The sequence below is a fragment of the Deinococcus murrayi DSM 11303 genome (assembly GCF_000482805.1).
Classification (GTDB): domain Bacteria; phylum Deinococcota; class Deinococci; order Deinococcales; family Deinococcaceae; genus Deinococcus; species Deinococcus murrayi.
Map to the genome: position 1 here is coordinate 31,092 of NZ_KI519504.1, position 57,488 is coordinate 88,579.

Here is a 57,488-nt window from a genome sequence, read left to right on the forward strand (position 1 = left end):
CCCGAAAGACGGCTGCAACGGGTCACCTCCCGGATGCGTCCAGGACGGCTTCCCGCAACCAGTTTGCGCGAACCCCCCCTGCGCTGTCCAGTTTTGGACCCGTGCTCGGTGGGGGTGTTCCGAAAAATGCCGATGGGGAGGCACTTTCGGCTTTGCGCGAACCCCCCCAGGTTTTGATGGTCACGGGGGGTTCGCGCTGACAGGGTGTCAGGGGAGGTGTCCGGGCGGGGGCGCTGAGCCTAAGCGCTAGGCGGAGGGCAGGAGCACTTTGCCCTCTAGGGGGGTACTCAGGACGATGGAGGTGTCACAGGTAAAGCCCAGGGCGATAAGTTCGCTCAGCAGAGCTTCGAGGGCGGCGACGTCCGGCACGGCGACCTTGAGGATGCAGGAGTTGTGGCCCGTGACCGAGTGGCATTCCAAGACGCCGTCATGCTTCTTGGCCCAGCGTACGAGGGCGGGGTCGTTGCGACCGCTGTCTTGCACGCCGATAAAGGCGGTGATGGCCCGGCCCAGGGCGTGGGTGGCAACCCGGATGCCGTAGCCCAAAATCACCCCCGCATCTTCGAGCCGCCGAACCCGCTCGGTGACGGCGGGGGCCGAGAGGCCGACGCGCCTGCCGAGTTCGCGCATGCTGAGGCGAGAGTCGGTTTGCAGTTCCTGGAGGATGCGGTGATCGAGAGCGTCGAGGGGGCCGCCGTGCTGCTTCATGAGGTCATCTTAACGTTTGCCAGGTCGGGCATGGCGTTTGTCAGTTTGGTGTGCGGGCGGGGCATGGGCTGAGGCGGTGCCCGCGCCTTCCAAAGGGGCTTTGGGGGCGTCAGACTGGATGGGACCGCACTCACGTTTCATCACCCCCAGGAGGTGCCATGCCTACTCCCACCCCCCTGCATCCGCAGGCGACGGTCCGTGCTCAGCAGATGCTGCCCCGCAACCACCGCGCTCCCAAGTGGAAAGACGTGCCCGACGAGCAGTGGTACGACTGGAAATGGCAGCTCAAAAACCGCATCAACTCGGTCGAGGAGCTAGAAGAGGTCATTCGCCTCACCGAGTCCGAGCGGGCGGGGGCCAGCGCCCAGGGCATCTTCCGGCTGGACATCACCCCGTACTTCGCCTCGCTGATGGACCCCGAAGACCCCACCTGCCCGGTGCGGCGTCAGGTTATTCCCACCCATCACGAACTTGAACCCTTTACGGCGATGATGGAAGACTCGCTCGCCGAGGACAAACACAGCCCCGTGCCCGGCCTGGTGCACCGCTATCCCGACCGGGTGCTGATGCTGGTCACCACCCAGTGTGCTTCGTACTGCCGCTACTGCACCCGCTCGCGCATCGTGGGGGACCCTTCCGAGACCTTTAACCCCGCCGAGTACGAGGCGCAACTGAACTACCTGCGCAACACCCCTCAGGTTCGCGACGTGCTGCTGTCGGGCGGCGACCCCCTGACCCTCGCGCCCAAGGTCCTCAGCCGCCTGCTGTCTGAGCTGCGCAAGATAGAGCACATCGAGATTATTCGCATCGGCACCCGCGTTCCGGTCTTTATGCCCATGCGTGTGACCCAGGAGCTGTGCGACGTGCTCGCCGAGCATCACCCCCTGTGGATGAACATCCACGTCAACCACCCCAAGGAAATCACCCCAGAGGTGGCCGAGGCCTGCGACCGCCTCACGCGGGCGGGCGTGCCCCTGGGCAATCAGAGCGTGCTGCTGCGCGGCGTCAACGACCACCCGGTCATCATGCAAAAACTCTTGCGTGAACTCGTCAAGATTCGGGTGCGGCCCTACTACATCTACCAATGTGACCTCGTGCACGGGGCCGGACACCTGCGGACCACCGTGGCCAAGGGCCTAGAAATCATGGAAAGCCTGCGCGGGCACACCTCTGGCTACAGCGTGCCCACCTACGTCGTGGACGCGCCGGGCGGCGGCGGCAAGATTCCGGTCGCGCCCAACTATGTGCTCTCGCACTCGCCCGACAAGCTGATTCTGCGGAACTTTGAAGGCTACATCGCCGCCTACTCCGAGCCGACCGACTATGTGGGGCCGGATATGGCCATTCCCGCCGAGTGGCACCGCCAGGAACCCGGCCAGACGGGGATATATGGCCTGATGGAGGGCGAGCGCATCTCCATCGAACCCAAGGAGTTCAGTGAGTCGCGTAACCGCCCCGGTGCCGTCAAGCACCGCCTGAACTCCCGCGAGGACAAGTGGGCCGCCTATGGCGTCGGCGGCGCGGGCGCGGTGACCGACACCGCCCCCGACGGCATGGCGCAGACGCCGCAAGCGGTGGAGAGCGGGCCGCACCCCGTCAGCGGCGACTGAATTTTTATTTTTTGCCCCTCCCCCTTGAGGGGGAGGTTGGGAGGGGGTGAAGAGAGGGCGACCCCCCCTCCCCGGCCATTTGCGAACGCAGCTTGACGAGCTTCCCCATCAACAGGGAGGGAAAGAGACTGCCGTCGCCTCTTCTTCTCTCTAGTTCTTCTTGCCAGGAGCCCCCATGACCACTCTCTCTCAAACCCAGCCCCGCCAGCCCCTGCTCAAGACCGCTCTTCCCGGCCCCCAGACGCGGGCCATCATGGAGCGCGACGCCCAGCATCTTTCCACCTCCTACATGCGGCCCTACCCCTTTGTGCCGGACCACGGCGAGGGCGTGTGGCTGACTGATGTCGACGGCAATACGATGCTCGACTTTTTCGCGGGGATTGCCGTCAGCACGACCGGGCACGCACACCCGCATGTGGTGCAGGCCGTGCAGGAGCAAATCGGCAAGTTTGCCCATGTCTGCCTGACCGACTACCCGCAGGAGATAACGACCCGTCTCGCCGAGCGGCTGGTCTCGCACATCGAGCGGCCCGGCGAGAAATGGCGCGTCTTTTTCGGCAACTCCGGTGCTGAGGCGGTGGAGGCGGCGGTCAAGTTGGCCCGCAACCACACCGGGCGCACCCACATCATCTCGACGCTGGGGTCTTTTCATGGGCGGACCTACGGGGCCATCACGCTGACGGGCAGCAAGACGAAATACAAGCGCGGCTTCGGTCCCCTGCTGCCCAATGTCTCGCATGTGCCCTATCCCAACCCCTTCCGCCCGCCGCTGGGCAGCACGCCGGAAACCTGCGGGCAGGCCGTCCTTAACCACATCGAGGGGCTGTTTCAGACGGTGATTCCCGCCGATGAGGTCGCCGCCATCATCATCGAGCCGATGCAGGGCGAGGGCGGGTACATCGTGCCGCCCGCCGATTTCCTGCCGGGGCTGCGGGCGCTGTGCGACAAGTACGGCATCCTGCTGATTTTTGACGAGGTGCAGGCCGGGATGGGCCGCTCCGGGAAGATGTTCTCCTTCCAGCACTTCGGCGCAGACGGACAGAGCTGTCAGCCCGACATCGTGACGTTGGCCAAGGGCATCGCGTCGGGCTTGCCCATCTCTGCGATGCTGGCCAAAGAGAGGGTGATGACCTGGCCCGTCGGCTCGCACGGCTCGACCTTCGGCGGCAACCCGGTCGCGGCGGCGGCGGCACACGCCACCCTCGACCTGCTCGAAGGCGTGGTGAAGCACCCCGGCTGCGGCGCAAACCTGATGGAGAACGCCCGCGAGGTCGGCGACTCCATCATGGCCGAGCTGCGGGCCATGCAGGCCGAGTTCCCCTTCTTGGGGGATGTGCGCGGACGGGGCCTGTTTATCGGCCTGGAGTTCGTGAAGCCGGACGGCTCGCCGGACGGGGCGCTGCGCGACCGAGCGAGCATGGCGATGTTCGAACGGGGCCTCCTCAACCTCGACTGCGGCGAGGCCGTCATTCGCATCAGCCCGCCCCTCATCCTGACCCGCGAAGAAGCGCAAACAGGCCTGAGCATCATGCGAGAGGCGCTGGCCAGCCTCTAAGCCCCATCCTGTCGGGGGCTAGGCGGCGGAGTCTTTGCGGCCTAGCCCCACGCCTTGGGCGCAGGGGCCGCCGTCAGACGGTCTGGCGCAGGTAGCGCAGCACGTCGGCGGCGTGGCTGACGGGGTTGACGGTGCGCCAATGGTGGGCAATGCGGCCCTGAGGGTCAATCAGGAAAGTTTGCCGCGCCGCCACCCCCAGCAGCCCGCCCACGCCGCCCATCACCCCGTAGGCACGGGCGAGGGAACGGTCGCTGTCGGGAATCAGGGGAAACGACAGGCCGCAGCTTTCGCGGAACTTGGCTTGCCGCGCTTCGGTGTCGGTGCTCACCCCAATGACGACCGCGCCGAGGCGCTCAAACTCCGGCAGGGCCGCCTCGAAGCGCTGGGCTTCCACCGAGCAGCCGGGCGTACCCGCACGGGGGTAGAAATACAGCACGACCCAGCGGCCCCGCAGGTCCGCGAGGCGAACGGGTTGGCCGTCGTCGCTGCGGGTGTCAAAGTCGGGGGCGGGCTGTTGGGCGCGGAGAGCCATGCTCCCGATTGTACCGGGCCGCCTACAATGCGCCCGTGTCTGGCCCGCCTCTCCTGCCGCCCATCTTGGGTCGTCCCCTCCAGCCCTATGCTGAGCAGCGGGTCGTGGTGGGCGTGTCGGGCGGGGCCGACAGTGTGGCGCTGTTGCGGGCGCTGCTGCTGGCCGGAGCGCGGCCCATCGCCGCCCACCTCGACCACGCCCTGCGCGAGGATTCGGCGCAGGACGCGGCGTGGGTGGAGGCGCTGGCGGTGGGGCTGGGGGTGCCCTTTCGCGGCACGCGAGTAGATGTGGGTGCGGTTGCGGCGCGGCGCGGCTGGAACGTGGAGGACGCGGCCCGCCGAGTGCGCTACGAGTTCCTTTCGCGCACGGCGAAGGCGGTGGGGGCTTTCGCCATCCTGACCGCCCACACCCGCCGCGACCAGGCCGAAACTGTCTTGCTGGAGGTGCTGCGCGGCGAGGCGGTGCTGCGCGGCATTCCGCCCGTGCGGGGCCGGGTGCACCGGCCCTGGCTGGAGGTGCCCCGCGCCGATGCCGAAGCTTTTTTGCACGCGCTGGGCCAGGGGTGGCGCGAAGACCCCACCAACGCCGACCTCACCCGCACGCGGGCTTGGCTGCGCGGCGAGGTTTTGCCCTTGCTGACCTCTCGCTTTCCCTACCTGGAGGGGGCGCTCGCTCGCCTTGCTCGCCTTGCCCGCGAGGACGACGCGGCGCTCCGGGACCTCGCCGCCCGCCTGACCGAGCACGCGCCGCGGACCCGGCAGCCCGCCGCCGTGCTGCGCCGCCACGTGGCGCGGGCGCTGGAGGAGGCGGGCTTTCCCTACCACGCGGGGCACGTCGAGACCCTTGCCGCCGCGCTGGGGGCGGGAGAGACCGCCCACCTCACCCTACCGGGCGGCCAGGACGTGACCGCGACGGGTGGGCGGCTGCACCTGCGCCCGCTGGCCTGGCCTGGCCCCGACTTTCCCATTCCGTCCGGCTGGACCCTGCGGACCCGGCAGCCCGGCGACCGCCTGCATCTTCCTGGCGGCACCCGCAAGCTCAGTGACGTCTTCACTGACGCCAAAGTGCCCCGCGCCGAGCGCGACCGGGTGCCCCTGCTGGCGGTGGGGGGGGACGTGCAGTGGGTAGGTCTGCGCCCGCCCGTGTGGGCGGTGGGCGCACGGGCGGCGGCAGGAGCAGCCCCCGACCCCCTGCACGCGGCCATGGGCGAAGCCCTCGCGCTGGCGGCAGAGGCGGTCCAGCAGGGCGAAGTCCCCGTGGGCGCAGTCGTGCTGGGGCCAGAAGGAACGGTCGTCGGGCGGGGGCGCAACCGCAGCCGCGAGCACGGCGACATGACCCGGCACGCCGAGTTGGGGGCGCTGCGCGACGCCGCCCGCTCGCTGGGCAGTCCCTACCTCACCGCCTGCACCCTCGTCGTCACGCTGGAGCCGTGCCCGATGTGTTTGGGGGCGGCGCTGGAGGCGCGGGTGGGCCGTATCGTCTACGGGGCGACCAACCAGGGGGCCGGGGCGCTGGGCGGCGTCAGCGACCTCTTGGCCCACCACTGGGGCCACCGCCCGGAGGTGACGGGCGGCGTGCGGGCGGCAGAGGCGGGGCGGCTCCTGCGCGAGAGCTTCGGGGCGCTGCGGCGGCAGAAGGCCAGCAAGCTGGGGTGACCCGGCGCAGTGACGGGTTACTCCCGTTCAGAAGCCCCCGCAGCCGTTCCCGTCCGTCCCCGCGCCTGCCCCAGCGCCGCACCCCCCCACGAGGTCAGCCCCACCGATGGCCCCGACCACCGCCGCGCCGCCGTCCGCCCCCCGCACGGGAGGGCGGAACCCGCCGGAGGGGACGGACCCCAGTCCCAGCACCACCAGCACGCCGCCCAGCACCTCTGCCCACGACCAGGGCAGGGCGAACGACACCCCGGCGAGCAAGAGGGCGACCACGAAAAAGGGGATTCGCATGGGCAAACCTCCAGGAAGGCGAGGAAGGGAAGAGGGGGGAGACGCCCTCAGGGTGTGACCCGTTCGTCAGCCACGGGTCAAGGAGGAAGCCGGAGCACCCGCCCCGGCCTCCCTTCTCCGCCTGCTTCTACACCTCCAGCGGCACGTCAACGCCGAGTTCGGCGAGCACGGTGCGGATGGCCGCCGTGTCCAGCCCGGCGCGGGCATGGACGCTCTCGATGGTTGCATGTTCCTGGAACTCGTCGGGGATACCCAGCACCCGCACGGGCACGCGCAGGCCCATCCCGTTGAGGGCTTCCAGCACCGCGCTGCCGAAGCCGCCCACAACCGTGTTGTCTTCGACCGTGACGAGCGCCCGCGCTCTGGTGGCCACCTCGCGCAACATCGCCTCATCGAGTGGCTTGACAAAGCGGGCATTGACCACGCCCACGCCGGGCAGCCCTGCGGCGGCTTTGCGGGCGTACTCCAGCGCCTTGCCCCCGGCGAGGATGACCACCTCGTCGCCCTCCTGGACCCGCTCCCAGGTGCCCCACTCCAGGTCGGGCCAGGTGCCCTCCGTCACCCGCTCGGTGTTGCCCCGCGGGTAGCGAATGGCGAAGGGGCCGGGGTGTTCCTGGGCGTACTTCAGCATGCCGCGCAGCTCGGCGGCGTCCTTCGGCAGGCCGATGCGGACCCCCGGAATCGAGCGCAGGTAACTCAGGTCAAAGACCCCGTTGTGGGTGGCTCCGTCCGCCCCCACGATGCCTGCCCGGTCGATGGCAAAGGTCACGTTGAGGTGCTCAATCGCCACGTCGTGCAGCACCTGGTCATAGGCGCGTTGCAAGAAGGTCGAGTAGATCGCCACGATGGGCCGCATCCCGCGCAGGGCCATGCCTGCCGCCGTCGTGACCGCCACTTCCTCGGCGATGCCGACATCGAGGTAACGGTGTGGGTGCACCTGGCTGTAGCGCACCAGCCCGCTGCCCTCGCGCATGGCGGGCGTAATCACAAAGGTACGCGGGTCCTGGGCGGCCAGCTCGGTCACCGCGTCCCCAAAGGCGCTGCTCCAGGAATAGGCGCTGCTGGGCGTGTATTCCCCAGTGGCGGGGTCAAACTTGGCGGGGCCGTGCCAAAAGATGGGGTCGGCCTCGGCGTAGCTGAGGCCCTTGCCCTTTTTGGTCACCACGTGCAGCAGGGTGGGGCCGTCGAGGCCCACGAGCCGTTCGAGCAGCCACACGAGTTCTTGCACGTTGTGCCCGTCGACCGGGCCGACGTAGCGCAGGCCCATCGCCGCGAAAGGATTGACGCTGGCGGGGTCAAAGAAGTGCCGGGTGCTGCTCTTGGCGCGGCTCATCAGGTCGGCGAGCGGCTTGCTGAGGGCTTCGACCGCCTTTTTGCCCGCGCCCTCGCCCTCCTGGAACCACCGCTGCACCTGCAGGCCGCGCATGAACTTGTTGAGGGCACCCACGTTTTCCGAGATGCTCATCTCGTTGTCGTTGAGGACTATCAGCATGTTGCGGCCCAGGTCGCCGATGGTGTTCAGCGCGGCGAGGGCCATCCCGCCCGTCAGCGAGCCGTCCCCGATGACGGCGGCCACCCGGTAATCCTGCCCCTGCGCGTCGCGGGCGAGCGCCATCCCCAGGGCGTTGGCAAGGCTGGTGCTCGCGTGCCCCACCGTGATGGCGTCGTGCTCGGACTCGCTGACCTTGGTAAAGCCGCTGAGGCCGCCCTCCTTTTTCAGGGTGCTCATCTGGGCGCGGCGTCCGGTGAGCATCTTGTGGGCGTAGGCCTGATGCCCCACGTCAAAGAGGATGCGGTCCCGCGGCGAGTCAAGGACGTAATGCAGCGCCACAATGAGGTCGGTCGCCCCCAGCGAAGAGGCGAGGTGCAGCCCGCCCACCGAGCAAACCCGCACGATTTCGCTGCGCAGTTCCTCGGCGAGTTGCGGCAGCTCCTCGCGGCTCAGGCCTTTGAGGTCCTGGGGGCTATGAATACGGTCAAGCAGCGGAGTGAGCGGTTCAGTCATGGCACGCCTCCTGGGGCGGGGGCACGGGGCTGGTCATGGCCCCACGGTAGCGGAGGAGGGGACTTCAGGGCTTCCCCCCAAAGTTGCGGGCGGTCAGCAGCAGGCCTTCCGGGGTGCGGATTTCGCCCACAAAGGGCGCGAACCAAAGCTGCTGCACCTGCGGCGAAAAGAGGCCCCCCACATCGTCGCCGATTTGCCGAGTGACCACCCAGACGTCAAAGGTCCCGGCGGGGGTCGTGACCCGGCGGCGGTCTTGCACGTCGTAGCGGTAGCGCAGTGTGCCCTGGGCCTGCACCTTGCCGTCATCCCCACTGAGGGTGACTCGGCTGGTGCCCTCCCAGGAAAGCCCCACCCGCCACGCGCTCTCGGCGGGGGCTTCCAGCCAGGGCGGGTCAAGCCGCACGCTCACGCCAGGTTTGCGAAAGCCCAGCAGCCGCACCCCCTCCGCGCCGACCTGCCGAAACCACGTCTGCTGAGCGCCGCGCCCGGTCAGCTCGAACGCCAGCGCTGCCTGCCCGCCAAACACGGTCGGCCCCAGCGCCCGCAGGGTATAGGGCTGCCCGCCCGCCGCCTCGCCTTCGGGCTGATAGTTCCAGCTCAGACCTGTTTCCAGCGGATAAAAGGACACGCGGCCCACGGGCGTGCTCGCCGCCACGGGTGCCCCGCCCCCCGCCATGCGCGGCGTCGCGGCAGGAGCGCAGCCGACAAGCAGTGCTCCCAGCAACGCCGGGGTGAGGGACCTGCGGAAGTGGCCCGACATGGTAAGCAGGGTAAAGCTCGGCATCCCCCCATTCTGTCAGCCATCACGAAGTTTCGCTGCCGGCCCCCTCACGGGCGCAGACGGCCAAAGAGGGCACCCGGCGGTGCCCCCTGAGATTTCTCAGAGACGCAGCGGCTTTAGCTCTGGCTGCCACCCTGCACGCGGGCCTTGAGGGCGGCGAAAGCGTCGTCGAGTTCGCGGTCGCGGCCCAGGTCGGCGAGCTGGGCGTCGAGGTCGCTTTCCTGACGCAGTTGGGCCATGGCCTGGTTGCGGTCTTCCATGGCCATCACCTTACGCTCCATGTCCTCAAAGGCGTCCATCGCCCCGCCCGCCTTGGAAAAGCCACTCACGCGCTCCAGGGTCGCTCCCGCCTGCGCGGTCTTTTGCCGAGCGGCGAGCAGCGACTTGCGCGACTCCATCTCGTCAATCTTGGCTTCCAGCGCCCGCAGTTGGGTCTTGAGCTGGTCGACGGTGGCGTTTTGGGTGCCGACCTGCTCCTCAAAGCCCTTGGCGAGGTCCTTGTGGTTGTGCGAGCGGCGCAGGGCTTCGCGGGCCAACTCCTCGTTCCCGGCCCGCAGCGCTTCTTCGGCCTTTTTCTCGTATTCCTCGGCGAGCTTGCGGTTGGTGCTCGCCTCGCGGCTGAGTTTGGCGCTTTGGCTCATCGCGTCGGCGACCTCGCTGCGGGCCTCGGCATAGGCCGAGCGCATGTCCAGCAGCGACTGCTCGATAATCTTGGCGGGGTCCTCAGCGCGGCTAATCAGGTCGTTGACATTGGCACGCAGCAGGCGAGACAGGCGGTCAAGAATGCTCATGGGTGCTTCCTCCTTGCGGTCATGATTACGCAGGGGCGGTCGCAGGGGTTGCCACATGACCCAAGCCTCAAGGGGACGTGAACAGCAGAGAGCGGAGGGAAGGTCAGCCGCATGGCCGCCTTCCCCGCAAGAAGCCCGACTTCAGAAGATGATGGGCCGCAGTCCTATGCTTGCGCTGCCGCAGGCCACCGTCACGTTGCTGCCCGCCGGGGTAAAGGTGCAGCCCAGCGCCCGCAGGCCCGCCAGCGGGAAAATCAGGTTCTTGCCGTCAGTCGCGGGCACCAGCGGAAGCTGCACGGTGCCGGAGCCGAGCTGCGCGGGTTTTTGGCCCACGGTGACGGTGAGGGGGTCGGCACCGCTGCGCGAGAGGCGGTACTTGCCGCCCCCCAGCGGGGTCACGCTGACCACCCCAATCAGGTCGCTGCCCAGGACATAGGGTTCCCCCCTCACCACGCCCGCGGGGGCGGCGGGGCGGGGAGCGGCAGCGGGGGCCTTGGCCTGCGCCTCATCAACCACCAGCAGGGTCTCGGTTGCTGAGAGGGGCGCGAGCAGCAGGTAGGCCCCCACCGGGCCATTCGCGCTGCCCGACACCAGCAGCGAGCTGGCTTGGCTGCCCGCCGGGGTCTTCCAATCGCCCAGGGCACGTGCCCCCAGCTTGCCGCGCACGAGCGCCCGCAGCGAGGCCGAGGAGTTCTTGACGTACAGGCACACCGCGGCGGGGCTGACCTTGAGGCTGCTGGGGCAGCTCAAAATCTGGCCCTTGGCGGCCCCGCTGAGTTCGATGGCGAGGCTGCTGGCGAGACGGGCGGTCGCGGCAGAGACGGTGGCCTTGGGCGCGGCGGCGGGGGCAGCAGGGGTGGCCGGAGCCGCCTGCGTCTGCGCGGCGGCCAATCCGAGGACCCCGCTGAGGCCGAGGCCCAGCAGGGCGACGTGGGGCAAGGAACGCATGAAGGGCATCTTAGCCAACGAGCATGAGCGGTTCACCCCAAGCTCCACATGGAGCCGTCAGCTTCTTCATGAAAGGGGGTATCCCTGCCCCGGCGGCAGACGGGGGACTTCCGGTACACTCGGAGCCGTGCTCGCCTTTCGTCTCCTGCTGCTGTTGCTGGGGCTGCTCGTCGGTTGGGGAGGCGGCCAACGCCTCGCGGCGAGCACCGGGGACGACGAAAGCGCCTGGGTCAACACCCTCAGCTTGATGCTCGCGGGGGCGCTCGCGGCGCTGCTGCTGGGGCCGCGGGCCGAACGCGCCGCCACGCGCTTGTGGGACCGCCTGAGCCGCTGGTACGGGGGCCTCTCGCCCCGGCGGGTGACGGCGGCGACCTTCGGGCTGATGGTGGCGCTCCTGCTCAGCGTGCTGCTGGGGCCGCTCGTGCGCTCGCTGCCCTTTTACGCCTGGCCGCTGAGCCTGCTGGTGACCGGGGTGCTGGCGGCTTTTTTCGTGCCCTTTGCCCTGCGGCACGCCGGGGCCTTTGGGTTCTTGGACGTGGCTCCGGTGCGGCGGCGGGGGGGCGGCAAGATTCTGGATTCCAACGTCATCATCGACGGGCGGGTGTTGGAGCTGGCCCGCAGCGGTTTTTTGGAGGGCGAGGTCATCGTGCCGGGCTTCGTGTTGCGCGAGCTGCAACGCCTGGCCGACAGCCACGACGCCGCCAAGCGCACACGGGGCAAGCGTGCCCTGACCCTCCTCGAAGAGCTGCGGGGGGTACGGCCCCTGCGGGTCGAGGATTGGGACGACCCCCTGCTGCCCGCCGTGGATGAAAAGCTGGTGCGCCTCGCCCGCGAAACGGGGGCCAAGCTCCTGAGCAACGACGCCAACCTCGCCCGCGTCGCCCGGCTGCACGGGGTGGAGGTCCTGAGCCTGCATGCGCTCGCCCTCGCCTTGCGGCCTCAGGTCCAGGCGGGCGACGTGCTCACCGTGACCGTTACCAAGGGCGGCCAGCAGCCCGGCCAGGGGGTCGGGTACCTCGAAGACGGCACGATGGTGGTCGTCGAAGGCGGCATCAAACTGCGGGGCAAGCCCGCCCGCGTGCAGGTCGTCAACAACGTGCAGACCGGGGCGGGCCGCATGATTTTTGCTCGTCCGGAGGACGCGGGAGCCGCCTGACCGGACACGCCTCAGCCTTCGCGCCTGGCATACTGGGGCATGGACCCCGCACCCGGCCCTGAGTCGCTCCCCCCCGCCGAAGCTGTCCGGCCCCGGCGGGGGGGAGGGCGGCGCAAGCGGCGCGGAGAAGACCCGCTTGGCCTCCTGGCCCTGCTGATTCCCATCTTCGTGCTGAGTCAGGTGTTTTCGCGCGGCAACCCGCTGCCGGGGTTGGCCGTGCTGGGGCTGGTGGCGCTGACGCTGCTGCTGCTGTTCGGGAACACCCGCACGGGCGCGAACTTGCGAGCGGTTTTCGCTCGGCCTCAGACGGCGGGGGCGCTCGCCCTGCTGATTCCGGCGGTGGCCGTGAGCGGGGTCTTTGGGGGGCCTTGGCTGATGCTGGCGGTCCTGTCGCTCGCCTTCGTGGGGCTGGGGCTGGCGGCTTTCCGGGGGGTGGGCTTGCTCTCCGAAGCCGGAGTGCCCACGTCCCCAGCCCTTCCCACGGTTCCCACCCCCGCCCCCCTCCCCGCCCAGCCCAGCGCCGAGGTGCTCCCGCAACTCGACGTACGTGAGCTGTGCCGGGGCCTGCCGCCTGCGCTGGCGGGCGAAGTGCTCTTGACCGCCGACCACCTCGAAGCGGCGCTGGTGCGGGCCAGCGAGGAAAACGACCCCCGCCGCGCTTTTGACGCCCGGCAGAGCCTGGGGGACTACCTCCCTGGCACCGTCCGGGCCTGGAAAGCCCAGCCGGAGGGCGAGCGCGACCCCGCCGAACTGGAACGCGCCCTGAGCCAGATTCGCCGCATCGCCGGGCCGGACACCTCCTCCCGCCAGAGCGCCCGCCGCACCTGGGAGACCCAGCAGCGGTTTCTGGAAGCCCGGACCGAGAAGGAGACGCCGGGTGATGAACCCATCACTCCGAGCAGACCGAGAAGATGAGAGTGGCTCTGGGCAGAGGTGGGGCGGGTTCGGGCGCTGTCTCTGGACAGGTGGACCCGAAGCCCAGAGCGCGTCGAGGGTCCCGGCGCCCCTGAATAATCCTGCGCGGTGGGGGCTTGAACCGGACGTAACGTCAGCCCTTACGGTGTGGTTCGGAGGGACGCGGTGAAACTCAGAATCGGTGAACTCGCCCGGCGCAGCGGCGTCACGGTACGGACCCTACGCCACTACGACCAAATCGGCCTGCTGAGGCCCGGCGAGCGCACGGACGGCGACCACCGCCTCTACTCCGAGGGCGAGGTGCGGACCCTGCACCAGATTCAGACCCTGCGGACGCTGGGGCTTTCGCTGGAACAGATTCGTGCGGCGCTGCACGACCCGGCCCACGACCCCGCGCAGGTGCTGGCCGCCCAAATCCGGATGCTGGAGGAGCGGCTGGAGCGCGGGCGGGCGCTGCTGGAGCGCCTGCGACGGTTGGACCCGCGCGGGGCGAGCTGGGCAGAACTTCTGGAGGTGATTCGCATGAACGAGAAGGTAGAGAAGATGCTGGACGTGGCCCGTCAGGTGGGCGAGCAACCCAAGTTCGACGACGAGCAGGCGCGTTACCTGGAGGGGCGCCGCGAGGCGGTCGGCGAGGCTCGCATCCAGGAAGTCGAGGCCGAGTGGCCCCGCTTGATGGCTGAAGTGCTGCGTGAGATGGAAGCCGGGACGCCCGCGTCCGACCCCCGCGTTCTCGACCTCGCCCGGCGCTGGCAGGGGCTGGTGGCCGAGTTCACGGGGGGACGGCAGGACATCGGCGGCACCTTGAACGAGTCCTATCAGGCGCACATGCCGCCGGAGATGCAGGCGATGTGGAGTTACGTCGGAGAGGCGATGGGGCACCTGAGGTAGACAGAGAGACCCCTCACCCCGCTGTTGACGCAGCGGCTCTCTCCCCCTGGGAGAGGGGTCTTCTTCCTGAGCAAAAGCGGCGGCCCGTGTGAGTGGGCCGCCGCTCGGATGTGCGCGGGTCAGTCTTTGACGAGTTCAATCCCCGTCAGCTCGTCGACCGGCAGGCCCCATTCGTTCATCGCGGCGATGAAGGGGTCGGGGTCGAACTCCTCGACGTTGTAAACGCCGGGCTTCATCCAAGTACCCCGAAGCATCAGCATCGCGCCAATCATGGCGGGCACGCCCGTCGTGTAGGAGACGGCCTGCGCCTGCACCTCGCGGTAGCACTCGGCGTGGTCCTTGACGTTGTAGATGAAGTGGACCTTGCCTTCCTCGCCGTCTTTGCCAATCCCCTTGGCCTGCACGCCGATGCAGGTTTGTCCGGTGTAGCCTTCCGCCAGCGATTCGGGGGCGGGGAGCACGGCCTTGAGGAACTCGATGGGCGCGACCTGCATGCCCCGGAAGTTGATGGGTTCGATGGAGGTCATGCCGATGCCCTCCAGTACCGTCAGGTGCTTGAGGTACTGCTCGCCAAAGGTCATCCAAAACCGCGCCCGTTTGATGGTTGGGAAGTTTTGAACCAGCGATTCCAGCTCCTCGTGATAGAGGACGTAGCTCTTGCGGGTGGCCACCTTGGGGTAGTAGATGTCCTGACTGATTTCCAGCGGCTTGGTTTCTACCCACTGGCCGTTTTCCCAGTAGCGGCCATTGGCCGTAATCTCGCGGATGTTGATTTCCGGGTTAAAGTTGGTGGCAAAGGCTTTGCCGTGGTTGCCGTTGTTGCAGTCCACGATGTCGAGGTAGTGGATTTCCCGGAAGTGGTGCTTGGCGTGATAGGCAGTAAAAGCGTTCGTCGCGCCGGGGTCAAAGCCGCAGCCCAGCAGCGCCATCAGGCCCGCTTTCTCGAAGCGCTCGCGGTAGGCCCACTGCCAGGAGTACTCGAACTTCGCCACGTCCCGCGGCTCGTAGTTGGCGGTGTCGAGGTAGTGCACGCCCGTTTCCAGGCAAGCGTCCATGATGGTGAGGTCCTGATAGGGCAGCGCCACATTAATCACGAGTTCGGGGCCAAACTCCCGTATCAGGGCGACCAGCTCCGGCACATTGTCGGCATCAACCGCCGCCGTCGTGAACTTCGTCTTGCTGTGGGGAAAGTGCTCGTGAATCTCCGCGACGATGTTGTCGCACTTGCTCACCGTTCGGCTGGCGAGCAGCACCTCCGTGAACACGCTGTCGTTTTGGGCGCACTTCTTGGCGACCACGTTGCCCACGCCCCCCGCACCGATAATCATGACCTTGCTCATCGGGGGCCAGTGTACCCCCCTTCCGGGCTGCTAGCCTGCCCCCGTATGCGGACCTTCGCCCTCATCTTGCTCCTCTTTGTGACCGGGGTCGGCTTGATGGTCGCCGCGCTGGCCTGGCAGGGCCGCGCCGCCCGCGAGTACGCCGCCGAAGCGGTGCGGGCCGCCGTTCGCACCGGGGTCACCCAGCAGACGCCCTGCGCCGACCTGCTGGGGCGTCAGCCGCCCGCCACCGTGCAGAGCTGCGTCGTCGACGGGCGCGGCGAAGAGCTGACCGCTACCGTGACGCTGGAGGGCGGGCGGGTGTCAGTGGTGCGGCCCTGAGCTTGCGCTGCCGGGCTAGCCGACGTCCCCGCACCCCCACCGCTGGGGCGCTAGCCTCCGGGTCATGAGTGGCGACGGCCTGCCTGGACGCTTCGACGTGCTTGTTCATCCTGCCCGCGAGCTGCGCGGCGAGGTGCGGGCGCAGCCCAGCAAGAACTACACGACCCGGTATCTGCTCGCGGCGGCCCTCTCGGAGGGCGAGTCGCGGGTGGTGGGGGCCGCCACCAGCGAGGACGCGGGGGCGCTGCTGAGTTGCCTGAAGGGCTGGGGCGCGGATGTGGAGCGGGCAGGGGAAGACGTAGTGGTGCGCGGCTTCGGGGCGCGGCCACGGCCCGGCGTGACCCTCAACCCCGGCAACGCGGGGGCGGTGGCCCGGTTCCTGATGGGGGTGGCCGCGCTGACCACGGGCACCACTTTCGTCACCGACCACCCCGACTCGCTGGGTCGGCGGCCCCAGGGGGACCTGCTGGCGGCCCTCGCCGCGCTGGGGGCGCGGGTGACGAGCGCGGGCGGACGCCTTCCGGTCACGGTGTCCGGCCCGGTGCGCGGCGGCGCGGTCGAGGTCAGCGCCGAGCGCTCTAGCCAGTATGCCTCCGCGCTGCTGTTCCTGGGGCCGCTCTTGCCGGACGGCCTAGAGCTGCACCTCACGGGCGAGATAAAAAGCCACGCGCCCCTGCGCCAGACGCTGGACACCCTGGCGGCCTTCGGGATTCGGGCGCACGCATCTGACGACCTGCGGCGTGTCCTCATTCCCGGCGGGCAGGCGTACCGGGCCGGAGAGGTCCTCGTGCCGGGAGACTATCCGGGGTCGGCGGCCCTCCTCGCTGCCGCCGCCGTGTTGCCCGGCGAGGTGACGGTGAGCAACCTGCGCGAGCACGACCTTCAGGGCGAGCGCGAGGCCCTGGAGGTGTTGCGCGACATGGGGGCCGAGGTCGTGCGCCGCGGCGACCGGGTGACGGTGCGCGGGGGGCGGCCCCTGCGGGCGGTGCGGCGCGACGGTGACAGCTTTACCGACGCGGTGCAGGCGCTGACCGCCGCCGCCGCCTTTGCCGAGGGCACGACGACCTGGGAGAACGTGGCGACCCTGCGCCTCAAGGAATGCGACCGCATCAGCGACACCCGCCGTGAGCTGGAGCGCCTGGGCTTGCAGACGAGCGAGACGGCGGACAGCCTCAGCGTAACGGGTACGGACCGGATTGCTGGGGGCCTCAGCGCGGACGGGCACGGCGACCACCGCATGGTCATGCTGCTCACCGTGCTGGGCCTCCGGGCGGACGCCCCTCTGCGTCTTTGCGGGGCGCATCACATCCGCAAGAGCTACCCAGGCTTTTTCGGGCATTTGGAGGGGCTGGGGGCGCGATTCGACTACCTAGAGGCGACGCGGGATTGAGCGCCCCCCTTTCCCCCGGTGCTTGGAAGCTGGTCGCGGGCGGCTACACTGACCCATGACGACCACCGTTCCCGCCGCTCCCGCGCCCGCCGCGCCCGCCCGCGCGACTCCGGCGCAGAACCTCGTCACGCTGGGGCTGGGATGGTGGCTCACTACCGGCATCTTCGTGGATGGATGGGCGCACAACCGCTACGGCGAAAGCCTGGAGACCTTCTTCACGCCCTGGCATGCGCTGTTCTATTCGGGGTTCCTGGCGGTGGCGGTGTGGGTGGGGTGGCTGGGTTACCGGGGGTGGCGGGCTGGGCGGCGTGGCCCCGCGGCCTTTCCCCAGGGCTACGCCCTCGCCGCGCTGGGGGTGCCCCTGTTCGGGCTGGGCGGAGTGGGCGACATGACCTGGCACACGGTCTTCGGCATCGAGGTCGGTATCGAGGCGTTGCTCTCGCCCACGCACCTGCTGCTGTTCGCGGGCGCTTCGTTCATCCTGGCGGCCCCGCTGGTGAGCAGTTGGCGGATGCCTGCGCCCCGCGCCGCTCCGGCGGGGGTGGTGTGGCCCGCCGTGCTGTCGGCCACGGCGCTGCTGAGCTTCACATCCTTCATGCACATGTACCTGTGGGGGTTGATGGCCGCCCCGCAGGGCCTGGGCTACGTGCAGACGCGCGGCGAGCTGAGCAGCATCCTCCTCACCGCGCTGATTCTGGCCGCGCCCGTCTTGCTGCTGCTGCGGCGCTTTCGGCTGCCCTTCGGGGCCGTGACGCTGATGTACGGCCTGAACACCCTCCTCATGACCCTGATGCTGGTGCCCGGCGAGTGGCGGGTGCCCCTGCTCCTGCTCGCTGCTGGGCTGGTGGCGGACGCCCTGCTGCTGCTGCTGAATCCGTCCCCGGCGCGGCCCCTGGCGCTGCGGGCCTTTGCTTTTCTGCTTCCGCTGGCCGTGTGGGGGCCGTACCTGGGCGGTCTGGCGCTGCTCGGCCTGACCAACCTCAGCCTGGAGCTGTGGCTGGGCGTCGCGGTGATGGCCGGGCTGGGCGGCGTGGCCCTAAGTGGGTTGGTCGTGCCCCCGCCCGTGCCCGCCGAGGCGGACCGCTAAGCGCTCAAGGCTGATAGCCTCCCCCCCATGACCCCCCGCACGCCCGCCGAGGTCCGGGCTTTTTTCGATGCCCACCGCACTGTTCGCCAGTACGTCACGCGAGAGGATGGCTCGCCGCTGCCCCTGCCGCCAGAGCATCTGGAGGTGCTGCTGCACGCCGCGCAGCGTGCCCCCACCGACGCGACCGCCCAGCTCTATTCCTTTATCCGGTTGGTGTCGCCGCAGGTGCGGGCGCGGGTGGCCGAGCTGACCACGAACGCACACGTCGCGACCGCCTCCGAAGCGTTCGTGGTCTGCCTCGACGTGCGGCGGGTGGGCCAGCTTCTGCGGGTGGCCGGGCACGAGGTCGGGCGCTGGCCCGCCATCGGGGTGCATTTCGGCATTGGGGACGCGGTGATGGCGGGGCAGAACCTGCTTGTCGCCGCCGAGCTGCTGGGCTATCAGGGCTGCTGGATTGGCGGGGTGATGAACGGGCTAGAGGGCCTGCTCGACCTGCTGGAGCTGCCCCAGGGGGTGCTTCCCTTCGCAGCCCTCACGGTGGGCCTTCCCGCCGAGACACCTCCCCAGCGCCCGCGGGTGCCCCGGCCCCTCGTCGTCCACGAGGACCGCTACCGGGACCCTGCCGATGAGGCGCTGCGCGGGGCGATAGCGGTCATGAACCCCATCGCGGCGCGGGGAGACAAGCCCGGCGACTGGGTGCGGCTCTTGCGGGCGTACTGGGCACCGGGTGGAGGGATGGAGAAACGTGAGCCGCATCTTGTCGCGGCGCTGCGGCGGCAGGGGCTGTGGGCGGGTGGGGAAGAAGGGGCGGCCCGGCCCACCGCTGGGGCCGCGCCCGCCCGCGAGGGCTAGGCCAGGGCCGCCCGCCTCCTCCCCCCCGGACTATCCTCCTCCCATGCCCCGCCCCCCCTATGACCTGACCACCCTTGCCGCCCGCGCCGGGGAAGGGGCCTGGCCCCCCGGCTCTGTGCCGCTCGCTGAGCCGATTTATCAGTCGACGGTCTACGCTTTTCCCGACCTGGATGCCCTAGAGCGGGCCATGAGCGGCGAGGAAAGCGCCCCCTTCTACTACCGCAACGGCACCCCCAACGCGGCCACCCTAGAGCGGGCGCTGGCCGCGCTGGAGGGGACCGAAGCCGCCCTCGTCGCCGCGAGCGGCATGGCGGCCATCAGTGCGGCGCTGCTGAGCGTGCTGGCGGCGGGCGACCACGTCGTCGCGGACGCCCGCGTGTACGGGGTGACCTATGCCCTCCTCGCCGAGGAGCTGCCCCGGCTGGGCATTCGCACCACCTTCGTGGACGCCTGCGACCTGGAGGCGGTAGAGGCCGCCCTGCGCCCAGAAACGCGGCTCCTGCATGTCGAGAGCCTCACCAATCCGCTCCTGACTGTGCCCGACCTGCCCCGGCTGGCCGAGCGGGTGCGCGGGCGGGGGGTGCTGCTCAGTGTGGATAACACCTTTGCCAGCCCCGCCGTCTTTCGGCCCGCCGAGCACGGGGCCGACCTGGTGACCCACTCGGTCAGCAAGTACCTCAGCGGGCATTCCAACGCCTTTGGGGGGGTGGTGTGTGGGCGGGCGGACCTCGTGGCAGCGGCGCGGACGCGGCTCACCCGGCTAGGGGGCACCATGAGCACCTTTGACGCCTGGATGACCCTTCAGGGCCTCAAGACCCTGGGATTGCGGATGCGGGCGCACTCCGGCAACGCCCAGGCGGTGGCCGACGTGCTCGCCAATCATCCGCGGGTGCGGGCTGTGTACCATCCTGGCCTCTCCGGGCATCCCCAGTTCGAGCGGGCCGCTGAACTCTTTCCCCACGGGTTTGGCGGCATGCTCGCGGCGGATATTGCGGACGCCCCCGCCTTTGTGCGGGCGCTCGCGGGCCGCATTCCTCTTGCCCCTAGCCTCGCGGACGTGGTGACCACCCTGTCGTGGCCCTGGGGCACCTCGCACCGCGCCCTGCCCGAAGCCGAGCGCCGTCGCCTGGGCATCACGCCGGGGCTGCTGCGCTTCTCGGTCGGCATCGAGGACATCGGCGACCTGCTCGGCGAGCTAGAGGAGGCCTTGGCGGGCTGAGAGGGGGCCGCCCTTCCAGGTCCCCAGCGCGGCTCCGAATCTAGGGCGTGTCCACCCCCTCGCCCCCCGGTACCCCGTCGAAGAGGCCACGCAGCGGGTAGCAGGGGATGGGCGTGCGGGTGCCGCCGATGCTGAAGCCCTCGGTGCCCAGCAACCGGGCTTCCATCGCCTCCCGTTCCTGGGGGGTCATGCGGCCCAGCAGGCTCTCGGCCCCGGTCTGGGTGCCGTGGGCGGCGAGGGCGGCTTTCTTGTTCTCGGCGTAGGCGCTGACGTTCATCCGCACCGCGACCGTACCCTCCGAAACCCCATAAACCAGCGGGTCAAGGTTCTGCCCCATGCGGGCGATTCCGGCGGCGGCCTCGTGGGTCATGGCGGTGTAATACAGCCGCTGCGGGCCGCCCTCCGGCAGGTGCCCGGTGCTGAAAAAGGCAGCGGTCGTCGCCCGGTGAATCTGGAGGTGGTCGATGTGGCCGTAAGCCCCGTGCGGGTCAAAGGTGACCACGACCTGCGGGCGCACTTCCTCCATCAGCGCCCGCACCTTGCCCTCGATGTCGAGCGGGTTCACGTTCATCAGCGCTAGGGGGTCGTCAAAGCGGGTGCGTTCGTAGCGTCCAGAGTCGTGGTAGTCGAGAAAGACAGGTTCCCCGATTTCCAGCGCTCGGCACGCCGCCCGCAACTCCGCCTCGCGCTGCTGGCCGAGGTCGTCCACCGTCATCCCCGGCACTGTGATTTTGCCCGCCTCGCCCCGCGTGGCGCAGGCGAGGACCACGCGCACCCCCCGGCGGGCGTAGTGGGTCAGCGTGCCGCCGACGCTGAAGGCTTCGTCGTCGGGGTGGGCGAACACGGCAAGGAGGGTGGGCTGGGGATGAGCAGTCATGCGCGGCAGTGTACGGCGGGGCGGGGGGGAGGAGGAGGGCACCTGAAAGCCGCCCGCCGGGACCCTTGCAGGGGGGTCGGTCAGCTCCTCCCTTCCCCTTCCTCGCCCGCTTCGTCGCGCAGGCGCAGGCCCCGCTCGTAGAAGCCCCAGCACTCGTCCGGCCACGCCGCGTACAGGCGGCGGCGGTTGCTCAGGTCGGCGGCCTCCAGTGCCAGCCCCAGCGCCCGGTAAAAGCGGCTGCCTTGTTCCTGCATGGCCCGCGCCGTCCAGTACACCTCGGCGCTGAGGAGGGCGGCGAGGCGGTCCTCGTTGGGGGGGTGGGGCATGGGGCCAGTCTAGGGTCAGGTCGGCATTCTGTCCCCGGCGTACTTCGGTATCATCGGCCCCGATGACGGCAGCCCCCACCACGACCGACCCGCAGGCGCTGGACATTCTCAAGCGCGTCTGGGGCTACGACGCCTTCCGGGGCGTGCAGGCCGACATTGTGCGGACGGTGGCGGCGGGCGGCCACGCGCTCGTCTTGATGCCGACGGGCGGCGGCAAAAGCCTGTGCTACCAGGTGCCCTCGCTGCTGCGGCCCGGCGTGGGCATCGTCGTCTCGCCGCTCATCGCGCTGATGAAAGACCAGGTGGACACCCTGCGGCAGCTCGGCGTGCGGGCGGCCTTCCTGAACTCGACCCTGAGCCTCGACGGGGTGCGCGAGGTCGAAGCGGCGCTGCTCGCGGGCGAGCTGGACCTGCTGTATGTCGCGCCCGAACGCCTCCTGCTGCCGCGCACGCTGGACCTCCTCGAACGCGCCCCGGTCGCCCTCTTTGCGGTCGACGAGGCTCACTGCGTCTCTCAGTGGGGGCACGATTTCCGGCCCGAATACGGGCAACTGGGCGTGCTGCCGGAGCGTTTTCCCCACATTCCCCGCCTCGCCCTGACCGCCACCGCCGACGACCGCACGCGGGCGGACATCGTGCGGGTGCTGGGGCTGGCGGGAGCGCCGCAGTTCATCTCGTCCTTTGACCGCCCCAACATCCAGTACCGGGTGGCGGCGAAGGAGGGACCGAAGTCGCAACTTCTCGACTTCATCCGGCGCGAGCATCCGGGGGATGCGGGCATCGTCTACTGCCTCTCGCGCAAGTCGGTGGAGGAGACGGCAAAGTGGCTCCTCGCGCAGGGGGTCGATGCGGTGGCCTACCACGCGGGCCTCTCGCCGCGCGAGCGCAATGCGGCGCAGGAACGCTTCCTGAACGAGGAGGGCCTGGTCGTCGTGGCAACCGTCGCCTTCGGGATGGGCATCGACAAGCCCAACGTACGCTTTGTCGCCCACCTCGACCTTCCCAAGAGCCTGGAGGGCTACTACCAGGAGACGGGCCGCGCTGGGCGCGACGGGCTGCCGAGTACCGCCTGGATGGTCTACGGGCTGGCCGACGTGGTCAACGTGCGGCGGATGCTCGCGCAGAGTGCGGCCCCCGAAGACGTGCGCCGGGTGGAGGCTGCCAAGCTTGACGCCCTGCTGACCTATTGCGAGGCCGCGACTTGCCGCCGGGGGGTGCTGCTCTCGTACTTCGGGGAGACGCTGCCCCACCCCTGCGGCAACTGCGACGTGTGCCTCGCCCCGCCCCGCGTGCGCGACGCCACGCGCGAGGCGCAGATGGCCCTTTCGGCGGCGATTCGCACCGGGAACCGCTTCGGGGCCGCGCACCTCACCGACGTGCTGCTGGGCCGCGACACCGAAAAGGTGCGGGCGATGGGGCACCATACGCTGCCCACCTTCGGCGTTGGCAAGGCGCACGACGAGAAGATGTGGCGCGGGCTACTGCGCCAGCTTGTCAGCCTGGGCTACCTCGCGGCGGGCGAGCACCACGGCCTGAGCGCGACCGCCAAAGCCCGCCCGCTTCTGCGCGGCGAGGAGACCCTGCACCTGCGGGAAGATACCCTGGCCCCCCGTCCCCCCCGCGACCGCGCGGCCCGGCCTGGCCGCGCCCCGGTGGACGCGGGGGACCGCCCCCTTTTCGAGGCGCTGCGGGCCTGGCGGCTCTCCAGGGCACGTGAGCAGGGCGTGCCCCCCTACGTCATCTTCACGGACGCCACCCTGAAGACCATCGCCGAGCTGCGCCCTGGCAGCCTGCACACCCTGGGCACGGTGAGCGGCGTGGGCCAGCGCAAGCTCGCGGAGTACGGGGAGGAGGTGCTGGGGGTGGTGCGGGGGCAGTCGGGCGGCGGGCGACCAGCTTCCAGCCGTCAGCCGGGTGAAGCCGAGCGGGGCGCGGCGGGCAATGCGGCGGTGTTGGGCGTGCTGCGCGGAAGCTCTCAGCCCTCCGCTCCCAGCGCCCCATCCTCCGCCCGCCCTGCCGCGCTCTTTCCACAGCCCCCGGACGACACGCCCCCAAGCTCTCCCCCCCATCCCGCAGTGGCCGAGGCCCTGCGCGAGCTGCGCCGCGAACTCGCCCGCGAGACGGGGCACAGCGCCTTCGTGGTCTTCCCGAATGCCACCCTGGACGCCCTCGCCGTTCGGCAGCCGCGCACCGTGGCCGAGCTGGCAGGGGTGCCGGGGCTGGGGCCAAAGCGCATCGAGGCCTACGGAGAGCGGATTGTGGACGCGGTGCTGACAGCCCTGGACGGGTGACCCGCCCCCCTCAATCTGCCGCCCCCGCCCTCACGGGCCGCACCACCCGCAGCCGCAGGCTCAGCCCCAGCCCCCCCGCCACGAGGACGAGCGCCAGCACATAGGCCCGTTGCAACCCCTCCGCCAGCGCCGGGCCACCTGCCAGGATCGCGGCGGGGCCAATCAGGAGGGCCATCAGCGCCACCCCCAGCGCCCCGCCCATCTGCCGGGCGAACAGCACGCCGCTCGTGACGGCACCGAGGTCCTCGCGCTCCGCCCGCTCCTGCGCTGAGAGCAGCAGGCTGAGCATCGCAAAGCCCATTCCCATCCCCACCACAAAGCCCAGCCCTGACGTGACCCACAGCGGCGCATGCACGGCAAAAGTCAGCGCCGTGAAGGTTCCAGTGAGGACCAGAAAGCCGAGCTGCGAGAGCCGGGCGAGGGGCACCCGCGTCAGCAGCCGCGCCGCGAGGATGCTCGTCAGCGTCCAGCCCACCAGCATGGGCGTGAGGATGGCCCCCGCGCCCGTCGCGCTGCCGCCCCCCACCCCCTGCGCGTAGAGGGGCAGGTAGGCAATCACCCCGAAATAGGCCGCCCCACCCAGCAGATTCCCCGCAAAGGCGACGGCGGTCGTGCGCTCCCGCAGCGCCCCCATCGGCAAGAGGGGCTGGGGATGCTGCCGCTCCACCATCATGGCGGCGAGCAGAATCAGCAGCCCCGCCCCCACCAGCGCCCACGCCCGCGACTCCAGCCCCCACACCGTCAGGCCGCTGCCCAGGGTGAAGAGGGCCGCCCCCGCCCAGTCCAGCCGCGCCGGGTGCGGGGTGCCCGTCTCGCGCAGGTGCTTCCACGCGATGAGGAACGCCGCTACCCCAAAGGGCAGCGACGCGTAAAAGGTCCAGCGCCACGAGAGCGTGTCGGTCAGCCAGCCCCCCAACAGCGGCCCCAATAGCCCCGACAGGCCCCACACCCCGCTGATAAAGGCCTGCACCCGCCCCCGCTCGGCCAGCGCATACGTCTCTCCGATGATGGTCAGGGTCAGCGGGAGCACGGCCCCCGCCCCCAGCCCCTGGAGGGCACGCGCTCCCACCAACCAGCTCATGCTCTGCGCGAGGCCGCACAGGGCGCTGCCCGCGAGGAACAGGACCACGCCCGCGAGGTACAGCCGCCGCCGCCCCACCACGTCCGACGCCCGGCCCCACAGCGGGCTGGAAACGGTACTTGTGAGCAAATAGACCGCAAAGGGCAGCGCGTAGAGCCGCTGGCCCCCCAGGTCCGCAATCACGCTGGGCATGGCGGTCGCGACCACGCTGGATTCCAGCGCCGCCAGAAAAACGCCCAGAATCAGGCCCGTGGTCGCCAGTTGCCGCGCCCGCCGGGCCTGGGGGGAGAGGGGAGCCGAGCCAGTCATGGGGAGCAGGCTACTCCCCGCCGCCGCCCCCAAAAGGCGGGCCAGCACCCCATGACAAACCGCCCCCCGACGAGGAGGGCGGCGCAGGAGGAGAGACTCAGCGGCGGTCGACGGGCAGCGTGCTGATTGCGGGGTGGGTCGCGGCGCCGCGAGCACCCATCCACGCCAGCAGCAGGGTCAGTCCGGCAGCCAGCAGCCAGCCCAGACCCGTGTTGCGGGCGGTGATGCGGGCGTTCGCTTCGGCGGTTTGCGCGAGCTGCTGGGCCTGCTGCTCCAGGCGGTTGACCTCGTTGTTGATGACCGTGCGAACTTCTTCAGCCTGGGCGGTGCTCAGCCCCTGACGCTCCAGCCGGGTCACGAACTGCTCGCCGCTCAGGGCGTTGCGAATTGCGTTCACGCGGGCGGGCACAAAGTCCGTGATGGTGCTGAGGTCCTGCTGGCCCAGGTCATAGGCCGAGCGGCGGAAGATGTTCGTCACCACGTTCGCGGCGGCGTTGGTCTGCGCCTCATTCAGGCTGGGGCTTTGGGCGGCAATGAGGTCCGCGATGTCCTGCTGATTGACCCCAGCGATGAAGTTTTGCAGGGCGTTTTGTACCCCGCCATCCTGGGCCGCCGCCCCGGCAGCATTGGCCGCCGTGCTTGCCACCGTACTGACAGCGTTCGTCGCCAGCCCCAACAGGCTGCGAGCTGCCCCAAAGAGGGTGGAAGTCAGCAGCAGCACGAGCACGCCGCCCGTCACCAGCCCGGTGAGGGACGCGTCTTCCGGGGTCATCGCGGCGATGCCGTCATCGTTGCGGGTCGCGGGAGCGCTGGCCCGCACCGCCGTGCGCCCGGCGGCCCAAGCCCCCACGAGCGCAGCGATGGCCGTCCAGATGGCAGCCTGAATGCCCGTTCCGGTCAGGGTGATGCCCGTCAGCGCGGTGATGACCAGGCCCAGGGCGAGCACGGTCAGGGTGCTCACCAGGCCCAGCACGACGCCCGCCAGGACGCCGCGCCAGCTCAGACGGCGGGAGAGTCGATCAGTGTTTAGGGTCATACAACCTCCTGGTGGAAAACCGGGGAGGGGAAGTGTCCTCAAGGAGGGGACGCCCCAGTTCACCTTCGCCTCTACCCTAAGCGGCCCCTCCTCTTCATATGACTATTGTCGACTTAACGTCGCTTTCACACGCCTGCGTGTTGAAGGGGTGGCTTCAAACAAAGGCGCTCAGCCCGGTGATGGCCCGGCCCACCACCAGGGTGTTGATTTCGTTCGTGCCCTCGTAGGAGTAGATGGCTTCTGTGTCCGCAAAGTGCTTGGCGACCCCGTTTTGCAGCAGGATGCCGTTGCCGCCGAAGGTTTCGCGGGCCAGCGCCACCGTCTCGCGGCAGCGGGCCGCCGTGACCACCTTGGCGAGCGAGGCGTGCTCATCTCTCATCTCGCCCGCGTCGGCCATGTCCGAAAGCCGCAGCACGAGGGCTAGCATGCTCGTCACGTTGCCCAGCATGTGCACGAGGTGGTTTTGGATGAGCTGGAACTCCCCGATGCGCTTGCCGAACTGCTCGCGGGTTTGGGCGTACCCCAGCGCCAGCTCGTAGGCCCCCAGCGCACACCCCACCCCCTGCCAGGCCACCCCCGCCCGCGTGAGCCGCAGCACTTCGGCGGTCGTGCGCCAGCCGCGCACCGCTTGCAGGCGGTCGGATTCGCGCACCCGGCAGTTTTCCAGGAAAACATGCCCGTTTTCCACGATGCGCAGGGCCGTCTTGCCCTCAATCTTCTGAACCCGGTAGCCCTCCGTGCCCGCCCGCACGATGAAGCCGCGCACCTCATTGGTCTCCTCGTCCCGCGCCCAGACGACCGTAAAGTCGCTGAAGGGCGCGTTGCCAATCCAGTACTTCTCGCCGTTCAGGACCCAGCTGTCCCCGTCGCGGCGGCAGGTCGTCCGCATGCCCTGGCTGACCTGCGAGCCGCCCTCCGGCTCGGTGAGGCCAAAGGCCCCGATGACCTCCAGGTCAAGCATCTTGGGCAGCCACTCGGCCTTCTGTTCTTCGCTGCCGCCCAGCGCGATGGACGCAAAGGCCAGCCCCGCGTGCACCCCGAAAAAGACGGCGGTGGAGACGTCCACCCGGCAGGCCTCTAGGGTGATGAGGCCCTCCATCAGCGTGGCGTCGGGCTTGCGGGTGCCGTCCTCATTCCAGACCCGGCGCAGCAGGTCGAGCTTGCGCAGCTCCGGGAGAAGAGAGCGGGGAAACTCGTCGCGGTTCCAGTACACGTTCATGATGGGGCGCACCCGCTCGGTCATGAGGGTGCGCACCAGCCGCCTGACCTCCTGCTGCTCTGGGGTCAGGCGATTCAGTTGGCCGTAGAAGTCGCCGTCGGGCGCGGGCAGGGTGCCCGTGCGGCCCCCGCCCCCGCTCAGGGTGCGGGCGAGCTGCTTGAGCTGGCCGTCATTGAGCTGCGAGACGCTGGAGAGCAGGCCCGGCAGGTCGACCTTTTGTCCCAGTCGTGCCAGGGCGTCGAGGTCGAGTTGTGCGAGCATCGCCTGGAGGGTGGCTGGATTGGTCATGCCTCCCCTTGTACCGGGTGCAAGTTGTCCAGACTGGGGCCTTCCACCCTAGGCCCCATTTACCCGGTCTTGAGATTCGGCCCCGCGGCGGTGCCGGGCGCGACAGCATGCGGACGTGACCCCCCCCCTGAGGCCCACCCGCCCCCTCCCCATCCGGCCTGCCGGGTACGTGGAACTGGCCCGCTACAGCAGCCTGGGCCGCTTTTGGACGTATCTGGCGAGTGCCGTGCGGGTGGGCCGCGAGGTGACGGGCGTGCGCGGCGACCTGCCGGAGACCTGCCGCCGCCGCATCAGCGGGTATGCCCTGCCGGGGGCCGCGCTCCTCCTCGACGTGCCCCGCGTGACCGAAGCACTCGACGAGGGCTTCGTCGCCCATCCCGCCCTGATTGCCCTCCTCGCCGGGGACCCGGACCCCCTGCGGGCCGAGCTGAACGCGCACTACGAGCTGCGGCTCGACGCGGTGCTCGCCTTTACCGCCGCCCGCGACCTGGTCGCCCGCCCAGAGTTCCGCTTCGTGCCCCTGGTCCCCGGCCTCTCCGAGCTGCCCGCCGACCTGCCCCTCCGCGCCCGCCGGATGGGCCGCGATGAGGTGCATGTGCTGGTGCAGCGGGCGTGCGGCCTGGCGTAGGAGGCATGTGGCTCGTGGCGCGTGGTTTGTGGAGGCTCAAGCGGTCTGCCGAGGCTTTGCGCTTGTCTTCGAGCCACTGGCCACACGCCACACGCCATAAGCCCCCTACCCGTCGCTCTCCGTCCGCTTCTTCGGCTTGCTCGCCGCGAACCGCGCCAGCCGCGCCGTGACGCCGGGGGGCGTATTGGTCAGCAGGTGCCGGGCGGTGGGGTTGCGGCCCGCAAAGACGCCCACTCGGCGCAGCAGGGTGAGGAAGAGGTCTTCGGGGATGTCGAGGGCCGGGGTCAGCCTTACCGTGCGCTTGGAGCTGAGGCTGAGGTTGGCCATCACGCCCGCCGCGTGCAGCTCGCGCAGGGCGAGGATGGCGGTCGCCTCAAACGCGACCTCCCGGAGCATCCCCGGCAGCGGCACGCCGAGCACCGGGCGAAACTGCATCGCCAGCAGGAGGCCCTGTCCGCGCACGCTCTCGAAGAGGCGGGGGTACTCCTCCTGCAAGGCCCGTAGCCGCGCCAGCCCCAGCTCGCCGAGGCGGGCGCTGCGGGCGGGCAGGTCCTGCTCGACGAGGTATTCCAGCGACTTCAGGCCCACCGCCATCGCCAGCGCGTTGCCGCCAAAGGTGTTCGAGTGCCGCTTGCTGCTCAGGCCCCCCAGCATCCTCTTGTAGAGGGGCTGGCGCACGATGGTCGCGCCCACCGCGGTCAGGCCGCCGCCCAGCGGCTTGGCAAGGGTCACGATGTCGGGGTCGAGGCCCTGCGCCGCCGACTCGAACCAGTGCCCAGTGCGGCCCAGTCCGGTTTGAATCTCGTCCGCGATGCAGACGATGCCGTACCGCTGACACAGCTCGCCCACCCCGCGCAGGAAGCCCGGCGGGGGGATATTCACGCCGCCTTCCCCCTGAATCGGCTCGACGACGACCGCGACCACCCTATCCGGCCCCAACTGCGTCACGAGCCGCCGCAGGGCGTCCAGGTCACCGTAAGGACTCGTGACCGCCCCCGGCACCAGCGGGCGGAAGATGTCCTGATACTCCGGGTTGGGCGTCAGGCTGAGGCTCCCCAGCGTCTTGCCGTGGTAGCCGCTGGAAAAGGAGATGTAGTACTTCGCACGGGGCCGCCACGCCTTGGCGAACTTTAGCGCCCCCTCGATGGCCTCGGTGCCGCTGGAGCAGAAAAAGACCTGCGAGTCGGCGTGCGAGGGCAGCTCGCGCGAGAGCAGCCGCACGAGGTTGGTCTGGAGCGCGGCCCGCCACGGCGAACTCGCCTGTTGGGGGAGGGTCTGTGCCCGGTTCCGGTCCAGAAACTCATGCAGAAACTGGGTGATGACGGGCGGCATCTCCCCGAACGGCACCGCCGCGTACCCGGACGCGTTGATGCGCCGCACGCCCCGCTCGTCTTCTAGCTCCCAGGGCGAGACCCGGTAAAAGGGTCCAGCGAGGTCGAGCAGGCCCAGGCCGTAGAGGAGTTCCTCGTTGCCGTACCGCTGGTCCAGCGTCCGCACCTGCGCGGCGCTCAGGCGCTCATCAAGCACGTCCCCGGCGCGGATAAAGCCCGCTGGGAGGGGGGCGGGAGAGGGGAGAGAGGAGGTCACGCGGGGCAGTCTAGCGCCGCTGCCCCCTGCGCTGGGCCGGGGCGAGGGGGCCGAGCGTCTATCCTGGCCCCATGCGTTTGGTCCGAATCATGCGTGGCGACGCCCCCTCCTGGGGCGAACTCGAAGGGGACACCGTGCACCTCACGCGCGGCCTGGCGGGGGCGCGGACGGGGGAGACCGCGCCGCTTTCCGGGGCGGCCCTGCTCGCCCCCGCCGAGCCGAGCAAAATCGTCTGCGTGGGCCGCAACTACGTTAACCACATCAAGGAACTCGGCAATGATAAGGGCGACCTCCCGAAGGAACCCGGCCTCTTCCTCAAGGGGCCAAACGCGCTGGCCGCCCCCGGCGAGACGGTCGAGTATCCCCAGTGGACCGAGAACTTCCACTTTGAGGGTGAACTCGCGCTGGTGGTCGGGCGGCGAGCGCGGGACCTCACTCCGGAGCGGGCGCTGGAGTATGTGGCGGGCTACACCTGCGGCCTCGACCTCACCGCCCGCGACCTTCAGCAGACCGACCTCCAATGGTTCCGCGCCAAGGCCGCTGACCGCTTCTGCCCGCTGGGGCCGTGGCTGGAAACGGACCTCGACCCCACCGACGTGCGCGTCGTCACCCGCGTGAACGGCGAGACGCGGCAAGACGGGCGCACCGCGCAGATGATTTTTGACGTGCCCACCATCCTGAGCTACGTCACCCGTTACGTGACCCTGGAACCCGGCGACGTGGTCCTCACCGGCACGCCGGAGGGGGTCGGCCCCCTCTCGCCGGGGGATACGGTGGAGGTCGAGGTGGAGGGAGTCGGGGTGCTCACCACCTCCATCGGAGAACGCGGCACGGTTGCCCCGCCCGCCCCCGCGTTAGCGTAACCCGTGGCCTGCAACCTGCCTCCCACCCGCGTGCTGACGCTGACGCTCGCCATCACCCTGGGGCTGGCGGGCGCGAGTCCGGCAACCGACCTGTACGACTCCGCAGCCCAGGCGCTGGAGACGCGCTACTTCGGTTGGGCGACTGCCGACCGCGCCGCCCTCGCCCGGCGGTACGCGGACGTGCTTGCTGAGCGCTGCGCCCCCCAGGGCGAGAGCTGCGACTACGCCACCGCCCGTGCCGTGCTGGGGGACCTTCTGACCGAACTCGGTGACCCCCACACCAACCTCCGCGACCCGGAGGGGGCCGAGCGGCTGCGCGAGGTCAGCGAAAACCGCGCCGTGCCCCGCACCGGGCTGCGGACCGTGCGGGTGGTGGGCGGCCTGCTCGTCGTCTCGGTCATGCCCGGCAGCCCCGCCGACCTCGCGGGCGTGCGCCGCTTCGACTTGCTGACCCGCGTGAACGGCGAGGTGCCCGGCAAGGACCCGGACGGCAAGAACCTTCCCCTTGGCCCGAACGAGTTCGTCAGCCTGGAGCGCCGCGCCGCCCCCCTCTCCGTCACCCTGCGCCGCGCCGGGGTGCCCGACCGTGACCTCCTCCTGGAGACGGCCCTCCTGCAAGCCCGCGACGAGCCGACCCTGAGCTGGGTGGAGGCCGCGGGCACGGGCCGGGTCGCCATCATCGACATCCCCAGCTTTCTCCCACAGGACACTTCCGAGCTGTTTTTGAAACGGCTGACCGAAGCGCAGCTCGGCGGGGCTGCGGCCCTCGTCGTCGACCTGCGCTACAACGGCGGCGGTTCGCTGACCGAATGCGTGGCTGCCGCGAGCGTCTTTGCGCCCGTGGTCTACGAGTCGCGTTGGGCGGGGGGCACCTCCAGTTACGGCGGCGTGCAGGGGCGGGAGGTCCGGGCGGCGGCGGCCCGCGCCGCGCCCCCCACCCTCAACGTCTGGCGCGGCCCGGCGGCGGTGCTCGTGGGGCCGGGCACCGCGTCTTGCGCCGAGGTCTTTTCCCACTTTGCGCGGGGGGCAGGGGCGCTCCTCGTGGGCGAACGCACCCGCGGGGTGGGCAACAGCGGGGTGCAGTTCTTGCCGCTGCCCGGCGGGCACCTGCTCTCACTGACGGTGCTGCGGGCCTTTGACGCGGCGGGGCAGCCCCTCCCGGCGGCCCTCACGCCCGACGTGCTCGCCCCCACCGACCTCGTGGCCCTCACGGCGCGGGGCGAGGACACCACCCTGTCGGCGGCGTTGCGGCGGCTCTCGGCGGTGGGCGGCGGGCCTTGAGCAAGCTGTCCGGGCCACTGAGATGGTGAGCCTTCGCCGCGTTCCCCGCCCCAAGCGGCCCATACACTAAACTTCAGGCGGGTCACCCGCCTCCCGAACCTCACCCGACCCCGCCCCATCCCATTTCCCGGACACCGACACAGGGGGGAGCCTCCATGAACCGATACGACGACCGCGCCCGCCTCGTGTTTCACTATGCCCGCGAGGAAGGCAACCGCCTCGGCCACGCGATGGTGGGCCCCGAACACCTGCTGCTCGGCCTGATGCGCGAAGGCGGCACCGCCGCGACCATCCTGACCGAGTTCGGCGCGTCCCTCGACGGCCTGCGCCGCCGAGTTGAGGAAATCATCGGTCGGGGCGAGGGCAATCGCCTCAATGACGCCCCCTCCATCACCCCCCGCGCCCGCCGGGTGATGGAACTCGCTTCGTCTGAAGCCCGCAACCTCGGCGCTCAGGTGACCTCCACCGAACACATCCTCCTGGGCATCATCCGCGAGGGGGATGGGGTGGCCTTTCGCATCCTGCAAGAACTCACCAAGGACGTGGACACCATCCGCTGGCGGGTGCTCGCGCAGGGCGAAGGTGGCCCCTCCGGCAAAGCGGCCAAGCCCGTCGCGACCCCCTTCCTCGACGAGTATGGCCGCGACCTCACCCAGCAGGCCCGCGAGGGCAAGCTTGACCCAGTGATTGGCCGCTCGGAGGAAATCCGCCGGGTCACCCAGATTCTGACCCGCCGCACCAAGAACAACCCCGTCCTTATCGGCGACCCCGGCGTCGGCAAGACCGCCATCGTGGAGGGCCTCGCGCTCGCCATCCATGAGAAACGCACGCCGCCCAACCTGCATGGGGTGCGGCTGGTCAGCCTCGACCTTTCCGGCGTGGTCGCCGGGACCAAGTACCGGGGCGAGTTCGAAGAACGGCTGCGCCAGATTATCGAGGAGCTGCGCAACGCCAAGGTGATGGCCTTTATCGACGAGCTGCATACCCTCGTCGGGGCGGGTGGCGCGGAAGGCACCCTGGACGCCGCGAACATCCTCAAGCCCGCCCTCTCGCGGGGCGAGATTCAGGTCATCGGCGCGACGACGACCGGCGAGTACCACCGCTACATCGAAAAGGACGCGGCACTCGAACGCCGCTTCCAACCCGTCATCGTGCTGGAACCCAGCCCCGCCGAGACGCTCCAGATTCTGCGCGGCCTGCGACCCCGTTACGAGGAGCACCACGGGGTGCAGATTCCCGAACAGGCGCTGGAACTCGCCGTTCGCATCGGCGAACGCTCGCTGCCGGGGCGCAACTTCCCCGACAAAGCGATCGACCTGATCGACGAGGCGGCCAGCCGCGTTCGGCTGAACATGAGCGTGGGCCTCCCGGTCGCGGAAACCGAGGACGGCGAACCCTACGTCACCCGCGAGGACATCGAGAGCGTCATCAACTCGATGGGCGGCGTGTACTCCGAAGAATCGGCGGCACAACTCGCCGACCTCGAAGCCCAGCTCACCGAGCAGGTCTACGGCCAGCCCGACGCGATTAAGGCGCTCTCCAGTGCGCTGCGCCGCGCCCGCGTGGGCCTGGGCGGACGCACCCGCGTGGCCGCGAGCTTCCTCTTTGTCGGTCCCAGCGGCGTGGGCAAGACCCACCTCGCCAAGGCGCTCGCGCGGACACTCTTCGGCTCCGAGCGCAGCCTCATCCGGGTGGACATGAGCGAGTTCCAGGAGTCGCACTCCATCTCCAAGCTCATCGGCTCGCCTCCCGGCTACGTGGGCTTCGAGCAGGGGGGCCGCCTGACCGAAGCCGTGCGCCGCCAGCCCTTCTCGGTCATCCTCCTCGACGAGATCGAAAAAGCGCACCCCGACGTCTACAACACCTTCCTCCAGGTGCTCGACGATGGCCGCCTCACCGACGGTCTGGGCCGCACGGTGGATTTCCGCCGCACCATCATCATCATGACCAGCAACACGGGCTTCAACGTCAACCCGACGGTGGGCTTTAGCCCGGTCACGCCGGATTCCAACGCCCCGCTGCGCCACATCTTTACCCCAGAGTTCCTTGACCGCCTCGACGACGTGATTCGCTTCAAGCCTCTGGGTGAAGAAGAACTCGTGCGGGTGGCTCAGCAGCTCCTCGGCGAGATGCGCGAGGAACTCGCCAGCCGCGAGCTGAATGTCACCTTTGACCCCGCCATCGCCGCCTGGCTGGTGAGCAAGCTCAAGGCCCGCAGCCCCAAGCACGCGGTCGGCAGCAGCCGCCAACTCCGCACCCTGGTCCGCGAGGAACTCGAAGACCCGCTGGCGCTGGAGCTGCTCGGCCACGCGGGCGAGGAGCTGCGCGTGGTGCTGGGCGAAAACGGGTTGCAGTTCGAGCGCGGCATGGCAGCCCCGCCGCAGATTCTGGCGTAAGGAACCCCTCCCCCCTCGCGTTCGCGAGGCCCTCTCCCCAGAGGAGAGGGTTTCTTCTTTTCCCCTCTCCCAGGGGGTGACCCCCCACCACGGTCTTTTTTCCCCTCACCCGCTAGCATGCCCTCCATGACCAAGAGCATCGCCGCCTTTCAGGACGAACATGGCCGCATCACGGGCTGGCCTTCGGACCGCCGCCGGGCGCATCAGCTCGCCATCCTCGACCACCTCACGGGCCTCTTCGAGCCGGGCCGCCGCTACTGCGCCGAGGAAGTCTCGGCGTTGCTGCGCGACCACAGCACCCTCGACGACCCCTCGGTGCTGCTGACCGAACTCGTGGAGGGGGACTATCTCGCCGCCGGGGATGGAGGCTACTGGCGGGCGGACGCCCGGCCAGGCAGGTAGGGCGGCGTGGCGAGAGTCACGACCCGGTACGTCTGCACGTCCTGCGGGTACCAGTCGGCCAAACCGCTGGGCCGCTGCCCGAACTGCCAGGCTTGGAACTCCTTCGAGGAGGAACTGCCTGCCCCCCTCCCCGGCAAGGCCCGCACGGGCGGGGGAGGCGGGTACGGCGGCGTCGTGGGCGGCAGGCTGACCCCGCTCTCTACCGTAGGGCGGCGCGAGGAACCCCGTCTGCCCAGCGGCATCCCCGAACTTGACCGGGTGCTGGGGGGCGGCCTCGTCGCGGGGGGCGTCACCCTCATCGGCGGCGAACCCGGCATCGGCAAGAGCACCCTGCTGCTCCAGGTGGCCGACCGCCTCGCGCAGAGTGGGCAGACCGTCCTGTATGTCGCGGGCGAGGAGTCCTTGGAGCAGATTCGCCTGCGGGCCGACCGCCTCGGCGTGACCGCCGAAGTCCAGCTCACCCGCGACACCCGTGCCGAGCACATCGCCGCGCTGATGGCCGAGCACAAGCCCGCCCTGTGCATCGTGGATTCCATCCAGACCGTCACCGTGGAGGGCGACGGCACCCCCGGCGGCGTGGCGCAGGTGCGCGAGGGAACCGCCCTGCTCACCCGCGCCGCCAAGGAGACGGGCACCGCGACCGTCCTCGTCGGCCACGTCACCAAGGAGGGCACCGTCGCCGGGCCAAAGGTGATGGAGCACATCGTGGACACGACCGTGTTTCTGGAGACGGTGGGGGCTTTCCGCCTCCTGCGGTCGGTGAAAAACCGCTTTGGGCAGGCCGGCGAACTCGGCGTCTTCGAGATGCGGGGCGAGGGGTTGGTCGCGGTTGAGAATCCCTCGGCGGCCTTTCTCGCCGAGCGGCCCGTCGGCGTGCCGGGCAGCGTCGTCGCGGCCACCATCGACGGGCAGCGGCCCATGCTGCTGGAGGTGCAGGCCCTCGCCAGCAAGACGCCCTATCCCAACGCCCGCCGGGTCGTGGTGGGCCTCGATCCCCGCCGGGTCGACGTGGTGCTCGCGGTGCTAGAGCGGCGCTTGGAGCTGACCCTGGGGGGGCTGGACGTGTACGTGAACCTCGCGGGCGGCCTCAAAGTCCCCGACCCCGGCCTCGACCTCGCGGTTGCGCTCGCCGTGTACTCGGCGGTCGTGGGCCGGGCGCTGCCGGGCGACGTGGCGGTCTTCGGTGAGGTCGGGCTGGCGGGCGAGGTGAGAAGCACCCAGGGTGCCCTGCGCCGCGCCGAGGAAGCCGCCCGTGCCGGGTACCGCCACCTGGTCGTCCCCCCCGGCCTGGACGGGCGCGAGGGGGTCCGCAGCGTGGAGGAAGCGGTGGGGCTGGTCTGGCGCTCCGGCGCGGGGGCGTGATGCCCGCGCACCTACAGATTTGCTCAAGGCCGCGTCATGTCATTCCTCTGGGGGATGCGTCACACTGCCTCTCATGAAGATGAATGTCCTCAAAGCGCTGACCCTGGCCGCCGTGCTGGCCCTTCCTGTAACCGCTTCTGCCCAGACCGACGGCTCCGAGGGCACGACGGCTGGGACGAATGCACCCCCCGAAGCGACCGACTCCGCGACCGACTGGGGCTGGCTGGGCCTCGCTGGAATCCTGGGCCTCGCTGGGCTGGGGGGCCGCCGCTACACGGTGACCACCACGAACACCACCACCCGCCGCTAACCCCAAAGGGTCAAGCCGCCGCTTCCTTTGGGGCGGCGGCTTTTCTAGATGCATCAGGGACGGTGCGGGGAGGGGAAGGGGGAGCGGGTTGTCAGCCCTGCTCCCCCAGCCTAGCCCCCGCCTCAGTTCAGGCGGGTGATGCGGTTGAGCGGTCCCGGCGTGACGGTGCTCGCCTTGAGGTAGTTCTGGAAGGCGTCGAGGTCGAGGTCGCCGCCCGTGCGGTTCGTCCCCTGCGCGAAGACGGTGAAGTTATCGCCGCCGTCCGCGAGGAAGCTGTTCACCGTGACGCGGTAGTTTGCGGCGGGGTCGATGGGCTGCCCATTGAGGGTCATGCTCACGACCTTGCTGCCCTTGGGCTTGCTGTTGTCCCAGGTGTAGGCAAAGCCCTGGCTGACCTGGAGAATGCGGTTCCGACCGGGGCTGGGGTTGTCAAACTGCTGCTCCAGCACCGCTTTGATTTGCGCGCCCGTCAGCGTAATGACCGTGAGGGTGTTGCCAAAGGGCTGCACGGCAAAGATGTCGCCGTAGCTCACCGTGCGCGAGGGGTTGGGGGTGGCCGGGAGGTCAGCGCGGATGCCGCCAGGGTTCATAAAGGCAATCACGGCCCCGCCCTTTTCGGGAGCGCGGGTGGCGGCGAGCTGGGCGTCGGCAATCACGTCGCCGAGGGCGCTCTCGCCCGCCGCGTTCTGGGCGAGGGTAATCTGCTCGGTGCCCAGGGTGGCGACGGTCTGTTTGGCGATGGGGTCGGTGATGTCCTTCGCCTTTTGCACGAGGGCGGTCATCGCTGGGTCTTTCGGGGCGGTCGCGGCGTTGACGAGGACGTTTTGGCCGCTGACCTCCAGCACCCGGTTGTTCACCGTGTCAATCTTGAGGTCGAGGCGCTGGAGAAGGTGCCCCAGGGCGTCCCCCTGAATGACGATGCGCTCCCGACCGTCGGGGCCGGGCACCCGGCAGTTGTAGCCGCGGTGGGTGTGGCCCGTCATGACCGCGCTGACGGCGGGGTCGAGCGCCTTGGCGATATCCACGATGGGGCCGCTGAGGGTCTTGCAGTCGGCCACGTCAAAGGTCTCGCTGGAATCGGAGACCTGCCCGCCCTGGTGCACGAGGGCAACGATGGCGTCCGCCCCGGCGAACTTGAGGGCCGGGATAACCCGGTTGATGGCCGCCGCCTCGTCCTCGAAGCGCAGGCCCGCCACGCCGGAGGGGGTCACGACCGAGGGCGTATCCTTCAGGACCGCCCCCACAAAGGCCACGTTCGCCCCGCCGACCTTCACCAGCTTGTAAGCCGGGAACACGCGGGCACCCGTCTTCTCGTCGACCACGTTGGCGGCGATATAGGTAAAGCCCGCCCCCGCAAAGGCGTTCTCGAACTTGCAAGCGCGGGAGGGGTCGTTGCTCGCGCAGCCGCCCTTCTGGAAGCGCTGCAACTCGGCCAGGCCATAATCAAACTCGTGGTTGCCCAGCACGTTGACCTTCATGCCCAGCTCGGTGAGGGCCTTGATGGTCGGTTCGTCGCGCAGCAGGCCGCTGATGAGGGGGCTGGCCCCGGTCATATCGCCCACGCCCACGAAGACGGTGTTGGGGTTGGTTTTGCGAATCTCGCCCAGAATCCCACCGATGGCTTCGATGCCGCCCGCCTGGATGCGCTGCGTCTTGGTGCGGTCGTTGGGGTCAGGGATGGTAAAGGAGGTCGGCAACAGGTTGCCGTGAAAGTCGTTCACGCCGACAACCGTCACATTCACCGGGTCCGCGCTGACCGGCTGAGAGGGCTGGGGGGCCGTGGTGCAGGCACTCAGGGTAAGAGCGGCACCGACGAGGATAAGGTTGCGTTTCATGCGTCCCTCAGAATACGCGATGGTTGTCAGCGGGTGATGAAGAGATGAGGGCGGAAGCTTCTCCGGTGCGGCCCGCCACCTGCTCGCGCACGGCGCGCAGGAACCCGGCGGGGTCCGGCGTCTGCCCCTGGGCGAGGTCGGGTCGGCCCCCGCCCCGGCCCCCGGCGCGTTGTAAGGCCTGGGCCAGCACTTCCCCGGCGGGCCACTCTGCCCGGCCACTGCCCACCCCGCAGCGCCCGCTGGGGGTGACGGCGGCGCACACTTCGCCGGGCGGCACGGCGGCAAGCACGCCGGGCAGGAGGGCAGGGTCGTCCAAGGTCAGCAGCCGCAGGGGCACCCCTGGTCCTTCCTCCCGCGGGGCAGCGGCCAGCAGCGCGGCGGCGAGCCGGGAGCGCAGCGCCGCCGCCTCCGAGCGCAGCGCGTCCCGTTCCTCGCGCAGGGCCGCCACCCGTGCGGCCAGGTCGGGCACGCCCGCGCTCAGGGCCTGGGCGAGCGAGCGGGCGTCCCGGTAGGTCGCGCTCAGGAACTCGCTTGCCTCTGCCCCCGCCCGGAAGGTGACCCGCGTCAGGCCAGCGCGGATGCGCTCGGTTCGCAGCACGACGACGGGCGCGGCCAGCCCCGCCTGCGGGACATGCACTCCGCCGCAGGCGCTGATGTCGAAGGGCGTGCCCGCCAAGTCCCGGAAGAGCACCAACCGCACCTGTCCGCGCACCTGCGGGGGGCGGCGCAGGGGGTAAGCCCCCAGCTCGGCTTCGGGCACGGTGCGTGTCTCCAGGAGGAGGTCGCCCTGGGCCAGGGTCTCCCGCAGCAGGGCCTCTGCCGCTGCAGCGTCGGCCTCGGTCGGAAAGCCTTCCAGGTCGAGGGTGCAGTCGGGGCCGCGCATTCCCACCGCCGCGACCCGGAAGGCGGGATTTACCCGAAAAAAGGCTTGCGCGAGGAGGTGCTCTGCGCTGTGGCGGGCCATCTGTCGCCAGCGGCGGAGAGCGTCCACCTCGCCCGTGACGGAGGTGCCCACGGGGGGCAGGTCGCCCTCCAGCGCGTGCCAGATGCGTCCGCTCCCCTTGTCTTTCTGCGTGTCGGTGACGCGGGCCTCACCCCCCTCCCAGCGCAAGACCCCGGTGTCGGCATTCTGGCCACCGCCTTCGGGGTAAAAGGCCGTCGCGTCCAGGGCGACCCGCCCCTCCTGCGCCGCCGTCACCGTGGCCGCAAAGGTCAGGCGGGTCGGGTCTTCGAAATACAGCGGGCGGGTCATGCGGCCCCGTGCGGGCGGGGAGTCAGGCCCCGCTCGCGGACGAGCCGCCGCACCTCCTGGCAGCGGCACGACGCGTAGTCGCACAGCAGCGCTTCGGGATTGGCCGTCAGCAGCTGCACGGTCGCCTCCACGAGGTCGCGCACCCGGTACAGCTCCAGGGTGGCTCCCCCCACGGTTACGCTGCGGCCCGTCACGTGGGGTTTGAGCCGCCCAAAGGCCGCCGAGCAATTGGGAAAGGCGGTGGGCCGCACCTCGCTGCCCAGGGGCACGTAGCGGGTGAGCAGCGGCATCCCGGCCACGTGCTCGCCGTAGTGAATGCTGGTGTTGCTGCCGAAATCCACGCCCATCATCAGTGCGAAGCCGCCGAGGTCGTACAGCGCCCCGACCGGCTGGTAGGGACTCTCCAGCGTCTGCACGGCGGTCACCCGCTCGGCTTCCTGGCCCAGGGCAATAAAGGAGAGGGTGGGGTGAAAGGAGCGGACGGCTTCTGCCCGTTCGACGAGTTCTTGCGGGACCCGCCCGATATCACGGCTGACCCGCAGGTCACGGTGAAAGCGCCCGTGCACGGGCGAGGAAGCGTGCCGCAGCAGGGTGCCGTAGGTAAAGGCCGGAGCCACCACCGTCGCCGCCCGCGCCGCGAGCACGTCCACGGCGGCCCGCGCCCCGCCCTCCAGTTGTCCGAACGAGCGCAGGCTGGCGTGCACCATCACATGCTCGCTGCCGGAAAGGCCGAGGGCCGCCAGCCCCCCGTCAAGGTCGGCGGGGGTCACGACGGGCTTGCGGCGCAGGTTCAGCACGGGGGAAGTGTAGAGCTTTCAGCGCTTAGGCGTCAGCTTTTGGTGGGGGAGTGGGCAGTCGTCAGTGGGAAGTGGGGAGGGTGGTCAAAAGCCCCAGCCGAAGCTGGGGCCTGGTGACAAGAGCTGACCGCTGACGGCTACTTCACAAAAAGCATCTGGCGGTAGCTCGGCAGGGGCCAGTGGGCGTCGGCGACGAGCTTCTCCAAGCGGTCGGCGGCTTGGCGGACTCCGGCCATCGCGGGCAAGACGGCGTCGCGCATGTGATGGGCCTTTTCGTGCACGGTGTCGCCGCCCAGCGCCCGGTTTTGCTCGCGCAGGGTCTGGAGGGCGTCGTACAGCTCGTCGGTGGCGGCTTCCACCTCGGCGGCGGTGGCGCGGACGGCGCGGCTGCCCCCCGCCCGTGCGAGGTCGCCGAGGTACGACACGGCGGCGGGCAGAATCATCGTCTGGGCGACGGATTCGGTCGTCTCGCCCTCGATGTTGACGGTCTTGAAGTAGATGTCAAAGAGGATTTCCTGCCGGGCAGCGAGTTCGCGTTCCGAGAGCACGCCGAAGCGCTCAAAGAGGCGCACGTTTTTCTCGTCGCACAGCCGCTCGATGGCGTCCACGCTGGTGCGCAGGTTGAGCAGTCCCCGCGCCTGCGCCTCGCGCTGCCACTCCTCGGAGTAGCCGTCCCCGTTGAAGACAATGCGCTTGTGGGCGGCGTAGGTCTCGCGCACCAGTTCGCCAACTGCCGCGTCGAGGCCCAGCCCACGGGCGAGGCGGGCTTCGAGGTCCGCCGTCAGGATCTGCACGGCGTCCGCGACGATGGTGTTCAGGACTGTCACCGGAAAGGAGATGCTCTGCGAGGACCCCACCGCCCGGAACTCGAACTTGTTGCCCGTAAAGGCAAAGGGGCTGGTGCGGTTGCGGTCCCCAGCGTGGCGGGGAATAGGGGGCAGCACGCTGGAGCCGAGGCCCAGCAGTCCGGCTTCCGGCCCGCGCCCGCCCTCGCCCGACTCGATGCGGTCGAGGATGTCCGTCAGCTCGCTGCCCAGGAAGATGGAGAGGATGGCGGGCGGGGCCTCGTTCGCGCCGAGGCGGTGGTCATTGCTCGCGCCCGCGACCGAAACCCGCAGCAGGTCCTGATGCTCGTCGACGGCCTTGAGGACCGCCGCGCAGAAGAACAGGAACTGAAGGTTTTCGTGCGGGGTGTCGCCCGGCTCCAGCAGGTTCTCGCCTGCATCGGTGCTCATGCTCCAGTTGCAGTGTTTGCCCGAACCGTTGACCCCCGCAAAGGGCTTCTCGTGCATCAGGGCCACCAAGCCATACTTGCGGGCGGTGTTGCTCAGAACCTGCATCAAAAGCTGCTGGTGGTCGGCGGCCACGTTGCTGGGTTCGAAGATAGGGGCAATCTCAAACTGGCCCGGTGCCACCTCGTTGTGGCGGGTCTTGACCGGAATCCCCAGGGCATAGAGCTGCAACTCGGCGTCGGTCATAAAGCTCAGGACCCGGTCCGGAATCGCGCCGAAGTAATGGTCTTCGAGTTCCTGCCCGCGGGGGGGCCGCGCCCCAAAGAGGGTCCGCCCGGTCATCACCAGGTCGGGGCGGCGAAAGTAGTACTCCTCGGCCACCAGGAAGTATTCCTGCTCGGCCCCCACCGTGCTCACCACCCGTGTGCCCACCGACGCCCCAAACAGGTGCAGGGCGGGCGCGACGGCCTTGTTCAGCGCCTCGCCCGACCGCAAAAGCGGCGTCTTGAGGTCGAGCGCTTCCCCGGTCCAGGAGGCAAAGGCGGTCGGGATGCACAGGGTCGCGCCGTTGCTGTGGCGCATGATGAAAGCCGGGCTGGAGGGGTCCCAAGCGGTGTAGCCCCGCGCCTCGAAGGTGGCCCGCAAGCCGCCCGACGGGAAGGAAGAAGCGTCCGGTTCGGCCTGAATGAGTTCTTTGCCGCTAAAGGCCGCAATCGCCAGGCCGTCGCCGTTGGGCGAGACGAAAGCGTCGTGCTTCTCGGCGGTCGAGCCGGTCAGCGGCTGAAACCAGTGGGTGTAGTGGGTCGCGCCCCGCTCCATCGCCCAGGTCTTCATGGCGAGCGCCACTTCATCGGCGATGGCGGGATTGAGCGGCTCGCCCTGCTCGACGGTGGCCCGCAGGCTGCGGTAGGCGGGCTTGGAGAGCCGGGCTTTGAGCTGCTCCAGCGTGAGCACGTCGCGGGCAAAAACCTCGCTCACCACCTCGGCAGGGGTGGGCACCTCAGCCCGTTCGACCCGCCAACTGCGGGCGGCGGTGAGCACGTCAAAGTCGTGGTTCATGGAGTCCTCCTGGGGTTAGGTGGCCCAAACAGCTGCGCCGCCTGCGGTTGACCGGAGTATGGGGGGCAGCGTGCCGATTGGTCAACATTCACTGAACAGATTGCACGAAAATGACTATGCAGGCTGACTATCCGTCGGCATTTTGAGCAAAACGTTCTTCCGCAACATGACGAGATGTGGCGCAACGGCTGGGGACGCCGTATGGTGGCGTTCGGAGGCCACCTGCACCTATGACCCCTGCCCGCTCTGCTGCCGACCTGCCCGACGCCGCCCGCCGCTTGCTCGACCACCTCTCCGAGGAGGGCGTCGAGTTTCTGCGGCTTCAGTTCACCGACATCCTGGGCGCGACGAAAAACGTGGAGGTGCCGCGCTCGCAGTTTGAAAAGGCCCTGCGCGGCGACGTGACCTTTGACGGCAGCGCGGTAGAAGGCTTTACCCGCGTCGAGGAGAGTGACATGCTGCTCGCGCCCGACCTCTCGACCTTCCTGATTTACCCGCCCTTTTCCCCGGAGGACCGCGAAGGGGGGCGGGTGGCGCGGCTGATTTGCGACGTGACGTTGCCGGACGGCACCCCCTTTGAGGGGGACCCCCGGCGGGTGTTGCGGCGGCAGGTCGAGCGGGCGGCGGCGCTGGGCTTCGAGATGCTGGTGGGCACCGAGCCGGAGTTCTTCCTCTTCGAGCGCCCGGCTCCCGGCAGCGGCGGACGGCAGGGCACCGTGACGCACGACCGGGCGGGCTACTTCGACCTCGCGCCCGTCGACCGCGGCGAGCGCATCCGCCGGGAGATTACCCAGCACCTCGTGGGCATGGGGTTCGAGATTGAGGCGGCCCACCACGAGGTGGCGCCGGGCCAGCACGAGATTGACTTTCGCTACGCCCCCGCGCTGGAGGCCGCCGACCGCCTCGCCACCTTTAAGTTTGTTGTCAAGCGGGTGGCGCTGGAACACGGGCTGCTCGCGAGCTTTCTGCCCAAGCCCATCGCGGGGGTCAGTGGCTCTGGAATGCACTGTCACCTCAGCCTCATCCGCGGCGGCGGGAACGCCTTTGCGGACGCGGGGGCCGAAGACGGCCTCTCGGCTGTCGCCCGACAGTTCATTGCGGGCCTGCTGGAGCACGCGGGGGGCCTGGCAGCGGTCACCAATCCGCTGGTGAACTCCTACAAGCGGCTGGTGCCCGGCTTTGAGGCGCCGGTCAATGTCGCCTGGAGTACCGGAAACCGCTCGGCCCTGATTCGCATTCCGGCCAAACGGGGCGCTTCCACCCGCGCCGAGGTGCGGATGCCCGACCCCAGTTGCAACCCCTACCTCGCGCTCGCGGCCATGCTCGCGGCGGGCCTCGACGGCATCGAGCGCGAGCTGGAGCCGCCCCCCGCCATCGCCCGCAACATCTTCCGCATGACTGTGCGCGAAAAGCGGCACCACCGCATCCGCGACCTGCCGAGCGACCTGCGCGAGGCCGTCGACGAACTGGAGCGCGATGAGGTGCTGGCCGCCGCCCTGGGCGAGCACGTCATGGACCGCTACGTCACCGCCAAACGCGCCGAGTGGGCCGACTACAGCGCCGCCGTACACGCCTGGGAGCTGGAGCGCTACCTGGAACTGATTTGAGCGCCCCCCTAGGCAAGCTCGGCAGAGTTGGTTTCTCCCCCTCACAGGTGGGTCACGGATGGGCAAGGAGGGCCAGGATGCTCTTTTTGTTGCGCTGCGGCTCTTCGGCGCGCAACTCATGCCCTCTTCTTTGCTGGGAAAATTGTTTTTCTTGCTCGTTAAAAGATGAGGGGCGCATTGACTTCTCCTTTAGGCGTCTCTACAATCAGGCCACCCCACAACCGCGCGACGAGCGCATTCATACCGGAGGAAGCATGAAGAGCACTGCCCTGAGCCTGTCCGTGTTGGCCGCCCTCGCCCTGGGAAGCGCCAGCGCCCAGACCACCGTCAAGATTGCTACGCTCTCTCCGCTCTCCGGCGGACAGAGCGACCTCGGCACCCAGATTCGCAACGGTGCCCAGCTCGCCGTCAATGAATACCGGGCAGAGTTCCAGAGGCTGGGAATGAACCTGCAACTTGTCGCCTATGACGACCAGGCCGACCCCGCAACCGGCACCGCGCAAGCCCGCAAAATTGCCGCCGACCGCTCCATCCTGGCGGTGGTGGGCACCCTGAACTCTGGCGTGGCGATTCCCAGCAGCCAGGCGCTGGTCTCCAGCCGGGTGGCGATGGTCAGCCCGGCCAACACCGCCAACCAGGTCACCGACCGGGGCCTGAGCAACATGAACCGCATCGTCGCCCGTGACGACGCCCAGGGTCCGGCAGGCGCGAACTTCCTGGCAGACAACCTCAAAGCCAAACGGGTCTATCTGCTCAACGACAAGACCGCCTACGGCGAAGGCCTCGCCAAGGAAGTGGAAAAGGCCCTGAGGGCCAAGGGCGTGCAGGTCGTGGGCAACGAGGGTACGGAAGAAAAGAGCGACTTTTCCTCCATCATCGCCAAGATTCGGCTCCAGCGCCCCGACGCCATCTACTTTGGCGGCATCTACAACCAGGTGGGCGTCTTTATCAAGCAGCTGCGCGAAGCGGGCATCACCACGCCCGTGATGGGGGGTGACGGCCTCGACAGCGCCGAACTCGCCACCATCGCGGGCAAGGGTGCGACCAACATCTATTTCACGACCGTTGCCGCGCCCATTGACGCGCTCCCGGCGGCCAAGACCTTCGCCGCCAACTTCCAGAAGACCTTTAACGACCAGGCTCAGGGCTTCGCGGCCTTCGGGTACGACGCCGCCAAGGTGGTCTTGCAGGGCATCCTTGCGGCGTATAAGGCCAACGGCAACAAGGTCCCCAGCCGCCAGCAGGTCGAGACGGCGATTCGCAAGGGAACCTTTACCGGGCTGCTCTCCGGCACCGTCTCCTTCAACAGCGTGGGCGACCGCAAGAGTGCCACCCTGTACGTGATGAACGTGCAAAACGGCAAGTACAGCCTCTCGGCCCGTCTGCCCGTTCGCCCCGCCCGTCAATAAGTCCCGGCAGTCGGGGGCATACCTGCTTGCGGGGGCTGGGCCTTGAGCGCCCAGCCCTCTTGCTGTGGCCCCCGCAGGCAACGGTGAGCTGCGCTACCGTGCAGGCGGCTCCCTGCGCGGTCCGGTTCGCGCTGTTTGGTGCCGCCTTCTTTGCCCGCCCCAACCGGGGCACTCCCACCCGAAAGGAGCAGGACCTTGGATCTCGCCACACTGCTGCCATTTCTCGTGAACGTCATCGCGGGCGGCCTGGTGCTGGGCTTTGTGTACGCGATTATCGCGCTGGGGTACACCATGGTGTACGGCGTGCTCCAGCTCATTAACTTCGCCCACTCGGAGGTGTTCGTCACAGGTGCGGTTGTGGGCTTTGAGGTGTTCCGGGTGCTGACGCCCAGCCCCATGAACGGCTACCTCAAGCTCCTGATTGCGCTCCTCGCGGCGATGGTGATTTCGGGCTTGCTCAATGTGACCATCGAACGCTTGGCCTACCGCCCCCTGCGCAATGCCCCCCGGCTGGTGCCCCTGATTACGGCCATCGGCGTGTCGCTGATTTTGCAGGACGTGCTGCGCCTCATCGAGGGGTTTCAGGGCCGCTTCGACCTGACCTACACGCTGCCCGACGGCTTTTCCGGAAAGTTCTGCGGCGCGGAGAGCAGTTGCGCCGCCGTGGGGAGCACCCTTGCCCGGCTGGGCCTCGACCTTCAGCTCAAGGACGTCATCCTGATTGTCGTTGCGCTGCTCAGCCTCGCGGTCCTCAACTACCTCGTCAACCGCACCCGGCTCGGCAAGGCGATTCGTGCGGTCGCACAAGACCGGGTGACCGCCGGGCTGATGGGCATCGACTCGAACCGCATGATTTCCGCGACCTTCCTGATTGGCGGGGCACTCGGCGGCATCAGCGGGGTGCTCTTCGGCATGAAGTTTGGCACCGTCAATGCCTATTCCGGCTTTGACCCCGGCATCATCGCCTTTACCGCCGCCGTGCTGGGCGGCATCGGCTCGATTCCCGGCGCGGTGCTGGGGGGGTTGGCGCTGGGCGTGATTCAGAACCTCATCGGCGTGACGAACATCTTTGGTGGGCTGCTGGGCATCGCCAACCTCGAAGCGATTGACGCCTCCTATCAGCGCATCGGGGCCTTTATCGTGCTCGTGCTCATCCTCATCTTTAAGCCCACTGGCCTGCTCGGCAAGAGCAACGTGGAGAAGGTATGACGGCGGTGCATCCGGTTTCGCCCCGGCGGGTCACGCCCGACCGCACCGGGCTGCTGCTGTTGATTTTCCTGCTCACCAGCGCCCTGCTGCTGCTGTCGCACAACCGGGAGTGGCTCGGCACGCTGGGGGGCGTGGGGGCACTGCTGCGCAACCCCATCGTCGAAGCGGTCGTCGTGTCGCTCTTCTTGGCCAACATCCTCTTCGCGTACCTGTGGCGGGCCGCCCCGTGGGCCAAGGCGCTCGTCGGGCTGGGCAGCCTGCTGTTGGTGTTGCCGTGGGCCGGACAGGAAGACACCTCGCTGCTCGACCTGAGCATTCAAATCATGATTTTCGCGGCGCTCGCGCTGGGCCTCAATATCGTGGTGGGCCTCGCGGGGCTGCTCGACCTGGGCTACGTGGCGTTTTTTGCGGTGGGGGCCTACCTGTGGGGCATCTTTGCTAGCCCGCGCCTGGCCGAAATCCTGCGCTACTACGGCGAGAATCCCGGCGCGACGAATGCCGGAACCCTGGCGCTGGGCCTCTTTCTGACGGCGGTGACGGCGGCGAGCATGGTCGCCATCAACCGCCATCACCAACGGGTGCCGCCCACCCGCGCTTCCTCGTGGGGTTTTGGACTGGCGAGCTTTGGGCTGGTCGCGGGCCTGATTCTGAGCGCCCGCGCCCTGCTGGTGCTGAATGCCTTCCGGGCAGAGGGCCTCGCGAACGGCATTGACCCCAACTTCTTCTGGCTCTTCCTGGCCCTCAGCGTACTGGCCGCCGCCATCGTGGGGGTCCTCATTGGCCTGCCCGTGCTGCGGCTCAAGGGCGATTACCTCGCCATCATCACCCTGGGGCTGGGCGAGGTCATCCGGGTGCTGGCCAACAACCTCGACCTGTACTCGGCGGGGTCGCAGGGCATCACCCCCATCGGGAGCGCGTCGGTGGGGTGGTTTGACGCGCTGGCCGCCCGCCTGGGCTTTGCGGAAGACCAGTACGGACTGCTGTTCCTGTATGTGCTGTCGCTGCTGATGGTCGGCATCATCCTGGTGGTCAATGTGCGGCTCGACCGCTCGCGCATCGGGCGGGCCTGGATTGCCATCCGTGACGACGAGGTCGCGGCGCAGGCGATGGGCGTGCCGCTGGTACGGACCAAACTGATTGCCTTTGCGACGGGCGCGTCCTTTGCGGGCGTAATGGGCATGATTTTCGCGGCCAAACAGACCTTCGTGTCGCCGGAGAGCTTCAACCTGTTTCAGTCCATCGGCGTGCTGAGCATGGTGATTTTAGGCGGGATGGGGTCCTTTCCTGGCGTGATTCTGGGAGCGGCGGTGGTGACGCTGCTTAACCTGCGCATCCTGCCGGGCCTGGGCGAGGCGACGGCAAACCTGAGCTGGATTCCGCAGCAGGCCAATCCGGGGCAGCTCCAGCGCCTCATCTTCGGGGTCATCCTGGTGGCCATGATGCTGTTGCGCCCCGAAGGGCTGCTGCCCAGCCGCCGCCGCACGCTGGAGCTGCACCATGAGGGTGATCAGGAGGATGACAGCGCCAAGGGCACTGGGCCTTCTCTCACGGGCGGCGGCGGCGACGTCTACAGTCCCGGCCTGGAAACGCGCCAAGAAGACGAACCCGCAGGAGGAACCCGGTGACCACGCCCCTGATTCTCGACGTGCAGGGCCTCACCAAGACCTTTGGTGGCCTGACCGCCGTCAACGACGTGACCTTTGGCGTGCCTCAGGGCGGCATCATCTCGGTGATTGGGCCAAACGGGGCGGGCAAAACCACCTTTTTTAACCTCATCACCGGGATTTACGCGCCCGACCGGGGGACCATTCGGCTGGCGGGGCGCAACCTCGTGGGGCTGCGGCCCGACCAGGTGGCCGCGGCAGGGATTGCCCGCACCTTCCAGAACATCCGCCTGTTTTCTTCCATGACCGCAGAGGAAAACATCATGGTGGGCCGGCACAGCCGTCTGAAGTCCACTTTCCTCGACGCGGTGCTGCACACTCGCGGCTTCCACGACTCCGAGCGCGAAGCCCGCGAGACGGCGCGGATTATGCTCGATTTCGTGGGCCTGAGCAAATGGCGGAGGGAGCTGGCGACCAACCTCCCCTACGGCGACCAGCGCAAGCTCGAAATCGCCCGCGCCCTCGCGACCACCCCCAAACTGATTTTGCTCGACGAACCCGCGGCGGGCATGAACCCCCGCGAAACTGAGGACCTCAAGGCCTTGATTCGCTCTATTCGCGACGACCTCGGCGTAACGGTGGTGCTCATCGAACACGATATGCGGCTGGTGATGACCCTCTCCGAGAGCATCACCGTGCTGGACTACGGCACCAAAATCAGCGAGGGCCTGCCCCATCAGGTCCGCAATGACCCCGCCGTGATGGAGGCTTACCTGGGGCGCGGCGCGGCGGCTGGCGACTACGGCAAGGAGGCAAGATGACAGCGCCGCTGAGAGCGGGCGAGACGGGCGCGGCCCCGCTGCTGGAGCTGCGCGGCGTACACACCTATTACGGTCAGATTCACGCCCTCAAGGGGATAGATATGACCGTCAAAGAAGGCGAAATCGTCGCCCTGATTGGCGGCAATGGGGCGGGCAAGACGACCACCCTGCGCACGATCAGCGGGATGATGAAGCCGCGGGCCGGGCAGGTCATCTACGCCGGGCAGGACGTGACCGGCGTGCCTCCCCATACCCTGCTGGGCCGGGGCATCAGCCACGTGCCCGAAGGCCGCCGCATCTTTCCGCAGCTCACGGTGCGCGAAAACCTGGAGGTGGGGGCCTACTCGGTCACTGACCGGGCGCTCGTCGAGCAGCGCATTCAGGAAGGCTTCGCGCTCTTTCCCCGCCTGAGGGAGCGCGAGAACCAGCTCGGCGGCACCATGTCGGGCGGCGAGCAGCAGATGCTGGCGATTGCCCGCGCCCTGATGGTGAACCCCCGGCTCCTCCTGCTGGACGAACCCAGCATGGGCCTCTCGCCCCTCTTCGTGGAAGCCATCTTCGATATCGTGGGGACCCTCAACCGCGAGCGCGGGACCACCATCCTCCTCGTCGAGCAAAACGCGAGCATGGCCCTGGGCATCGCCCACCACGGCTACGTCCTCCAGACGGGCGAGATTCGCCTCAGCCGGGCCGCCGCCGAACTCGCCCGCGACGAGAGCGTCCGCAAGGCCTACCTCGGCGAGGAATAGACGGAATAGAGGAATAGCTCCGGCAGCTCAGGGCCGCCTCACCGCATGGGGGGCGGCCCCCCTTTTTTTGCACCCGGTTCATGGCCCTGCCCACCGCTCCGCCCGGTTAGAGCCGGTAAGGTCAACCATGCGACCCATCCGAGCCTTCCCCCTCGGCGCGGCGGCCTTCCTCCTCCCGGCCCTGCTCTCGGCCTGCTTGCCCCCACCGCAGGCGTTCGACCCGGCGCGGCTTCCGGCCCCCGCCGACCTGGGCGCGAAAAATGCGCCGATGGAGTGGTGGTACGTCTCAGGTTACCTGCCGGAGTCGGGGCTGGCCTTTCACTGGGCGCAGTTCAAGGTGAACTACCGGGGCATTCCCTATCACGCCGGGCACGTGGCGGTCACGGACTTGCGCACCGGACAGCTCAACTTCTACGAGAATGAGGCGCAGCAGGCCCGCTTCGGCTTTCCGCCGCTGCGGGTCGAACAGGGTGAGTGGCGGCTGCGGCAGGAGGGGGCAGCCTACACCTTGCGGGCCGGGCCGCTAAACCTCACACTGACCCCGCGCAAGGGGCCGGTGGTGCATCCGCCGGGGTATTCGGGCACGCCGGAGGTGGGGCGGCTGTACTACCAGAGCATTACCCGGCTGGACGTGTCCGGCACGGTGCTGGTGCCGGGCCGCGCCGGGGGCAGCGAGGTGCGGCCCGCGACCGGGCAGGCCTGGCTCGACCACCAGTGGGGCGACCAGCAGCCCGGTGCCCAGGCCCGCTGGGACTGGTTCGGCTTGCACCTCTCGGACGGCTCGGACCTGATGCTCTACCGGGTGCGAAACGCGGCGGGGGAGGTCGTGCAGGTCGCCGCCTCGCGGGTGGACCCGGCAGGAGTGGCGCGGGAGGTGCCGGGCGTGACCATGACGCCGGGCCGCATCTGGCGCAGCCCCAGCGGGCGCGACTACGTGCTGACCTGGCAGGTCACGGCCCCCGACCTCACCCTCAGTCTGGAGCCTCTGCGCGACGACCAAGAACTCCTCTCGCGCAACACCTCGGTCGCCTACTGGGAGGGGCCGGTGCGCGGTACGGGCACGTTCGCCGGGCAGCCCATCACCGCCGAGGGCATGGGTGAGTTCGTGGGCGGGCTGCTCACGCGGGCGGAGGGGGGGCGCTTCGTTCCCTCCGGGCGGTAGGCGCGACCTTCGTTACACTTCCAAAGACTCTAGAAACTTGACATGACTGCACTTAAGTCGCACAATAGGGGCACTTGAGGAGGTTCCCTTGAATCCCGAACGCTTCACCGAAGGAGCGCTGCAAGCTTTCGCGCAGGCCCAGCAAGCCGCCCAAGCCAACCATCAACAGACCCTCACCGTCGCCCACGTGCTGCGGGCGCTGCTGGACAACGACACCGCCGCCCGCGCCCTCACCTCGGCGGGGGGCGACCTGCGGGCCATTCGCGCGGCCCTCGACGCCGAACTCGCCAAGCTCCCGCGGGTGCAGGGCGCGGGCGAGAATCTCTACCTTGACCCCGCGCTGGGCCGCGCCCTGCAAGCCGCCGAAAAGGAAGCGGGGGCGCGGGGCGACAGCTTTATCGCCGCTGACACGCTGCTGCTCGCGCTGCGCGGCGAGAGCCGGACCCCCGGCCTGCCCACCGAAGCGGCCCTGCGCCAGGCCGTTCAAGAGACGCGGAAAGGAAAGACCGTGACCACGAAAACCGCTGAAGAGCAGTTCGACGCGCTGGCGAAGTACGGCACCGACCTCACGCAGCGTGCCCGCGACGGCAAGTTCGACCCGGTGATTGGCCGCGACGAGGAAATCCGCCGCGTGATGCAGATTCTGCTGCGCCGCACCAAAAACAATCCCGTCCTCATCGGGGAACCCGGCGTCGGCAAAACCGCGATTGCGGAAGGCCTCGCCATCCGCATCGTGAAGGGCGACGTGCCCGAAGGCCTCAGGAACAAGCGCATCGTCTCCCTGGAGATGGGCAGCCTCCTCGCCGGGGCCAAGTTCCGGGGAGAGTTCGAGGAACGGCTCAAGGGCGTCATCGAGGAGGTCGTGGCGTCGCAAGGGGAAATCATCCTCTTCGTCGACGAGATTCACACCATCGTCGGCGCGGGCAAGACCGAGGGCAGCCCCGACGCGGGCAACATGCTCAAGCCTGCGCTGGCGCGGGGCGAGTTGCACCTCATCGGCGCGACGACCCTCGACGAGTACCGCGAGATTGAAAAAGACCCTGCCCTGGAGCGGCGCTTCCAGCCCGTCTTTGTGGACGAACCCAGCGTGGAGGACACCATCTCCATCCTGCGCGGCATCAAGGAGCGCTATCAGGTCCACCACAACGTGGAAATCACTGACCCCGCCCTTGTCGCGGCGGCGCAGCTCTCGCACCGCTACATCACCGACCGCCAACTGCCCGACAAGGCGATTGACCTCATCGACGAGGCGGCGGCCCGGCTGCGCATGGCGCTGGAATCCAGCCCCGAACGCATCGACCAACTCCAGCGCCGCAAGCTGCAACTCGAAATCGAGCGCGAGGCCCTGAAGCGCGAAAAGGACCAGGATTCGCAGCAGCGCTTGCTCGACATCGAAGCGTCCCTCAAGGCCGTCACCGACGAGCTGAGCGAGGTCCGCAGCCGTTGGGAGGCCGAGCGCGGCGAGCTTCAGCTTCTGCGCGAGAAGCGCGAGGCCCTCGACGGGGTCCGCACCGAGATTGAGAAGGCGCGGCGCGAGTACGACCTTCAGAAAGCTGCCGAGCTGGAATACGGCACCCTGCCGCAACTCGAGCGCGAGGTACAGGAGCTGGAGCGCAAGCTCAAGGACGCCGAGTTCGCCCACATGGAGGTGACCGAAGAGGACATCGCCGCCGTCGTGAGCCGCTGGACGGGCATCCCGGTGAGCAAGCTGATGGAGGGCGAGCGCGAGAAGCTGCTGCGGCTCGAAGAACAGCTTCACAGCCGGGTGGTCGGCCAGGACCGCGCCATCGTCAGCGTGGCCGACGCGATTCGCCGTGCCCGTGCGGGCCTGAACGACCCCAACCGTCCCCTGGGCAGCTTCATGTTCCTGGGGCCGACGGGCGTGGGCAAGACCGAGCTGGCCAAGGCGCTCGCCGAGTTCCTCTTTGATTCTGCGGACGCGATGGTGCGCCTCGACATGTCCGAATACATGGAGAAGCACACGGTTGCCCGTCTCATCGGGGCACCTCCCGGCTACGTCGGCTACGAGGAGGGCGGTCAGCTCACCGAGGCCGTGCGGCGGCGGCCCTACTCGGTCATCCTGCTTGACGAAATCGAAAAAGCGCACCCGGACGTATTCAACGTGCTGCTGCAAGTCCTCGACGATGGCCGCCTCACCGACGGCCAGGGGCGCACGGTCGACTTCCGCAACACGCTGATTATCCTGACGAGCAACATCGGGTCACCCCTCATCCTGGAGATGCAGGCGCGGGGAGAGAGCGCCGAGGCCATCCGCGAGGCCGTGCTGGAAGAGTTGCGCGGGCACTTTAGGCCAGAGTTCCTCAACCGGGTGGACGACATCATCGTCTTTGACGCCCTCACCAGAGCCGACCTGCACCGCATCGTCGACATCCAGACCCAGGGCCTGCGCAAGCGCCTGGCCGAGCGCCGAGTCACCCTGCACCTGACCGACGCCGCCAAAGACCGCCTCGCCGTGATTGGGTACGACCCCGCCTTCGGTGCTCGGCCCCTCAAGCGGGCCATCGCCCGCGAAATCGAGACGCCGCTCGCGCGCGAGATTCTTTCGGGCCACGTCACCGACGGCAGCACCCTGACGGTGGACTACGACGGCCAAGGCTTCCGCTTCGAGACGGGTGTGCTGAACTGAGCCGCGCTGTGTGCTGACGGAGCTGCCGGGGACGGACCCAGTCCGTCCCCGGCAGCTCCCGCTGTGCTCGGCCTCAGGGCCTCTGCCCGCCGCCGGGTGGGGCGCTCTCTGGCCGGCGGCGGGCAGGCCAGGTGCCACGCTGTCATCCGGACGCGGTAGGCTGCGGTCATGTCCGAGGCAGCGGGATTCCTGGGGGGCTTCGAGGCCGTCGTGCGCCAAACCACCCTCTCCCTCGCTACCGGGGTGGAGGCCATCTGTGCTGTCATCGTGGGGTACGCGGTGCTGGAGACCCTGTGGCAGCTGGCAGCCCAGCACCGGCGCAGGGCGCAAAGGGCGGGGGCCGGGAGCATGGAAACCCTGCGCCTGCGCTTGGGGCACTGGCTGGCCCTGGTGCTTGAACTGCTGCTCGCCGCCGACATCCTCAAGACGGCGGTCGCCCCCACCTGGGACGACATCGGCAAACTCGCTGCCATCGCAGGTATCCGCACCGCCCTGAACTATTTCCTTGACCGCGAGGTTCGCGAGGAACAGCGGCTGCAAGCGGCACCCCCCGCGTTGCCCCCTCACCCGCTGCCGCACCACCCCCCCTGACGCTGTTGGGAATGCCCTGAGCTTTCAGTTAAGCTCAGCAGGTTATGAACGTTCTCGGTCAAGTTACCGTTCTCCCGGAGCTGCCGCCCGTGCTGTCGCGCCTCTCCGACCTCGCCTACAACCTCTACTGGTCCTGGACCCCGCACGCGCAGGCCCTGTACCGGGACCTCGACCCTGCGTTGTGGGAGCGCTTCCAACATAATCCGGTACGGCTGCTGCTGGAGGTGTCTCAAACCCGGCTCGACGAGGCTGCCGCCGACCCCGCCTATCTGGCGCGTTACCGGACGGTCATCGCGGACTTTGACGCCTACCTGAACAAGACGGAGACCTGGGCCAGCCGCCACGCGCCGGGGATGGCTCCGGTCGCCTACTTCTCGATGGAGTACGGCTTTCACGAGTCGCTGCCCATCTATTCCGGGGGCCTCGGCGTGCTGGCGGGCGACCACTGCAAGAGTGCCTCGGACCTGGGATTGCCCTTCACGGCAGTGGGGATGCTCTTTCACCAGGGGTACTTCCGGCAGATGCTCAACCGCGACGGCTGGCAGGAGGAGGCCTACGACGAACTTGACCTCACCACCCTGCCGCTGCGCCCGGCGAGGACCCCGGCAGGCGAGGAAGCCCGCGTGTCGGTGCGGATTGCTGGGCGCGACATCGCGGTTCGGGTCTGGGAGCTGCGGGTCGGGCGCATCCGGGTGCTGCTGCTGGACACCAACGTTCCCGAAAATACCGCCGAAGACCGCAAGCTGACCGCGCGGCTGTACGGCGGCAACCAGGAACTGCGCGTGCAGCAGTACGTGCTGCTGGGGGTCGCGGGGGTGCGGGCGCTGCGGGCGCTGGAGGTCCCGGCGGGGGTCTACCACATGAACGAGGGGCACGCCGCCCTGCTGGGGCTAGAGCGCATCCGCGAACTCGTCGCGGGCGGGCTGGATTTCCGCACCGCGACCGAGGTGGTGGCCAGCTCGACCCTCTTTACCACCCACACGCCCGTTCCGGCGGGCAACGACGCCTTTGCCTACGACCTGATGGACCGCTATCTCGGCGAGTGGCCGGGGCTGCTGGGCACCACCCGCGACGACCTCTACGCCCTCGCCCGCCACGACCAGCACTGGGATGGCCACTGGGTGCCCACCTTTTCCATGACGGTGTTTGCCCTCGCCCTGAGCCGGGCTGCCAACGGCGTCTCCGAGCTGCACGGCGAGGTCAGCCGCGACATGTGGAAGTTCCTCTATCCCGGTGCCGAAGCATCCGAGGTGCCCATCGGCCACGTCACCAACGGGGCGCACAACCTCACCTTTACCTCGCAGCCCATGCGCGACCTGCTCTCGACCGTGCTTCCGGAAGACTGGACCGAGCGCCTGGAGGATGAGGCGATGTGGGAGGCCGTCGAGCGCCTCACCGACACCCAACTCGCGGACGTGCAGCGCGAGATGAAGCGCGAGATGATTGCCTTTGTGCGCTCGCGGGTGCGCGAGCAGGGCCTGCGCAACGGGGCTTCCGCCGCCGACCTCGCCGCTGCCGACACGCTGCTCTCAGAAGACGCCCTCACCATCGGCTTTGCCCGCCGCTTTGCCACCTACAAGCGGGCCACGCTGCTCTTCCGCGACCGCGAGCGCCTCGCCCGCATCGTCAATGACCCAGAGCGCCCGGTGCAGTTCGTCTTTGCGGGCAAGGCCCACCCTGCTGATAACCCCGGCAAGGCCTTTATTCAGGAAATCTACCGGATGTCGCAACTGCCAGAGTTCCGGGGCCGTGTGGTCATCCTGGAAAACTACGACATGAATGTCGCGCGGCACCTCGTGCAAGGGGTGGATATCTGGCTGAACAACCCCCGCCGCCCCCTCGAAGCGTCGGGCACGAGCGGCATGAAGGCCAGCTTCAACGGGTCGCCCAACTTCTCCATCCTCGACGGGTGGTGGCGCGAGGGCTACGACGGCACCAACGGCTGGCCCATCGGCGACGAGCGCGAATACGCCGACCTGAACATTCAGGACGACGCCGACGCCCATAGCCTCTACACCACCCTGGAACGTGACATCGTGCCGCGCTACTACGGCGACCGGGCGGGCTGGGCGAAGGCGGTGCGCCGGGCCATCCGGACCGTCTCGCCGCGCTTTTCTATGCAGCGGCAGGTGATTGACTACGTGCAGGGGTACTACCTCCCCCTGACGGAGCGGGGGGGCACCCTGAGTGCGGGGCACGCCACCCGCGCCCGGCAGATTGCCGAGTGGAAGGCCTGGGTGCGTGCGCAGTGGCCGCACACCAGCCTCAGCGCGAGCGCCGACCTCCCCGCGACCGCTCACCCCGGCCAGAAGGTGGAGGTCCGCGCCCAGGTCAACCCCGCCGGTATCCGCCCGGAAGACCTGCGGGTCGAAGCTGTCTTTAAGCGCGGCGCCGAGCTGATTCGCTTCCCGCTGGAGCGCCAGGGCGACGGCCACTACCGCGCCGCCGTGCCCCTGCCGAGCAGCGGCCTGTACACCGTGGGCGTGCGGATGCTCCCGGTGATTGACGGCTTGAGCAACGAGCTGGAAGCGGGGCTGATGCGCTGGGCCTGAAGTGAGGAGGCAGTGGGCAGTCGGAAAAAGAAGACTTCAGCTCCCTGCCCCCTAGAATGCCCCCGTGCGCCTGCCCCCCTTGCCGCCCATCCCCTCGCTGCTCGTGGCCATGCTGAGCATTCAGGGGGGGGCGGCCTTTGCCAAATCGCTCTTTCCGGTGCTGGGGCCAGCGGGCACCACCGGGCTGCGGGTGACGCTGGCGGCGGGCTTGCTGGGCCTTGCCTTTCGGCCCCGCTTGCGCGAGCTGCCGTCCGCCGCGTGGCGGGCGATTCTGCCCTATGGGGCGGCGCTGGGCCTGATGAACCTCTCCTTCTACCTCTCGTTGACGCGCCTGCCCCTCGGCCTGGCCGTCACGCTGGAGTTTGTGGGGCCGCTGGTGCTGGCGCTGCTGCTCTCGCGCCGGGTACGCGACCTGGGCTGGGTCGCGCTCGCCGCGCTCGGCATCATCCTCATCGCGCCGCGGGGCGGGGTGGGGGAGGGGAGCCTCGACCCCCTCGGCGTGGCCCTCGCGCTGACCGCCGGGGCTTTTTGGGCGCTCTACATCCTGGCGGGGGGCGCGGTGGGGCGGCGGGTGCCCGGCGTGACCGGGGTGGTCGCGGGGATGACGGTGGCCGCTGCTGTCACCCTGCCCTTTGGCCTCGTACAGGCGGGCACGGGCCTGC

At 69.0% G+C, this 57,488-nt stretch carries 48 protein-coding genes (1 of these 48 only partly in view); 30 read left to right on the forward strand and 18 right to left on the reverse strand.

Features of this window, described 5'->3' with window-relative positions; genetic code table 11:
- Nucleotides 1-246 precede the first annotated feature (246 nt).
- A complete protein-coding gene (locus H565_RS0112390) occupies nt 247-708 on the reverse strand; it encodes an Lrp/AsnC family transcriptional regulator (protein WP_027461310.1) in 462 nt (153 codons plus the stop codon).
- Nucleotides 709-866: 158 nt separating this feature from the next.
- Here H565_RS0112390 and kamA point away from each other — a divergent pair, with 158 nt between their 5' ends.
- Nucleotides 867-2,318, forward strand: a complete 1,452-nt coding sequence (gene kamA / locus H565_RS0112395; RefSeq protein ID WP_027461311.1) for a lysine 2,3-aminomutase — start codon at nt 867-869, stop codon at nt 2,316-2,318.
- Nucleotides 2,319-2,493: 175 nt separating this feature from the next.
- Nucleotides 2,494-3,873, forward strand: a complete 1,380-nt coding sequence (locus H565_RS0112400) for an acetyl ornithine aminotransferase family protein (RefSeq protein ID WP_027461312.1) — start codon at nt 2,494-2,496, stop codon at nt 3,871-3,873.
- 73 nt (nt 3,874-3,946) lie between these two features.
- Here the strand turns inward: H565_RS0112400 and H565_RS0112405 are convergent, their stop codons facing one another.
- The gene (locus H565_RS0112405; protein WP_027461313.1) at nt 3,947-4,405 is read right to left on the reverse strand and encodes a peroxiredoxin; all 459 of its coding nucleotides are present in this window, start codon (nt 4,403-4,405) and stop codon (nt 3,947-3,949) included.
- 35 nt (nt 4,406-4,440) lie between these two features.
- Between H565_RS0112405 and tilS the strand changes: the two genes are divergently transcribed.
- Nucleotides 4,441-6,060, forward strand: a complete 1,620-nt coding sequence (gene tilS, locus H565_RS0112410; RefSeq protein ID WP_157469062.1) for a tRNA lysidine(34) synthetase TilS — start codon at nt 4,441-4,443, stop codon at nt 6,058-6,060.
- 27 nt (nt 6,061-6,087) lie between these two features.
- Here tilS and H565_RS0112415 read toward each other — a convergent pair whose 3' ends face one another.
- From H565_RS0112415 to H565_RS0112435, 5 genes are all read right to left on the reverse strand, one after another.
- Nucleotides 6,088-6,348 (reverse strand): hypothetical protein, encoded by a 261-nt coding sequence (locus H565_RS0112415; protein ID WP_027461315.1) that lies wholly within the window; start codon nt 6,346-6,348, stop codon nt 6,088-6,090.
- A gap of 127 nt (nt 6,349-6,475) precedes the next feature.
- A complete protein-coding gene (dxs, locus tag H565_RS0112420; protein WP_027461316.1) occupies nt 6,476-8,353 on the reverse strand; it encodes a 1-deoxy-D-xylulose-5-phosphate synthase in 1,878 nt (625 codons plus the stop codon).
- 64 nt (nt 8,354-8,417) lie between these two features.
- On the reverse strand, nt 8,418-9,137 hold the full coding sequence (locus tag H565_RS0112425) for a hypothetical protein (protein WP_245576225.1): 720 nt from the start codon (nt 9,135-9,137) through the stop codon (nt 8,418-8,420).
- 113 nt (nt 9,138-9,250) lie between these two features.
- Nucleotides 9,251-9,925 carry a PspA/IM30 family protein gene (locus tag H565_RS0112430; protein WP_027461318.1) on the reverse strand — a complete coding sequence of 225 codons (675 nt, stop codon included), beginning with the start codon at nt 9,923-9,925 and terminating at the stop codon, nt 9,251-9,253.
- 141 nt (nt 9,926-10,066) lie between these two features.
- Complete coding sequence (locus H565_RS0112435; RefSeq protein WP_084542990.1) at nt 10,067-10,873, reverse strand: hypothetical protein; 807 nt, start codon at nt 10,871-10,873, stop codon at nt 10,067-10,069.
- A gap of 127 nt (nt 10,874-11,000) precedes the next feature.
- Here H565_RS0112435 and H565_RS0112440 point away from each other — a divergent pair, with 127 nt between their 5' ends.
- The 3 genes from H565_RS0112440 to H565_RS15390 all read left to right on the forward strand — a co-directional run bounded on the left by H565_RS0112440 (nt 11,001) and on the right by H565_RS15390 (nt 13,835).
- Nucleotides 11,001-12,029 (forward strand): PIN/TRAM domain-containing protein, encoded by a 1,029-nt coding sequence (locus H565_RS0112440; protein ID WP_027461320.1) that lies wholly within the window; start codon nt 11,001-11,003, stop codon nt 12,027-12,029.
- Nucleotides 12,030-12,068: 39 nt separating this feature from the next.
- Nucleotides 12,069-12,944 carry a hypothetical protein gene (locus H565_RS0112445; RefSeq protein WP_027461321.1) on the forward strand — a complete coding sequence of 292 codons (876 nt, stop codon included), beginning with the start codon at nt 12,069-12,071 and terminating at the stop codon, nt 12,942-12,944.
- A 165-nt stretch (nt 12,945-13,109) separates the two neighbouring features.
- On the forward strand, nt 13,110-13,835 hold the full coding sequence (locus H565_RS15390) for a MerR family transcriptional regulator (protein ID WP_051363605.1): 726 nt from the start codon (nt 13,110-13,112) through the stop codon (nt 13,833-13,835).
- A 119-nt stretch (nt 13,836-13,954) separates the two neighbouring features.
- Here H565_RS15390 and H565_RS0112455 read toward each other — a convergent pair whose 3' ends face one another.
- Nucleotides 13,955-15,175, reverse strand: coding sequence for a saccharopine dehydrogenase family protein (locus tag H565_RS0112455; RefSeq protein ID WP_027461322.1), 1,221 nt, complete (start codon nt 15,173-15,175; stop codon nt 13,955-13,957).
- A gap of 45 nt (nt 15,176-15,220) precedes the next feature.
- Between H565_RS0112455 and H565_RS0112460 the strand changes: the two genes are divergently transcribed.
- The 5 genes from H565_RS0112460 (at nt 15,221) to H565_RS0112480 (ending at nt 20,044) form a co-directional block, all read left to right on the forward strand.
- Complete coding sequence (locus H565_RS0112460) at nt 15,221-15,496, forward strand: hypothetical protein (RefSeq protein WP_034402591.1); 276 nt, start codon at nt 15,221-15,223, stop codon at nt 15,494-15,496.
- Between the two features lie 64 nt (nt 15,497-15,560).
- Nucleotides 15,561-16,886 (forward strand): 3-phosphoshikimate 1-carboxyvinyltransferase, encoded by a 1,326-nt coding sequence (gene aroA / locus H565_RS0112465; protein ID WP_027461324.1) that lies wholly within the window; start codon nt 15,561-15,563, stop codon nt 16,884-16,886.
- 55 nt (nt 16,887-16,941) lie between these two features.
- Nucleotides 16,942-17,973: a hypothetical protein gene (locus H565_RS0112470; RefSeq protein WP_027461325.1), complete on the forward strand. Its 1,032-nt coding sequence runs from the start codon at nt 16,942-16,944 to the stop codon at nt 17,971-17,973.
- 27 nt (nt 17,974-18,000) lie between these two features.
- A complete protein-coding gene (locus H565_RS15395) occupies nt 18,001-18,825 on the forward strand; it encodes a nitroreductase family protein (protein ID WP_051363606.1) in 825 nt (274 codons plus the stop codon).
- Nucleotides 18,826-18,868: 43 nt separating this feature from the next.
- Nucleotides 18,869-20,044, forward strand: coding sequence for a trans-sulfuration enzyme family protein (locus H565_RS0112480; protein WP_027461326.1), 1,176 nt, complete (start codon nt 18,869-18,871; stop codon nt 20,042-20,044).
- 40 nt (nt 20,045-20,084) lie between these two features.
- Here the strand turns inward: H565_RS0112480 and H565_RS0112485 are convergent, their stop codons facing one another.
- Nucleotides 20,085-20,921 carry a PIG-L deacetylase family protein gene (locus tag H565_RS0112485; protein ID WP_027461327.1) on the reverse strand — a complete coding sequence of 279 codons (837 nt, stop codon included), beginning with the start codon at nt 20,919-20,921 and terminating at the stop codon, nt 20,085-20,087.
- Nucleotides 20,922-21,001: 80 nt separating this feature from the next.
- Entirely contained in the window at nt 21,002-21,247 is a 246-nt protein-coding gene (locus H565_RS0112490) for a hypothetical protein (protein ID WP_027461328.1), read from the reverse strand.
- A 62-nt stretch (nt 21,248-21,309) separates the two neighbouring features.
- Here H565_RS0112490 and recQ point away from each other — a divergent pair, with 62 nt between their 5' ends.
- Nucleotides 21,310-23,538 (forward strand): DNA helicase RecQ, encoded by a 2,229-nt coding sequence (gene recQ / locus H565_RS0112495; RefSeq protein ID WP_027461329.1) that lies wholly within the window; start codon nt 21,310-21,312, stop codon nt 23,536-23,538.
- Nucleotides 23,539-23,548: 10 nt separating this feature from the next.
- Here recQ and H565_RS0112500 read toward each other — a convergent pair whose 3' ends face one another.
- From H565_RS0112500 to H565_RS0112510, 3 genes are all read right to left on the reverse strand, one after another.
- Complete coding sequence (locus H565_RS0112500; protein ID WP_034409540.1) at nt 23,549-24,928, reverse strand: MFS transporter; 1,380 nt, start codon at nt 24,926-24,928, stop codon at nt 23,549-23,551.
- A gap of 97 nt (nt 24,929-25,025) precedes the next feature.
- Nucleotides 25,026-25,964, reverse strand: coding sequence for a hypothetical protein (locus H565_RS0112505; RefSeq protein ID WP_027461331.1), 939 nt, complete (start codon nt 25,962-25,964; stop codon nt 25,026-25,028).
- A 154-nt stretch (nt 25,965-26,118) separates the two neighbouring features.
- Nucleotides 26,119-27,471 (reverse strand): acyl-CoA dehydrogenase family protein, encoded by a 1,353-nt coding sequence (locus tag H565_RS0112510; RefSeq protein WP_027461332.1) that lies wholly within the window; start codon nt 27,469-27,471, stop codon nt 26,119-26,121.
- 115 nt (nt 27,472-27,586) lie between these two features.
- Here H565_RS0112510 and H565_RS0112515 point away from each other — a divergent pair, with 115 nt between their 5' ends.
- Entirely contained in the window at nt 27,587-28,099 is a 513-nt protein-coding gene (locus H565_RS0112515) for a hypothetical protein (protein WP_027461333.1), read from the forward strand.
- 105 nt (nt 28,100-28,204) lie between these two features.
- Here H565_RS0112515 and H565_RS0112520 read toward each other — a convergent pair whose 3' ends face one another.
- Nucleotides 28,205-29,686: an aspartate aminotransferase family protein gene (locus H565_RS0112520; RefSeq protein ID WP_027461334.1), complete on the reverse strand. Its 1,482-nt coding sequence runs from the start codon at nt 29,684-29,686 to the stop codon at nt 28,205-28,207.
- Between the two features lie 71 nt (nt 29,687-29,757).
- On the opposite strand from H565_RS0112520, the gene H565_RS15400 reads away from it, so the two are divergent.
- From H565_RS15400 to H565_RS15405, 6 genes are all read left to right on the forward strand, one after another.
- Nucleotides 29,758-30,549, forward strand: coding sequence for a fumarylacetoacetate hydrolase family protein (locus tag H565_RS15400; RefSeq protein WP_051363607.1), 792 nt, complete (start codon nt 29,758-29,760; stop codon nt 30,547-30,549).
- Nucleotides 30,550-30,552: 3 nt separating this feature from the next.
- Complete coding sequence (locus H565_RS0112530) at nt 30,553-31,830, forward strand: S41 family peptidase (RefSeq protein ID WP_245576226.1); 1,278 nt, start codon at nt 30,553-30,555, stop codon at nt 31,828-31,830.
- A 155-nt stretch (nt 31,831-31,985) separates the two neighbouring features.
- Entirely contained in the window at nt 31,986-34,226 is a 2,241-nt protein-coding gene (locus tag H565_RS0112535; RefSeq protein ID WP_027461336.1) for an ATP-dependent Clp protease ATP-binding subunit, read from the forward strand.
- A gap of 126 nt (nt 34,227-34,352) precedes the next feature.
- Nucleotides 34,353-34,628 carry a DUF2087 domain-containing protein gene (locus tag H565_RS0112540; protein WP_027461337.1) on the forward strand — a complete coding sequence of 92 codons (276 nt, stop codon included), beginning with the start codon at nt 34,353-34,355 and terminating at the stop codon, nt 34,626-34,628.
- Between the two features lie 6 nt (nt 34,629-34,634).
- Entirely contained in the window at nt 34,635-35,990 is a 1,356-nt protein-coding gene (radA, locus tag H565_RS0112545) for a DNA repair protein RadA (protein WP_027461338.1), read from the forward strand.
- Between the two features lie 73 nt (nt 35,991-36,063).
- Nucleotides 36,064-36,300 (forward strand): WGxxGxxG family protein, encoded by a 237-nt coding sequence (locus H565_RS15405; protein ID WP_245576227.1) that lies wholly within the window; start codon nt 36,064-36,066, stop codon nt 36,298-36,300.
- A 122-nt stretch (nt 36,301-36,422) separates the two neighbouring features.
- Here H565_RS15405 and H565_RS0112555 read toward each other — a convergent pair whose 3' ends face one another.
- The 4 genes from H565_RS0112555 to H565_RS0112570 form a co-directional block, all read right to left on the reverse strand.
- A complete protein-coding gene (locus H565_RS0112555; RefSeq protein WP_027461339.1) occupies nt 36,423-38,135 on the reverse strand; it encodes a bifunctional metallophosphatase/5'-nucleotidase in 1,713 nt (570 codons plus the stop codon).
- A 7-nt stretch (nt 38,136-38,142) separates the two neighbouring features.
- A complete protein-coding gene (locus H565_RS0112560; RefSeq protein ID WP_027461340.1) occupies nt 38,143-39,387 on the reverse strand; it encodes an alanyl-tRNA editing protein in 1,245 nt (414 codons plus the stop codon).
- A complete protein-coding gene (locus tag H565_RS0112565) occupies nt 39,384-40,184 on the reverse strand; it encodes an AAC(3) family N-acetyltransferase (protein WP_027461341.1) in 801 nt (266 codons plus the stop codon). Before H565_RS0112565 ends, H565_RS0112560 begins: the two co-directional genes overlap by 4 nt.
- A gap of 137 nt (nt 40,185-40,321) precedes the next feature.
- Nucleotides 40,322-42,475, reverse strand: coding sequence for a glutamine synthetase III family protein (locus H565_RS0112570; RefSeq protein ID WP_027461342.1), 2,154 nt, complete (start codon nt 42,473-42,475; stop codon nt 40,322-40,324).
- A 230-nt stretch (nt 42,476-42,705) separates the two neighbouring features.
- Here H565_RS0112570 and glnA point away from each other — a divergent pair, with 230 nt between their 5' ends.
- From glnA to H565_RS0112625, 11 genes are all read left to right on the forward strand, one after another.
- Complete coding sequence (gene glnA / locus H565_RS0112575) at nt 42,706-44,082, forward strand: type I glutamate--ammonia ligase (RefSeq protein ID WP_034409544.1); 1,377 nt, start codon at nt 42,706-42,708, stop codon at nt 44,080-44,082.
- A gap of 254 nt (nt 44,083-44,336) precedes the next feature.
- Nucleotides 44,337-45,491: a branched-chain amino acid ABC transporter substrate-binding protein gene (locus H565_RS0112580; protein WP_027461344.1), complete on the forward strand. Its 1,155-nt coding sequence runs from the start codon at nt 44,337-44,339 to the stop codon at nt 45,489-45,491.
- Nucleotides 45,492-45,686: 195 nt separating this feature from the next.
- Nucleotides 45,687-46,700: a branched-chain amino acid ABC transporter permease gene (locus H565_RS0112585; protein WP_027461345.1), complete on the forward strand. Its 1,014-nt coding sequence runs from the start codon at nt 45,687-45,689 to the stop codon at nt 46,698-46,700.
- Nucleotides 46,697-48,325 carry a branched-chain amino acid ABC transporter permease gene (locus H565_RS0112590; protein ID WP_027461346.1) on the forward strand — a complete coding sequence of 543 codons (1,629 nt, stop codon included), beginning with the start codon at nt 46,697-46,699 and terminating at the stop codon, nt 48,323-48,325. Before H565_RS0112585 ends, H565_RS0112590 begins: the two co-directional genes overlap by 4 nt.
- Nucleotides 48,322-49,125 carry an ABC transporter ATP-binding protein gene (locus H565_RS0112595; protein ID WP_027461347.1) on the forward strand — a complete coding sequence of 268 codons (804 nt, stop codon included), beginning with the start codon at nt 48,322-48,324 and terminating at the stop codon, nt 49,123-49,125. The genes H565_RS0112590 and H565_RS0112595 overlap by 4 nt, the downstream gene beginning before the upstream one ends.
- Complete coding sequence (locus tag H565_RS0112600; protein WP_051363608.1) at nt 49,122-49,874, forward strand: ABC transporter ATP-binding protein; 753 nt, start codon at nt 49,122-49,124, stop codon at nt 49,872-49,874. The genes H565_RS0112595 and H565_RS0112600 overlap by 4 nt, the downstream gene beginning before the upstream one ends.
- A 127-nt stretch (nt 49,875-50,001) precedes the next feature.
- Nucleotides 50,002-51,036: a lipocalin family protein gene (locus H565_RS15410; RefSeq protein ID WP_051363609.1), complete on the forward strand. Its 1,035-nt coding sequence runs from the start codon at nt 50,002-50,004 to the stop codon at nt 51,034-51,036.
- 88 nt (nt 51,037-51,124) lie between these two features.
- Complete coding sequence (clpB, locus tag H565_RS0112610; protein ID WP_027461349.1) at nt 51,125-53,683, forward strand: ATP-dependent chaperone ClpB; 2,559 nt, start codon at nt 51,125-51,127, stop codon at nt 53,681-53,683.
- 168 nt (nt 53,684-53,851) lie between these two features.
- The gene (locus tag H565_RS15415) at nt 53,852-54,274 is read left to right on the forward strand and encodes a DUF1622 domain-containing protein (protein ID WP_051363610.1); all 423 of its coding nucleotides are present in this window, start codon (nt 53,852-53,854) and stop codon (nt 54,272-54,274) included.
- Between the two features lie 44 nt (nt 54,275-54,318).
- The gene (gene glgP / locus H565_RS0112620) at nt 54,319-56,826 is read left to right on the forward strand and encodes an alpha-glucan family phosphorylase (RefSeq protein ID WP_027461350.1); all 2,508 of its coding nucleotides are present in this window, start codon (nt 54,319-54,321) and stop codon (nt 56,824-56,826) included.
- A 109-nt stretch (nt 56,827-56,935) separates the two neighbouring features.
- Nucleotides 56,936-57,488, forward strand: the 5' portion of a protein-coding gene (locus H565_RS0112625) for an EamA family transporter (protein WP_051363621.1). Its footprint extends 278 nt past the window's final position; the window shows 553 of its 831 coding nt (coding positions 1-553); the start codon lies at nt 56,936-56,938; the stop codon falls past the right edge of the window.

Excerpts from the sequence above, each read along its gene's own strand:
- H565_RS0112390 (WP_027461310.1), bottom strand. The coding sequence starts at position 708 with ATGAAGCAGCACGGCGGCCCCCTCGACGCTCTCGATCACCGCATCCTC.
- kamA (WP_027461311.1), top strand. The coding sequence starts at position 867 with ATGCCTACTCCCACCCCCCTGCATCCGCAGGCGACGGTCCGTGCTCAG.
- H565_RS0112400 (WP_027461312.1), top strand. The coding sequence starts at position 2,494 with ATGACCACTCTCTCTCAAACCCAGCCCCGCCAGCCCCTGCTCAAGACC.
- H565_RS0112405 (WP_027461313.1), bottom strand. The coding sequence starts at position 4,405 with ATGGCTCTCCGCGCCCAACAGCCCGCCCCCGACTTTGACACCCGCAGC.
- H565_RS0112415 (WP_027461315.1), bottom strand. The coding sequence starts at position 6,348 with ATGCGAATCCCCTTTTTCGTGGTCGCCCTCTTGCTCGCCGGGGTGTCG.
- dxs (WP_027461316.1), bottom strand. The coding sequence starts at position 8,353 with ATGACTGAACCGCTCACTCCGCTGCTTGACCGTATTCATAGCCCCCAG.
- H565_RS0112425 (WP_245576225.1), bottom strand. The coding sequence starts at position 9,137 with ATGCCGAGCTTTACCCTGCTTACCATGTCGGGCCACTTCCGCAGGTCC.
- H565_RS0112430 (WP_027461318.1), bottom strand. The coding sequence starts at position 9,925 with ATGAGCATTCTTGACCGCCTGTCTCGCCTGCTGCGTGCCAATGTCAAC.
- H565_RS0112435 (WP_084542990.1), bottom strand. The coding sequence starts at position 10,873 with ATGCGTTCCTTGCCCCACGTCGCCCTGCTGGGCCTCGGCCTCAGCGGG.
- H565_RS0112445 (WP_027461321.1), top strand. The coding sequence starts at position 12,069 with ATGGACCCCGCACCCGGCCCTGAGTCGCTCCCCCCCGCCGAAGCTGTC.
- H565_RS0112455 (WP_027461322.1), bottom strand. The coding sequence starts at position 15,175 with ATGAGCAAGGTCATGATTATCGGTGCGGGGGGCGTGGGCAACGTGGTC.
- H565_RS0112460 (WP_034402591.1), top strand. The coding sequence starts at position 15,221 with ATGCGGACCTTCGCCCTCATCTTGCTCCTCTTTGTGACCGGGGTCGGC.
- aroA (WP_027461324.1), top strand. The coding sequence starts at position 15,561 with ATGAGTGGCGACGGCCTGCCTGGACGCTTCGACGTGCTTGTTCATCCT.
- H565_RS0112470 (WP_027461325.1), top strand. The coding sequence starts at position 16,942 with ATGACGACCACCGTTCCCGCCGCTCCCGCGCCCGCCGCGCCCGCCCGC.
- H565_RS15395 (WP_051363606.1), top strand. The coding sequence starts at position 18,001 with ATGACCCCCCGCACGCCCGCCGAGGTCCGGGCTTTTTTCGATGCCCAC.
- H565_RS0112480 (WP_027461326.1), top strand. The coding sequence starts at position 18,869 with ATGCCCCGCCCCCCCTATGACCTGACCACCCTTGCCGCCCGCGCCGGG.
- H565_RS0112485 (WP_027461327.1), bottom strand. The coding sequence starts at position 20,921 with ATGACTGCTCATCCCCAGCCCACCCTCCTTGCCGTGTTCGCCCACCCC.
- H565_RS0112490 (WP_027461328.1), bottom strand. The coding sequence starts at position 21,247 with ATGCCCCACCCCCCCAACGAGGACCGCCTCGCCGCCCTCCTCAGCGCC.
- recQ (WP_027461329.1), top strand. The coding sequence starts at position 21,310 with ATGACGGCAGCCCCCACCACGACCGACCCGCAGGCGCTGGACATTCTC.
- H565_RS0112500 (WP_034409540.1), bottom strand. The coding sequence starts at position 24,928 with ATGACTGGCTCGGCTCCCCTCTCCCCCCAGGCCCGGCGGGCGCGGCAA.
- H565_RS0112505 (WP_027461331.1), bottom strand. The coding sequence starts at position 25,964 with ATGACCCTAAACACTGATCGACTCTCCCGCCGTCTGAGCTGGCGCGGC.
- H565_RS0112510 (WP_027461332.1), bottom strand. The coding sequence starts at position 27,471 with ATGACCAATCCAGCCACCCTCCAGGCGATGCTCGCACAACTCGACCTC.
- H565_RS15400 (WP_051363607.1), top strand. The coding sequence starts at position 29,758 with ATGCGTTTGGTCCGAATCATGCGTGGCGACGCCCCCTCCTGGGGCGAA.
- H565_RS0112535 (WP_027461336.1), top strand. The coding sequence starts at position 31,986 with ATGAACCGATACGACGACCGCGCCCGCCTCGTGTTTCACTATGCCCGC.
- H565_RS0112540 (WP_027461337.1), top strand. The coding sequence starts at position 34,353 with ATGACCAAGAGCATCGCCGCCTTTCAGGACGAACATGGCCGCATCACG.
- H565_RS15405 (WP_245576227.1), top strand. The coding sequence starts at position 36,064 with ATGAAGATGAATGTCCTCAAAGCGCTGACCCTGGCCGCCGTGCTGGCC.
- H565_RS0112555 (WP_027461339.1), bottom strand. The coding sequence starts at position 38,135 with ATGAAACGCAACCTTATCCTCGTCGGTGCCGCTCTTACCCTGAGTGCC.
- H565_RS0112560 (WP_027461340.1), bottom strand. The coding sequence starts at position 39,387 with ATGACCCGCCCGCTGTATTTCGAAGACCCGACCCGCCTGACCTTTGCG.
- H565_RS0112570 (WP_027461342.1), bottom strand. The coding sequence starts at position 42,475 with ATGAACCACGACTTTGACGTGCTCACCGCCGCCCGCAGTTGGCGGGTC.
- glnA (WP_034409544.1), top strand. The coding sequence starts at position 42,706 with ATGACCCCTGCCCGCTCTGCTGCCGACCTGCCCGACGCCGCCCGCCGC.
- H565_RS0112580 (WP_027461344.1), top strand. The coding sequence starts at position 44,337 with ATGAAGAGCACTGCCCTGAGCCTGTCCGTGTTGGCCGCCCTCGCCCTG.
- H565_RS0112590 (WP_027461346.1), top strand. The coding sequence starts at position 46,697 with ATGACGGCGGTGCATCCGGTTTCGCCCCGGCGGGTCACGCCCGACCGC.
- H565_RS0112600 (WP_051363608.1), top strand. The coding sequence starts at position 49,122 with ATGACAGCGCCGCTGAGAGCGGGCGAGACGGGCGCGGCCCCGCTGCTG.
- H565_RS15410 (WP_051363609.1), top strand. The coding sequence starts at position 50,002 with ATGCGACCCATCCGAGCCTTCCCCCTCGGCGCGGCGGCCTTCCTCCTC.
- H565_RS15415 (WP_051363610.1), top strand. The coding sequence starts at position 53,852 with ATGTCCGAGGCAGCGGGATTCCTGGGGGGCTTCGAGGCCGTCGTGCGC.
- glgP (WP_027461350.1), top strand. The coding sequence starts at position 54,319 with ATGAACGTTCTCGGTCAAGTTACCGTTCTCCCGGAGCTGCCGCCCGTG.